Source organism: Pandoraea bronchicola (assembly GCF_902459805.1).
Taxonomy (GTDB): Bacteria; Pseudomonadota; Gammaproteobacteria; order Burkholderiales; family Burkholderiaceae; genus Pandoraea; species Pandoraea bronchicola.
This window is the reverse complement of record NZ_CABPST010000002.1, coordinates 460,187-515,746: the sequence shown is the minus strand read 5'-3', so window position 1 is coordinate 515,746 and position 55,560 is coordinate 460,187. Positions and strand designations below refer to the sequence as shown.

The following is a 55,560-nucleotide window of genomic DNA, read 5'->3' as shown; positions in this document are numbered from 1 at the left end:
GCTGCCACCGGTGACGCGATCGCGCAGACGACCCACGTCGGGGACAGAGAACCAGGCCAGACCCGCGAGCAGCACGGCGGGCGGTGCGGTGCACAGGAACAGCGTGCGCCAGGTGTATTCGGAGACGAGCAGTCCGCCGATGAGCGGGGCGGCGGCCGAGCCGGTGAACAGTAGCAGGGCAAACGTCTGCACGGTCTTGCCGCGACGCTCTGGCGGTACGCTCACTTGCGCGAGGATGCGGCACGAGCTCATCCAGCTTCCCGCACAAAAGCCCTGGCAGGCCCGGGCGATCACCAGCTGTGCCACGCTTTCACTCGTCCCCGCGAGGATGGCCCCGCAGGCGTAAAGCAGCAGTGACGCCGTCAGATACCGCCGATACCCGATGCGTTCGACGAACCATTGCTGCTTGAGAATGGCGAGGACTGACGCAATGCCGTAGGCGGTCGTCATCCACACGAATTCTTTGGGGGATGCGTCCACGCCGCCCGAGACGTAGACGGCGAAGTAGACAAGCAGCGCGTTCTCGAAGAACTCGAGCCCCGGGATCAGGCCGAGCGCGTAGCGGTACGCCTCGATACGCATCGGCCGCAGCGGGTCGGATGGGGGCGATGCGGCGGAACCGGTCGGCGGAGCGGCGGAGGTCATGACGAGCGACGGGAGGGCGAAGTTCGTTGGCTGGCGTGGCGTCAGGAGGGCGCGTGCTTGCGGATTCTTGCGGCGCGCTCGGCCAGCAGTTCGTCTGCCGGCACGCCGCGAAGGCGCTGTTCGATGTATTGCAGGTCGTGCTGAATTTGCGTTTCGAGCTTTTCCGCCTCACGCAATTCGCGACGCACTTGCGCGGTTCGCTCGCGCAACGTGCCGAGCTGCGAGTCAAGGGCGTCGCGAACGACCTGCAGATCTTCCTCGTTCATGCGCGATTTGCCGGATTCGACCAGGCGCATCGGGCGCTTGAGCATCTCCGTGATCGCGGCGATCGAGAAGCCGAGTGAGCGCATGCGCAGAATGCGCCCGAACGTTGCGACATCCGCCTCGGTGTACATGCGATAACGTCCGCCGCTGCGTGCCGGCACGACGAGATTCAGTTCCTCGTAATACTTCAGCGTGCGTGCCGTCACGCCAAGCGCTGCGGCGGCCTGACCGACGGTCAGCAGGTGAGTGCCACCGGGCGGCGTTTGCGTGGCTGAAGAGGCGGCGGGATCTGTGGGCATGGACGTGCCTCCGATCGGAAGATGAACCGAATGCTAGCACAACATGTACGTGAACGTATAGGTTTGGGTGCATCGCGAGGTCGATACTCGCGCATTGTGGAGACGGAAAAAAACATCGGCCCTGCCGGCGCTGACGAGGGAGCGTCTGTGCCGGCAGGGCCGAAGGCCGTTGCGGTTTGGCGGCGTCTCGGCGTGCCGTCAGCGCGCGGCCAGATTCGGGGCTGTCTCCCAGCGAATGGCGCGGACCCCCGGCGTATCGCCGAGCGTCGAGACAAGGTGGACGAGCACCGCGCGACGGCTGCGTTCACAACGCAGCACATAGTCGAGTTCGAGCAGGTAGCCCCCCGAGCGTTCGAGGCGGGTGGCCGTCTCTGGCATGAGCTTCTGGGAACGCAGGGCGTGGCGCACCTTGGCGTCGATGGCGTCCGCCTTCGAGGCAAGCGTGAGCACGACGAGCCGGTATTGCGGCGATGCGAGTCGATCGGCCGGCGTGGTGACGGGGTTCGACGCACTCGACGCGGGCGTCAGCCGGGCGCGGGCGCGATCGAACAGCGTAGGGATGAGCATGTGCAGCGTCATGGTGTCCTCCTGAATCAAGGGCCTGGGACGGCGGATGCCGGGGGCTTGGCGACGCACAGCGATGGGCTTCGCGCAGACTTCATGGTCGGTAAGGACGCACGAAGCGCGCACGACGCGCAAGACGATGCATGAATTCGACGCAAGCGTCGGCAGGCTTTGCACGCTGTGCGCTGCCGACGAATCGACGCAGCGTCAAACAGATGTGCCAAACGTGCCATGTTCCGGATGTGTGAACACATCCTTCAATCGCTGAACTGCGGTCAGGGGTGCGGAAAAACGGGATCGCCTCGTGAGCTCGCTGACGGCGCGAGGCCTTCAGGAATCGATGCGATCAATGCACTACCGCTGCGGCATGAAGACCGGCAGCGGCAGTCGGTGACGACTGCGGGTTACCGGGCCAACGCCTCGCCGGACATTGCCGACGCTTGCGTGCTACTAGAGCAACTGCCCACGGAAAACTCCGTCGTAATTGGAAAGACGTCAGTTTAGGGATTTGAGGCGCATTTGTAAAGAAAATGCCGGGATTTTGCGGCGTTTTGTCGCGAAATTGACGACATTTCTTCTGATTTTGATGTGTTTTTGTGATTTTTCGTCGGCTTTCCCCGGCCGCGGTCCGAATCGATGGCAACCGACGGTACTCAATCCGGCAGCACCTTGCCCGGATTCATCAGTCCGAGCGGGTCGAAGGCGGTTTTCAGCGTACGCATCAGTTTCAGTTCGACGGGAGACTTGTACTGTGCCGAGGCATCGCGCTTGAGTTGCCCGAGGCCGTGTTCCGCGCTGATGGTGCCGTGATGCGCATGCACGCTGTCGTGCACGGCGGCGGTCACACTCGTCTGATACTGACCGAGGAACGCGGCGGGATCGACGCCTTCGGGGGCCATGACGTTGTAGTGCAGATTCCCGTCGCCCAGATGACCGAATGTCACCATGCGTGCGCCGGGCGCAATGCGCTGAACGATCGGGTCGGTGGCCTCGATAAATGCGGGCACTTGTGATACCGGCACGGCGATGTCGTGTTTGATGTTGAGCCCCGTCGCCGACTGGGCGAGCGGGATGCTCTCGCGCAGATGCCAGAGCGCGTTCGATTGGGCGAGGCTGTTCGCGACGATGGCGTCGCGAACGATGCCGTGTTCGACGGCGGCGCTCAGCAGTCGCTCCAGCAGATCGCGGGCATGGGCCTCGCTCTCGTTGTCTGAGAGTTCAAGCAGCACGGCTTGTGCGCAGGGCTGGGCAAACGGGTAGCGCAGCTGCGGAAAAACCTGCGCCACGAGTTGGAGGCAAAAGGCCGACATCAACTCGAAGCCTGTCAGCAGCGGACCTGCCATGCGTTGCGCCAGATTCAGCAGCGCGAGGGCTTGTGCCGGGCTGTCGAGCGCGGCGAGCGCCGTCATGCGGGCGGCGGGTTGCGCGAAGAGTTTGAGCGTTGCGGCGGTAATCAGCCCGAGTGTGCCTTCCGCGCCGATGAACAAATCGCGCAGGTCGTAACCCGTGTTGTCCTTGCGCAGCCCGCGCAGTCCATCCCAAAGCTCGCCTTGCGGGGTGACCACTTCGAGTCCGAGGCATAGCTCCCGCGCGTTACCGTACCGCAAGACGGCGGTGCCGCCCGCATTCGTCGCAAGATTGCCGCCGATGGTGCAACTGCCTTCTGCCGCCAGGCTCAGCGGGAACAGCCGCTGCGCCGCTGCCGCCGCCGCCTGCACATTGGCCAGGAGGCAGCCGGCTTCGGCGGTCAATGTCATGTTCTCGGCGTCGACTTGCCGGATGCGGTCGAGACGACGCAGACTGATGACGACCTGATGCCCGCTCGTATCGGGGGTTGCGCCGCCAGCGAGGCCCGTGTTGCCGCCTTGCGGCACCATCGGCACGGCATGCGCGACACACAGACGCACGAGTGCGGCGACCTGCGCAGCGTCGGCAGGACGCAGCACAGCCAAGGCGTGCCCCGTGTAGCGCTTGCGCTGGTCGATGAGGTAGGCGTCGGTATCGGCGCTCTCGAGCAGAACGTGGTCGCGGCCCAGCAGGTCGCGACACGCAGTGAGAAAAGGAGCGTTGTTCATGGCAGAGGGGCTTCGCGCCGTTTGTGCAGTTTGCGATATCGCAACGTGGGGCGCCGATGAGGCACTGGGCTATCGTGCTGCTGCGGTATGGGCTTTCGCTGCCCGCTTGAATGGCCGCAGATAAAAGATCGTCGAGAGGAAAAACACAAGCGACAGTGCCGTCTCGATCCATGCGAGCGAGGCCGACGGGCCGGTATCCGACATGCCACGAACCACGCCTTCTGCAAGAAACAGCAGGATGAACATGCTCGACCACTGCAGCGTATAAAGATTGCCGCGCAACACGCCGCGTAACGGCAGCAGCAGGAGCAACGCCTTGAGTACCAGCCACGAGCCGCCGGGGCGCAGCGGTGCGAGCCACAATTCCCACGCAACCGACAGCGCAATCAACGCCAGCAGGCTGGCAATGCTCACCCGGCGCAGCGCCTGCGCGCCGTGCGGCGAGGCGGGCGTTCGGGGCGGCGTGTGCGCGTTGCGGGCATCGGCGCCTTGGGGCAGGTCGGGCGGTGTGGCAGTCATGGGCTTGTCTCGTAGGCCGGAACTACTGCGCAGGGGCGTGCTTCACGTGAATGGGGGGCGCAGATCCTTATTCTGCCAGCTTGGCGGCCGCGCGTGCGAGCCGTGCGCCGAGGGCTGACGCCAACTGACGTTCGTCAGCGGAGAGCGGGTTGCCGTCATGGGCGAAATGCGTGGCGCCGTAAGGCGAGCCGCCGGTGCGTGTGCTCGAGAGGGCGGGCTCCGTGTAGGGCAGGCCCATGAGCAACATGCCGTGGTGCAGCAACGGAATCATCATCGACAACAATGTGCTCTCCTGGCCGCCATGCAGGCTCGCGCTGGACGTAAACACGCAGGCCGGTTTCCCGGCAAGGGCTCCCGAGAGCCATTGCGGCGTCGTGCCGTCGAGAAAGTACTTCAGTGCGGCCGCCATGTTGCCGAAGCGCGTGGGTGACCCGAGCGCGAGTCCGGCGCACTCTTCGAGATCGCGCAGTTCGACGTATGGCGGACCGCTGTCCGGAATGTCCGGCGCGCTGGCTTCGCACACGGTCGAGACGGCGGGAACGGTGCGCACTCGTGCCTGCGCGCCGGGCACGCTGTCGATACCGGCTGCGATGCATTGGGCGAGCTGTGCGGTGGTGCCGTGACGGCTGTAGTACAGGACGAGAATTTCAGTCATGAAGTCGAATCGGCTGAGGCAAGGCGATAAACCCGCAGCAGCCTTGGGGCTTGGGTGAAAAGCGAGCGAAAAGTGCGGGTATTATAGGGCGTTCCTATTGGCGTAACGGCTTGGGCGAGCGCCTGCCGTGCCAGCGTACTGACTCAGGAGCCCGATTTGCTCAATCTGTCCCGCATCAACTGGAACAACGTTCGCCAACTGCTGAGATACGCGCTTGCGCGGGCTCAAGACGACCGGATTCCGCAAGTGGCGGGTAGTCTGACGTTCACCTCGATCCTGTCGATCGTGCCGCTCTTTGCCGTGACGTTCGCGCTGTTCACGGCCTTCCCGATTTTCAATTCGTTTCGCGACGCTTTGCAGGGGTTCCTGCTTGAGCATCTGATGCCCGAGAGCGTCAATGCGCAGATCTTCAACTACCTGAACCAGTTCGCGTCGAAGGCGAAAAGCCTGACGGCGTACGGTCTGATCGGCTTGCTGGTGACGGCCGTGCTCACGTTAATGACGATCGAATCGGCGTTCAATGTGATCTGGCGTGTGCCGCGTCCGCGGCCGCTTGCGCAGCGTCTGCTCATTTACTGGAGTCTGTTGACGCTCGGGCCGCTGCTGTTCGGCGTGAGCCTGTCGATCAGCTCGTATGTCTTCACGCAATCGATGTCGCTGGTGAGCACGCTGCCGCCTGCCGTGGCATCGCTGCTCAGCCTGATTCCGCTTGCGCTGACCAGCCTGACCTTCATGCTCATGTATCTCTACATGCCGAATTGCAAGGTGGATTGGCGTGACGCACTGGCCGGCGGCGTTGTGGCGGCGCTGGCTTTCGATTTGACCAAGCGCGGTTTCGGCATGTACATCCGCCAGTTCCCGACTTATACGGCGGTGTACGGTGCATTTGCGGCGGTGCCGATCTTCCTGCTCTGGATTTACCTGTCGTGGCTGGTAGCGCTGGTCGGCGCGACGATTACGTCTGCGCTGCCTGCGTTGCGCCTCGGCCATTTTCAATATCCCCGGTTTCCGGGAAGCGACCTGCTCGATGGTCTGACGCTCATCCATCTACTCAATCAGGATAGGGAGCAAGGTGGCAACGGACGCACGATGGCGCAATTGGCGAGCGAGATGCGCACAAGCCTCGATCATGCCGGCGACTTGCTCACACGGCTCGAGCGTATGGGCTGGGTCGGTCGGCTGACGATGCAGCCGCCGGCCGAACGTTGGTTGCTGCTTGCAAACCTGCATACGACGACACTGGCGCCACTGGTTGCGCAACTTGCGCTCAACGTCAACGAACTGGCACGGCAAATGGAGCGCCAGGCGCTCGATGGCGCACATGTCGCCGAGATGCTGCGCGAAGGCAGATGGGACGCGCCCCTCGCCGATGCATTACCGCGCGACGTCACCTCCGATGAAGACAGTGCCGGCGCGCCGGGCGAGGCTGAGGCAGGGCGCCGCGACGATCATGAGAGGCACGAAGGGCCTGGGGGCCGCCAGAACGCTAGAGCTTGATGCGCCCCAGGCAAATGTCCCGAAACATGACCCAGTCGCCCATCAAGCTGTAGAGCGGGTGGCGAAACGTGGCGGGCCGGTTCTTCTCAAAGAAGAAATGGCCCACCCACGCGAATGCATAGCCACAGACGACGCCGGCGAGCAACCACCACGGGTTGCCTGTCACGGCAAACGTCACCACCAAGGCGATCACGCCCCACGAGCCGACGAAATGCAGACGGCGGCAGACGGGGTTGCGGTGCTCACCGAGATAGAACGGGTAAAAGTCCGCAAACCGGTGAAACGTAGGTGCGGCATCGTGCGTCTCTCGCATGGCAAGCCTCCTCGTTGGCGAAGGTGACGGGCTCAGTGTCGCATGAATTTCACGAGGGCATCGAGCAGGGCGTCCGGCTGCTCCGTCATGATCGCGTGGCCCGCATTCACGAGCTCCACAGTGACTGGCGCGCCGGCCTCGCGCAGGGCGTCGAGCAGCGCTTGCGCTGCGCGGGGCGGCGTCATCTGATCGCGCTGTCCCAAGACTGCAAGCACCGGGCATCTGACGCGCGCGGCCGCCTCGCTCCCTTGATCGTAGCGATTGCATGCCTCGAAGTCGGTGAGAAACACCTTGGCGGGATTGCGCTGCGACACCCGTTCCATCAACCGTTGATTGCCGCCCCACGTCCAGAAACCCGGGCCGGGGGCGGAGGGTTTGGCAGCGAGCGTGCTGTGCGACCAGGCGTTGACAAGGGCGATGGCCTCGGGCTCACGCTCGGCAGCGGCGTTAAGCAGGACGTCCGAGACTTTCATGGGGTATGAGGTGCCCACGAGGGCAATGCGCGACACGCGCTCGGGATGACGGGCAGCGGCGTCGAGCGCAATCAGCGACCCCATGCTGTGTCCAACCCATGTGGCGTTGCCCACGCCGGCGGCGTCAAGCACGGCAACCACGCAGTCGGCCATTTCGCCAATCGTCTTCAGGGGCGCGCCCGTGCTGCGATGATGGCCCGGCAGATCAAGCGCGAGTACGTTCATACCGTGATGTGCAAGATATCGGCTCTGCAACCCCCACACACTGTGATCGTGCTGCGCGCCATGCAGAAAGACGACCGTTGGCTGCCCGGGATCGATCGACTTGCCGGCCGTGTACGCGTAGACGTTATTGCCTGCGATGTCGAAGTTCATCGGGCTGGCCCCTTGGATGACGATTTGACTGCAGCCTTCAGGCCGCGCTTGAGATCCTGAATCAGGTCGTCGGCATCTTCCAGGCCGATCGACAGGCGTACGGTGCCTTCCCCGATGCCGGCGGCTGCGAGTGCTGCGGCGTCCATACGGAAATGTGTCGTGGAGGCGGGATGAATGACGAGCGAGCGTGCATCTCCGACGTTGGCCAAATGGGAGAAGAGTTGCAACGACTCGATGAAGCGACGGCCTGCGGCACGGTCTGCGTTGAGGTTGAAGCTGAACACCGCGCCCGCGCCACGCGGCAGCAGACGTTTGGCCAATGCGTAATCGGGATGCGAAGGCAGCTCGGGATAGGCCACGCTCGCAACGGCCTCATGGCCCGCGAGAAACGCCACTACCCGGCGAGCATTGTCCACATGCCGGGCCATGCGCAGCGGCAGCGTTTCGATGCCTTGCAGCAGTTGCCACGCCGCCTGCGGATGCAGACAGGCGCCGAAGTCTCGCAGGCCTTCGCGCCGCGCGCGCAGCAGGAACGGCGCGACGGAATTCTCTTCCGAGAACACCATGCCGTGGAATCCGTCATACGGCTCGGTCAACTCGGGGAATTTGCCGCTTCTCTCAAAATCGAAGGTGCCGCCGTCGACCAGAACGCCGCCGATGGTCGTGCCGTGACCGCCGAGGAACTTGGTGGCGGAGTGATACACGAAATCGGCGCCATGATCGAAGGGTCGGATGAGCCAGGGCGTGGTGAACGTGCTATCGACCAGCAGGGGCACACCCGCGTCATGAGCGATTTGCGCGACTTGGGGAATGTCGAGAACGTCGAGCCCCGGGTTGCCGAGCGTCTCGCCAAAGAACAGCCGGGTTTCGGGACGCACAGCCGCGCGCCAGCCATCCAGATCGCCGGGGCGGACGAACGTGGTCTCGATGCCGAAACGGCGCAGCGTGTAATGCAGCAGATTGTGCGAGCCACCGTACAACGCGCCCGATGCCACAATGTGCGAGCCCGCACCCATCAGCGTGGCAATGGCCAGATGCAGCGCGGCTTGACCGCTCGCCGTCGCGATAGCGCCAGCGCCATTTTCCAATGCCGCCACGCGCTCTTCGAAGACGGCGTTGGTCGGGTTGGAAATGCGCGAGTAGACGTGCCCCGCGCGTTCCATGTTGAAGAGGGCAGCCGCCTGGTCGGCATCGGAGAAGACGAACGACGTGGTCTGATAGATCGGGGTGGCGCGCGCCCCGGTGGCCGGGTCGGGAGCCGCCCCGGCGTGCAGGGCGAGTGTGTCGAAGTGCGGTAGTGACATGTCGGAGAGGACCTCGCAGTTGGCTTGACGTTGACTGGCACTGACTTGTGATGCGGACTTTACGTATACGGCAATCCTAGCACCACCTTCGTGCGCGCCGACAGGCGTTGCAACCCGCATGAGGGAAATCGCGGTGCTGTCCGATGCGGGAGGTAAGGCAATGTCCGATCGCCGGTAAGGAATCGGCCGAAAACCCGCGTCATACGGACGTGTGCGCGTCTTGTGCCTTTCCTTTTCAGGCGCTTTCCGATAGCATCCGTCGAACATGTTCTAATAACTATTTACGCGGAGACAACGGCGCGCGCGCCAGTGTTCCGTCTCGCAAGCCGAAGTCTGGCAATACGTCCGGCGGCAGCGTTCCGCCACGGTTGCCCGAGCAACACAAAGAGGAGTGTGTGCCATGCGTGTGTCTGACATCCTGAAAGTAAAGGGCAACACCCTTTTCACCGTGACCCCGGAGACGTCGCTGGCCGATGCCGTCGACACGATGGCGGCGCACGACATCGGTTCGCTCGTCGTAATGGAGTACGGCGATCTCGTGGGCATGCTCACGTTCCGCGAAATCATCAATACGATCAGCAAGAACGGCGGCACCGTTGGCGGCTCCACGATTCGCAAGGTCATGGACGATCATCCGCTCACATGCACGCCAGAGACCGATGTGAACGAAGTACGGCGCATGATGCTCGAGCGTCATGCGCGTTATCTGCCGGTCATGGATAACCGCACGCTCATGGGTGTGATTTCCTTCTACGATGTGGCGCGCGCGGTCGTCGAGGAGCAATCCTTCGAAAACCGCATGCTCAAGGCCTACATTCGTGACTGGCCGGCCGAGGAAGCGGAAAACGCGAAGTGAGTGAGGCCAGCCAGCGCGGGGCACGCGGCGAGGGCCACCAATCACGTCTGCTGAAGGAACGGCGCTTCGCGCCGTTCTTTTGGACGCAGTTTCTGGGCGCGATGAACGACAACGTGTTCAAGATTGCGTTCACGTCGCTTGTCACCTACCACGCATCGCTTTTTCAGAACGTCGACGGTAAAACGGCGGCGTTCCTGATTTCGGCCATCTTCATTGCGCCGTTTCTCCTGTTTTCTGCGACCAGCGGCCAGATTGCCGACAAGTGGGACAAGGCGCGCCTGATCCGCTTCGTCAAGTCGCTGGAGATCGCCATCATGGCCGTAGGCGCGGCCGGCTTCGTCTGGGCTAGCGCGCCACTGCTGTTCGTGTGCACGTTTCTGATGGGGCTGCACTCCACGCTCTTCGGGCCGGTGAAGTATGCCTATCTGCCGCAGCATCTCGCGAATCACGAGTTGGTCGGCGGCAACGGCCTCGTTGAGATGGGCACGTTCGTAGCGATTCTGATCGGCACGATCATCGGGGGCGAGATTGCTGGCGCGGGGGCGGGGTCGCTGCCTTGGCTCGGCGGGGTTTGCCTTGGGCTCGCGTTGCTGGGCCGGCTGGTGTCGACGTGGGTGCCGCAAACGCCTGCGGCTCAGCCGGATCTGCGCATCAACTGGAATCCGTTCACCGAGACGTGGAGAAATCTGCGCATCGCGCGCGCGGACCGTGCGGTGTTCCAGAGTCTGCTTGGGATCTCCTGGCTTTGGTTCCTCGGCGCGACTTTTCTCGCATCGTTTTTCAACTTCGCGCATGACGTGTTGGGTGCCGACCCGGATGTCGTCACGCTGTTGCTCGCCATGTTTTCCATCGGTATCGGCATCGGATCGCTGCTGTGCGAGCGGCTCTCGGCCGGTAAGGTGGAAATCGGACTGGTGCCGTTCGGCTCGATCGGCATGACCGTGTTTGCCGTCGATCTGTATTTTGCCAGCCGGGGAGGTGCCAGCGGCGCCGCACTCCAGAGCGTCGGGCAATTCATTTCGCAACCGGCCCATTGGCGAATTCTGGCAGATCTGTTCCTGCTGGCGATGTTCGGTGGTTTCTATAGCGTACCGTTGTATGCGCTGATCCAGAGTCGCAGCAAGCCATCGCATCGCGCGCGCATCATCGCCGCGAACAATATTCTCAACGCATTGTTCATGGTCGTGTCCGCCCTCATGGCGATGGTGCTTACGAGAGCCGGGTTCAGCATAGACCAGTTGTATCTCGTCACCGGCATTCTCAATGCGCTGGTCGCGGTCTATCTCTACACGCTGCTCCCGGAATTCCTGATTCGTTTCGTGATGTGGATGCTGCTGCACACCGTCTATCGTATCGAGGTCAAAGGGGCAGACCAGATCCCGGACGAAGGGCCTTGCGTGCTGGTCTGCAATCACGTGAGCTTCGCCGACGCTGTGGTCATTGGTGCGTCGATCCGGCGGCCGGTTCGCTTCGTGATGGACCATCGGATTTTCCGCATTCCTGTGCTGTCGTGGTTCTTCCGAACGGTGAGAGCGATCCCGATTGCCCCCGCGCACGAGGACGCCGAGGGGCTCAACAAGGCTTACGAGCAAATCGCACAGGCGCTTGAGGCGGGGGAGGTCGTGTGTATCTTCCCTGAAGGGAAACTTACGGCGTCGGGTGACGTGCAGGCGTTTCGTCAGGGCGTACAGCGCATTATCGAGCGCAGCCCGGTGCCGGTCGTGCCGATGGCGCTGCGCGGGTTGTGGGGAAGCTTCTTCTCGCGGCATGGCGGCGCGGCGATGACGCGGCCATTCAAGCGCGGCATCCTGAACAGACTGGAGCTCGTCATTGGGGAGCCGGTCGCGCCGGCTCAGGCCACGCCGGAGGCGCTGCGCGACAAGGTGGTCAAGCTGCGTGGCCCATGGCCGGTCTGAATGCGGTCTGCGAAGAAGCACCGGCGCGGTCGGACTTCTCCGAGACGGCGTCCGAATGGCGCCTAAAATGCCGTCATTCGAACGTTTGACGTCATAGTGTGCCGCACAGGGCAGGGCGGTGCGGCGGGATCGCTGGCATAATAGGGCTTTCCCGTCTCACCCGAACCTGATCCCCGTATGGCTGGCAATACGCTTGGAACCCTGTTTACCGTCACCACTTTCGGCGAATCGCATGGCCCGGCCATTGGCTGCGTCATTGATGGTTGTCCACCGGGAATGGCGCTCACGGAAGCCGACATTCAAATGGAGTTGGATCGCCGCCGTCCCGGTACGTCGCGTCATGTCACGCAACGTAATGAACCGGACGCCGTCGAGATCCTCTCAGGGGTGTTCGAAGGTGTGACGACGGGCACGCCGATTGCGCTGCTCATCCGCAATACCGATCAGCGCAGCAAAGACTACGGCAACATTGTCCGGACGTTCCGTCCCGGACATGCCGACTACACCTATTTGCAAAAGTACGGCGTTCGCGATTATCGCGGCGGTGGCCGCTCGTCGGCACGGCTGACGGCGCCGGTCGTGGCGGCGGGCGCTGTCGCCAAGAAGTGGCTGGCCGAACGACACGGCGTGCAAGTGCGCGGTTGCATGACGCAGCTCGGTGACGTCGAGATTCCGCAAACCGACTGGTCGCAGGTGTCGCAGAATCCGTTCTTCGCGGCTAACGCGGAAGTCGTGGCGCAGCTCGAAACCTATATGGACGATCTTCGCAAGGCCGGGGACTCCGTCGGGGCGAAGCTGCGTGTTGTGGCGACCGGTGTTCCGGTTGGGCTGGGCGAGCCGCTGTTCGACCGCCTGGACGCGGATATTGCCCACGCGATGATGGGGCTGAATGCCGTTAAGGGCGTGGAGATCGGGGCCGGTTTCCGTAGCGTCACGCAAAAAGGAACGGAGCACGGCGACGAACTGACCCCGGAAGGCTTCGTCGGAAACAACGCCGGCGGCGTTCTGGGCGGCATTTCCACAGGGCAGGACATTGACGTCTCGATCGCGATCAAACCCACGTCGAGCATTCGCACGCCGCGTCGTTCGATCGATGTCGCGGGGCAGCCGTCGACGGTAGAGACTTTCGGTCGTCATGACCCCTGCGTGGGTATCCGCGCAACGCCGATTGCCGAAGCGTTGCTTGCGCTTGTACTGATCGATCATGTGCTGCGCCACCGTGCCCAGTGCGGCGACGTGCAGGTGAATACACCCGTCATCGCGGCGCGCGCACCCGAATGAAGATGCTGGACTGACGATTCGAGCGGCATCCGCCCGGGGCTATCAGTCAAGGCAAGGGCAAAACAAAAACGCCAGACCGATCGTCTGGCGTTTTTTTATGTCCTATTCCCGGCACTGGGTGATGGGGCGTTCGTCTCTGGCGGTGTAGAGCGTGCCTTGCGGCCCCTTGCTCCACCAGGCAAGTGTGGGGCCGACATGCTTTTCCCCACTTGCCGCTCGCGCTGGCTTGAGAATCTCGCGCTTGCCCATCCAGTACAGGGTGACATTGCCTTCGAGGTTGTGATCGTCATAGACGACCAGCGCGACATGCGTGTTGTCACATAGGTAGGACACCGACTTCGCTTGCACCGCACCGCACGTCAACACAACGGCGCTCGCCAGCGCGACACCCGACAGCCATACGGAAGTTCTCGACATCATGCCTCCTTGCCAATGGTGTTGATTCGAAGTCGCTATGACCGCGATCCGGTCAGCGGGTTGCGCGACCGCGTGTCGCGGACTGCCTGCAAATGAAAACCGCCGGACGAGCCGGCGGCAGTGCGACATTACATGTTCGGGTAGTTCGGCCCGCCACCGCCTTCCGGCGTGACCCACACGATGTTCTGCGTCGGGTCCTTGATGTCGCACGTCTTGCAGTGCACGCAGTTCTGCGCGTTGATTTGCAGACGTTCGGAGTCGTCGTCGTTCTTCACGAACTCGTACACCCCCGCCGGGCAATAACGCTGCTCCGGCCCCGCGTATTCGGCCAGATTGATGCCGACCGGCACGCTGGGATCCTTGAGCGTCAAGTGTGCCGGCTGGTTCTCTTCGTGGTTGGTGTTCGAGATGAAGACCGACGACAGACGGTCGAACGTGAGCTTGCCGTCCGGCTTCGGATAGACGATCGGCTGGCATTGCGCAGCCGGAAGCAGGCTTTCGTGATCGGCCTTCTTGCGGTGGATCGTCCAGGGCATCTTGCCGCCCAGCAGCTTTTGCTCGATGCCGGTCATGAGCGTGGCCACGGTCAGCCCCTTCTTGAACCACTGCTTGAAGTTGCGGGCCTTGTTCAGCTCTTCGTGCAGCCACGATTGTTCGAACGCTGCGGGATAGGCGACGAGTTCATCACGCTGACGCTCAGCGGCCAGTGCGTCGAAGGCGGCATCGGCGGCCATCATGCCGCTCTTGATGGCGGCGTGACTGCCCTTGATACGGCTCACGTTGAGGAAACCCGCCTCACAGCCGACCAGCGCGCCGCCCTTGAAGACGAGCTTCGGCAGCGCCAGCAGCCCGCCCGCCGTAATGGCGCGCGCGCCGTATGAGAGGCGCTTGCCACCTTCAAGGAAGTGACGGATCGACGGGTGCGTCTTGTAGCGCTGGAATTCCTCGAACGGCGACAGATACGGATTGCTGTAGTCGAGACCGACGATGAAACCCACGGCGACCTGATGGTTGGGCAAGTGATACAGGAACGAACCGCCGTAGGTCTGCGAATTGAGCGGCCAGCCGGCCGTGTGGATCACGAGGCCTTCCTTGTGCTTGGCCGGATCAATCTCCCACAATTCCTTGATGCCCAGACCATAAGCCTGCGGATCGCGACCTTCATCGAGGTTGAACTTGCGCATCAACTGGCGGCCAAGGCTGCCACGGGCACCTTCCGAGAAGATTGTGTACTTGGCATGCAGCTCCATGCCGAGCTGGAAGTTCTCGGTCGGTTCGCCGTCCTTGCCAACGCCCATGTTGCCGGTCGCCACGCCCATGACCGCGCCATTTTCGTCGTACAGGATCTCGGCGGCGGGGAAGCCCGGGAAGATCTCGACGCCCAGCGCTTCGGCTTGCTGGCCGAGCCAGCGCACGACGTTACCCAGGCTGATCACGTAATTTCCGTGATTCTGGAAGCAGGCCGGCAGCAGCCACGACGGGGTGGGGGTAGCGCCCGTCTCGTTCAGAAACAGGAAGCGATCCTCGACGACGGGGGTGTCGAGCGGTGCGCCGAGTTCCTTCCAGTTGGGAATGAGTTCGGTCAGTGCTCGCGGATCCATGACCGCACCCGACAGGATGTGGGCACCGATTTCCGAGCCTTTTTCCAGCACGCAAACGGAAATTTCCTTGCCTGCTTCCTGTGCACGTTGCTTCAAACGGATAGCCGTGGACAGGCCGGCCGGACCGCCGCCAACGACGACGACGTCATACTCCATCGACTCCCTCGGGCCGTACTGCTCAAGCAGCTTGGGATCCATTGATGCTCCTGTTATAAACGTTAGAATTCGTGGGTGCGGCCATTTTCCGGGAATGGAGAACACCTCGCAACCGCATATTAATAGCACGATCGTTCGGTTTGGTAGGTGAGAAGCTCTAGCGGCGCGCCTCGCGGTGGTGCCGTTTTTCAATGGGTGTCCGGGCTCGAGGGAGAAAACGATGGGGCGTTCGCTGAATCTGGAAGGCAAAGTGGCGATGGTGACGGGGGCATCGAGCGGACTCGGCATGCAGTTTGCCAAGGTGCTCGCTCAAGCCGGGGCCAAGGTGGTGCTTGCCAGCCGTCGGGTGGAGCGGCTCAAGGAGCTGCGTGCGGAGATCGAGTCGCAAGGCGGTGCGGCACACGTCGTTCCGCTGGACGTGACCGACTACGACAGCATTCGCGCTGGCGTGGCGCATGCCGAGACCGAGGCCGGCGCTATCGACATTCTGATCAACAACTCGGGGGTTTCGGCCCAGCAGCGGCTGGTCGATGTCACGCCTCAGGAATACGACTATGTCCTCGGCACCAACACGCGGGGCGCCTTCTTTGTGGCGCAGGAAGTCGCCAAGCGCATGATCCGGCGCGCCAAGGGCGATCCGCAGCGTCAGCACCGAATCATCAACGTGGCGTCGGTGGCAGGACAGCGCGCGATTCCCATGCTCGGCGTGTACTGCATCAGCAAAGCGGCGGTCATCCAGATGACGCGCGCAATGGCATTGGAATGGGGGCGCTTCAATATCAATGTCAACGCGCTGTGCCCGGGCTATATCGACACCGAGATCAATCATGAGCACTGGCAGACCGAGGCCGGTCGCAAGCTGATTCAGATGCTGCCGCGTCAGCGTGTGGGGGAGCCCAGCGATCTTGATGGGGTGATTCTCCTTCTGGCATCGGACGATTCCAGATTTATCAACGGCTCGATCATGACCATCGACGATGGTTTGGCGATTGCTTAAGCCTTGTCAGCGTGCTTTTCGTGATGATTCAGGCGATTGCGCAGGCCGGGCGCCGCGCGGCAATCGGGGATTGTCCGAGGCAGTCAGCATCGTGATGACGGGCGCATAATTTGCCGATGCTCACGGGGTCGTGAAGGGCGTTGTGCTGACGTCGGATCCCGAATCATCTTGAGGACACCATGCGTAATCAAGGCTGGCGGGGGCTCGTCGGAGTCGCGCTTGCCCTCGCCGTCATCGCGCTGCCTGTGGCCGCGCAACCCTATAAGGCCGAATATTCGCTGTCGATCGTGCCCGATGCCGGTACGCCGTGGGGCAAAGGCACACAGCTCTGGGCGGACATGGTGCGCGAGCGTACGCGCGGACGCATCAACATACGGTTGCACCCAGGCGCCGCGCTCGTCGGCGGCGATCAGACACGCGAATTCTCGGCGTTGCGCCAGGGCGTGATCGACATGGCGGTCGGCTCGACGATCAACTGGTCTTCGGCCATCCCCGAATTCAACGTTTTCTCGCTGCCGTTCTTGCTGCGCGGCTACCGCTCGCTCGATGCCCTCACACAGGGTGACGTGGGGCGTGAGTTGTTCCGCCGTGTGGAAGAGCAGGGCGTCGTGCCGCTGGCTTGGGGCGAGAATGGTTTTCGGCAACTGAGCAATTCGCGCCGTCCGATTCGCTTGCCGGAGGACATGCGGGGCCTGCGTTTCCGTGTCGTCGGGTCGTTGCTGTTCAATGACATCTTCACGGCGCTGGGTGCCGTACCCACCCAGATGACATGGAACGAAGCCATTCGCGCGATACGTACACGCAAGATCGATGGTCAGGAAAATCCGATCACGATCTACAACAACGTACGACTTGATACGCTGGGGCAGCGTTACATCACGGTGTGGGATTACGTGGCCGATCCCATCCTGTTCGTGGTCAACCGGCAGGTCTGGGACAGTTGGTCGCCGCAGGATCGCGACATCGTTCGCGAAGCGGCGATGGAAGCGGCACGCTTTGAAGTCACGCTGGCGCGAGAAGACCTTCTGAGCACCGGACGCGGCACGTGGGAAGACCTCGAGGCGCGCGGCGTGAAGGTCACGCGACTCACGCCGGATCAACGTCAGCGCTTCGTCGATGCGACGCGCCCCGTCTATACGAAATGGAAGGCGCTTGTCGGGCGTGATCTGGTCGAGAAGGCGGAAGCGGCGGTGAGGGACGATGCCGCCGGCAATAGGCCAAGCGACATCAGCGTGCGCAGGTAGTGATGTGTCGCCGCTTCGGAAATGTCCGAAGGCAGACTCTCATGTCATTCTGAAAGGGTAGCCAGTCCCGTTAAATCGCCGCGTCGTGCCACACGCCGATCCATCTGAAGCGCTACACTTTATCCCCATGACGCCCTGTCATCGTACGACGGGGCGTTGATTTTCAACATGGGGAATTTGCAGTGTCGGCAGAATATAAAGAAGTCTTTCGTATGAGCATGCCCATTCGCTGGGGCGATATGGACGCTTTCGGGCATGTCAACAACACCGTGTACTTCCGATACATGGAGCAGGTGCGTATCTCGTGGCTGGAATCCCTGAATATCGCGTCGGAAGAGAGTTCGACGGGCGAGGGGCCGGTCATCATCAATGCGAATATGACGTTCCTGCGTCAATTGCGCTACCCGGGCGACATCGATTGCCGCATGTTTGTCGGCGCACCGGGGCGAAGCAGCGTCGACACGCGTTTTGAGTTGCGCCGCGCCGATACGCCGGACGTGGTGGTCGCTGAGGGAGGCGCGAAGATCGTCTGGGTGAACTACAAGGAGGAGAAATCGGTGCCGCTGCCGGAAGCCGTGCGGGCACTGCTGGCTTGAGATGACTGACTGGGGCGCGATGAGACGTGGTGTGCGGCAACGCTCGCGCCCTCGTTCAGGTCAGTTTCCGAGCAAGCGTTGAACGAGTTCGGTGGCCGTGCCTGCGCCGTACTTCTGCATGAGGCGCGCACGGTAGATGTCGACGGTGCGCGGACTGATGTCGAGAATCTTGCCGATCTGTTTGCTGGTTTTGCCTTGCACGAGTTGTGCCGCGATTTCGCGCTCCCGGGCCGTCAGCGCCACGGCGACGCGGCGCGTGGCGGACATGTCTTCGAAGGTCCAGAGCCCGGCGGCGTGCGGATCTTGTACGTCGAGCGATCGGCCCGTCACGTGGCACCAGAACAGTTCACCGTTGGCGCGGCGCATGATGCGCTCATCGGCGTAGACGCCTTGCGCACTCATGATCGGCGGAATGCGCTCGCCAATGCGCTCGAACTCCTTAGGTGATGGATAGAGCACCTGGAACGATTGACCGATAAGGGTTTCGTACTCGTAGCCGAAGATCTTGCCGAGTTGACGATTGCAGTCCTCGATGATGCGCTGGCGAGAAATGACCAAGCCGACTGGCGCGATGTGAAAAGCTGTCTGGTAGTCGAACGTCGGCATGGGGGAAGTGCAGGTCCGGTCGGTCCGCGTGTCGGTGCAACACGTCGCTGGCTGCGGCCCGGTGCGCGGGAAGATATGTAATTTCACGTATTGTGCCCCATTTGCACGCCACCGTAAGCTCTATGATTGCATGAGGTGCGTTGCCGTGAAGGTTTTCGAGGTGGCGCAAGCCTCGCAACGCGCGAGAGCGCGACATAATTTCAATTCTCAACCGAGGGAAAGGGACAAACGATGAACAAGGTATACGCCAGCGCCAAGGAGGCGCTCGCCGGTGTCGTCGCAGACGGGCAAACGCTCGCCGTCGGTGGCTTCGGCCTGTGTGGCATTCCTGAGGCCCTGATCGCTGCGCTGCGTGACTCGGGCGTCAAGGGGCTCACCTGCATCAGCAACAACGCCGGGGTGGATGGCTTTGGTTTGGGCCTGCTGCTCGAGACGCGCCAGATCAAGAAAATGATCTCCTCTTACGTCGGTGAGAACAAGGAATTCGAGCGCCAGTATCTGGCCGGTGAACTCGAACTCGAATTCACGCCGCAGGGCACGCTGGCGGAAAAGCTGCGCGCAGGCGGTGCGGGTATTCCGGCGTTCTTCACGAAGACGGGCGTGGGTACGGTGGTTGCCGAGGGCAAGGAAACGCGCGAATTCGACGGCGAGACGTACGTCATGGAGCGCTCGCTGCGCGCCGATGTCGCGCTCGTAAAGGCTGCCAAGGCCGATCGTGCCGGCAACCTCGTGTTCAATCGCACCGCCCGTAACTTCAACCCGATGGCCGCCATGGCCGGCAAGATCACGATTGTCGAAGTCGAAGAGCTGGTCGACACCGGTTCGATCGACCCGGACGACGTGCATCTGCCCGGTATCTTCGTTCAGCGCATCGTGCTGAACGCACATCCGGAAAAACGCATCGAACAGCGCACGGTACGTGCCAAGTAAGCGCCGAGATCAAGGAGATAACCATGGCATGGAATCGTGATGAAATGGCTGCGCGCGCGGCGCGCGAGCTGCAAGACGGCTTTTACGTGAACCTCGGTATCGGTTTGCCCACGCTGGTGGCTAACCATGTGCCCGAAGGCATGGAAGTCTGGCTGCAATCGGAGAACGGCCTGCTTGGTATCGGCCCGTTCCCGACGGAAGAGGAAGTCGACGCCGACATGATCAACGCCGGAAAGCAGACGGTCACGACGCTGCCGGGCTCGTCGATTTTCTCGTCGGCGGACTCGTTCGCGATGATCCGCGGCGGCCACATCAATCTGGCGATCCTCGGCGCAATGCAGGTCAGTGAGAAGGGCGATCTCGCGAACTGGATGATTCCGGGCAAGATGATCAAGGGCATGGGCGGCGCGATGGATCTCGTCGCCGGTGTCGGTCGCGTGGTCGTGCTCATGGAGCACGTGGCCAAGGGCGACGCCCACAAGATCCTCAAGGCATGCGATCTGCCGCTTACCGGCGTTGGGGTGGTGAATCGCATCATCACCGACCTCGGGGTGATCGACGTGACGCCGGATGGGCTGAAAGTTGTCGAGCTGGCGTCGGGCGTGACGAAGGAAGAAATTTCGCAGAAGACCGGGGCGCCGCTCGATACGAGCGCTGTCTGAGGCTTCGGCGATGTGCCGGTCGCGTTCTCGCCTCATTCGGGCGGGGACCGCTGACACACAGCCTTGCTGAGGGTTGCCGTGGCCGTTGAACCCGGTGATCGGTGGAAGGCAAAACGGGCGGGGAGTTTCCCCGCCCGTTTTGTTTTTGGGTGACGCTCGCGTGCATTGCGCAGGGCCTGCGCCTGGGCCTTTCGCCGCAAGTCGCAGGCGTTTGCCGCGCTTACTGTGCGACCCAGCCGCCATCCATGTTCCATGCCACGCCGCGCACCTGCGAGCCGGCATCGCTGCACAGAAAGACAGCCAGCGCGCCAAGCTGTTCGGGCGTCACGAAATCGCCCGAAGGTTGTTTTTCGCCCAATAGCGAGCGCTTGGCTTCGTCGCCGGAGAGATGCTCGCGTGCCGCGCGGTCGTCAATTTGCTTCTGTACGAGTGGGGTGAGCACGAAGCCTGGGCAAATGGCATTGGCCGTCACGCCAGACTGCGCGTTTTCCAGCGCGGTAACTTTCGTTAGGCCGACGATGCCGTGCTTGGCCGCGACGTATGCCGATTTGCCTGCCGAACCCACGAGTCCGTGCACCGAGGCGATGTTGATGATCCGACCCCAGTTGCGCTGACGCATGCCAGGAAGAGCAAGTCGCGTGGTGTGAAATGCCGACGTCAGATTGATCGCGATGATTGCGTCCCATTTGTCCGTCGGAAAATCCTGAATCTCGGCAACGTGTTGAATGCCCGCGTTGTTGACCAGAATGTCGACGCCGCCGAACGCCGATTCGGCATATTGCATCATCGCCTCGATCTCGCTGGCCCGGCTCATGTCAGCGCCGTGATACCCGATCTGCGTGCCGCTGTGGCCCGCCTTCGCCGCAGCGCTGGCAATGGCTTTGCGCGCTGCATCGGCGTCGCCGAAACCGTTCGTAATGAGGTTGGCGCCTTGTGCCGCGAGTGCCTGTGCCATGCCCAGACCGATGCCACTGGTCGAGCCGGTTACGAGGGCGATCTTTCCTTTCAGCATTGCTTCGTCTCCGTGCGGGTGGAGGGGGAGGAGTTGCCAGATGTCGATGGGCGCAGCCGCGAACTGCGGTTCGATGCGGCTCATGAGTCGCCTCATTCTAGCTTACGGTTCCAGGCAAGCGCGGTAGAATTCGGATCTGGAAACCGATCCGATGAGTCTGCCATGTCGAGCCACGTGCCGCGTTTGTCGAACGTTCAGTGTCTGAGTCCGTCTGGTTTGCATCGCATGGCGTACGTGGAGTGGGGTGACCCCGAGAATCCGCGCGTGCTGGTGTGCGTCCATGGGCTCACGCGATGCGGGCGTGATTTTGATGGGCTGGCAAAGGCCTTCGCGAACGACTACCGTGTCGTATGTCCCGACGTGGTCGGGCGCGGGCAGTCGTCTTGGCTGGTGAATCCCGCGGGGTACGTTGTGCCGCAGTACGTCGCTGACATGGTGACGTTGATCGCACGGCTCGGTGTGTCTTCGGTAGATTGGTTCGGCACGTCAATGGGCGGTTTGATCGGCATGGGGCTCGCAGGCCTGCCGGATACGCCGATTCGCAACCTGTTATTGAACGATGTGGGGCCGCATATCGACGCCTCCGCGCTCGCCCGCATCGGTCAGTATGTCGGCATTCCGAAGCGATTTTCGTCGGTGGACGAGGGCGCGGATTACCTCTGGTCGATCTCTTCGGCGTTCGGGCCGCATACGCGCGAGGAATGGCTGGCGTTGTGCGAGCCGCTGCTCAAGGCTGAGGGGGATGGCTACGTATTGCGCTACGATCCGTCCATTGGGGCTGCGTTTTCGGCGGTTGCGCCGGAGGCCATTGCGGCAGGCGAAGCTGTGCTCTGGGCGTCGCTCGCGGCGTTTTCCGGACGCACGCTGGTGGTGCGCGGCGAGCAATCGGATCTGCTTTCGCGCACAACGCTTGAACAGATGCTGGCGCACGCGCAACACGCGCGCGCCGTGGAAATCGCCGGCGTGGGACATGCGCCGACGTTTGTGCATGCAGATCAGATCGAGATCGCACGCCGATTTTTTGACGGATACGCCGACTGACGCCCATCTGGTGGCGCGGGGTGGTCCGAAGTTAGAAGAACACGAGGAGTCTTACATCATGGCAGTACAACGTTTCTACGTCGAAAAGCGCTGGTCGGACATGGCCGTGCACAACGGCACCGTTTACCTGGCCGGCCAGACACCTGATGACCGCTCGCAGGACATGGCGGGGCAAACGCGTCAGGTGCTTGCACATATCGACCGTTTGCTGGCTGAAGCCAACAGCGACAAATCGCTGATTCTCTCCTGTCAGATATTCATTTCGGACATGAAGTATTTTGGGGAAATGAACCAGGTGTGGGATGAGTGGGTGCCCGCTGGCAATGCGCCCCCGCGTGCCACGGTGCAGGCGTTGCTTGCGGACCCTGCCATGCTCGTTGAAATCGTGGTTGTGGCGGCACAGCGCGAAAGCTGAGTGCCCGACCCGCATCATCAGGGGTGCTCGTCACCCCGTGTTCCGACATGAACCAACATCAAGCACCGACATCCGCAGGCACTCATTCGACAACGACGCCCGGTGCTACTAACTCGGCAGCGGGTGGGGGCGAGGCGAATTTGCCTGCCACACTTGACGATGCGCTCGCGTTTGCCGAGAAGCTGTGTGCAGCGCATGTGCTCTCGTCAGGCGAGCCGATCATGGCGCATGCGCGCGGCATGCTCGCCATTCTCGACACCCTGCGCGTGGACGAGGCGACACATCAGGCGGCGGCGCTTTTCTCGGCAGCCGAGTTTTTGCCGGATGCGCAAGCCACGCTGACCCAGACCTTCGGTGCGGAAGTGGCTGCGCTCGTCATCGACGTGCGCAAGCTGCAGCGGCTATCGGGCGCGGGCTCACGCGCTGCGCAGGCCATGCCTTCCGACGGGCGTGATCGCGACGCCTCCGCCGAGCGTAAGTCGCAGGTCGAAGGGTTGCGCAAGATGCTGCTTGCGTTCGCGCAGGACATCCGTGTCGTGATGATCCGGCTGGCGTCGCGTTTGCAGTCGCTGCGCTGGTATGCGGCGCAGAAGAAGGCGCCGCCCGAGGATATGCCGCATGAGGTGCTCGAGATCTATGCGCCGCTCGCGAACCGTCTTGGCATCTGGCAACTGAAGTGGGAACTCGAAGATCTCGCGTTCCGCTTCCTTGAGCCAGTCACGTACAAGCAAATCGCCAAGCTGCTCGAAGAGAAGCGAGTTGAGCGTCAGACGTTCATTGAAGGAGCGATTCAGCGTCTTCAGGACGAATTGGCGCGCGCAGGGGTGAAGGCCGAAGTCTCCGGCCGGCCGAAGCATATCTACAGCATCTGGAAGAAGATGCGCGGCAAAGCCGTCGATTTCGCCGAGCTATACGACGTAAGAGCGTTTCGCGTGATCGTCGAGGACATCAAGGATTGCTACACGGTGCTGGGCATCGTCCATAACCTGTGGCAGCCGATTCCGAGGGAGTTCGACGACTACATTTCGCGTCCGAAACCCAATGGTTACAAGTCGCTGCATACCGTGGTGATCGGCGACGACGGGCGCGCATTCGAAGTGCAGATCCGTACGCACGAAATGCACCACTTCGCCGAGTACGGCATTGCCGCGCACTGGCGTTACAAGGAAGCCGGACAGCGTGGTTACGGCGGTGCGTTTTCAGCGAACGAGGCTTACGACGAAAAGATCGCGTGGCTGCGTCAGTTGCTGGCGTGGAAGGACGATGTCGCCGACACGGTGGGCGCGGAAGGCGCCGTGCAGCCGTGGGAGCAACTCAAGCGCGCGACGATCGACGATCACATCTACGTGCTGACGCCGCAGGCGCGTGTGATCTCGTTGCCGCAAGGTTCTACGCCGGTCGATTTCGCCTATCACCTGCACTCGGAGCTGGGGCACCGTTGCCGTGGCGCGCGCGTCGACGGTGCGATGGTGCCGCTCAATACGCCGCTGCAGAACGGGCAGACGGTCGAAATCGTGACGGTCAAGCAGGGTGGTCCGTCACGCGACTGGCTCAATTCGCAATTGGGGTATTTGCAGAGTCATCGGGCGCGCCAGAAGGTGCGCCAGTGGTTCAATGCGATCGACCTTGAGGAGACGATTGCCCACGGCCGAACGCTCATCGACAAGACGTTGCAGCGCGAAGGCAAGACGTCGGTCAATCTGGAGGAGCTGGCCGCTCGGCTGGGGTTCCGCACGCCTGACGATCTCTACGCGTCCATCGCCAAGGATGAATTCAGCTTGCGGCACGTCGAGCAGGCGCTGTCCGGCAATTTGCCAGGGCCTGAGCCTCGTGATGAGGACACGCTTGTCGCGAAGAAGAGTCTCGACACGAGTGTCGCTCAAGGTGCCAAGAGCGGGGTGCTGGTGGTTGGCGTCGGTGCGTTGCTCACGCAGTTGGCGAAGTGCTGCCGGCCGGCGCCACCAGACCCGATCGTGGGGTTCGTCACGCGAGGCAAGGGCGTGTCGATCCATCGCCAGGATTGCGCGAGTTTTCAGTCTATGAAGGCGCGTTCGCCGGAGCGGGTGATTCAGACCGCCTGGTCGGCCGACGTGCTCGAAGGGCGTGGCGTGGCAGCGTATCCGGTGAACATCCAGATCGAGGCGACGGACCGTCAGGGGCTTTTGCGCGACATCTCCGAGGTGTTCTCTCGGGAGAAGCTCAACGTCACCGGTGTCAGTACGCAGTCGCGAGGGGCGCAGGCGTTCATGCAGTTCACCGTGGAGGTGCGCGATGGCGGGCAGTTGCAGCGAGCGCTCGCGCAACTCTCCGGGGTGGCGGGCGTGGTGTCGTCGCGTCGGCGATAAGCGGTCTTTAGCAGGATCGGCGGCTGGCCGAGGTTGAGCCGGCTCACCGAATACGGGGGCGGAGGAGCAATTGATTGCGCGATGGAATCCGCACAAAAACCCTGTCTGATGCGGTTTTTCGCCGGCAGGCACAATAATCGCTTGGCGACCTGTCGAAACCTTGCTAGAATCTCGTTCTCTTGCAGTAGGCTCGTAGCTCAGCTGGTTAGAGCACCACCTTGACATGGTGGGGGTCGTTGGTTCGAGTCCAATCGAGCCTACCAACGAATTAGATGCATTACAGTCCGCGAAACCCCGCAGACACAGGCGCTGGAAAAAACACTCATGTTCATGATCGCCCGAACTTTCACAGTGGTGAAGGTGCGACGTTAAGTCGAGGGTGTTTTTCGTCTGGGTGTAAGGAATGAAGAGACGGCCTCGACGACAGTCGAGGCCGTTTTTTTTCGTGGTTTTGCCGCGTGGCGTTGGCCGCGCGTGACGTTTTTGCGCATGGGAGTGCGACATGATTTCGGTACGTTTGCCTGACGGTTCGCAACGCCAGTACGAAGCCCCATTGACGGTGGCGCAAGTCGCTGGTTCGATCGGCACGGGTCTGGCCAAGGCTGCCCTGGCGGGCCGCGTTGACGGCAAGCTCGTCGATACGTCTTATCTGATCGATCGCGACGTGAGTCTGGCCATCGTGACGGACAAGGACGCCGATGGCCTGGACATCATCCGCCACTCGACGGCTCACTTGCTGGCGTACGCCGTCAAGGAGCTGTTCCCCGAGGCGCAGGTCACGATCGGCCCGGTGATCGATAACGGTTTTTACTACGACTTCGCCTTCCACCGTGCTTTCACGCCGGAAGATCTCGACGCCATCGAGAAGAAGATGCACGAACTGGCCAAGAAGGACGAGCCGGTGACGCGTGAAGTGCTTTCGCGTGACGACGCCGTGCGTTTGTTCATGTCGATGGGCGAAAAGTACAAGGCCGAGATCATCGAATCGATTCCGGCAACGGACGAGATCGGTCTCTATCGCGAAGGCAAGTTCGTCGACCTTTGCCGTGGTCCGCACGTGCCGTCGACGGGCAAGCTCAAGGTCTTCAAGCTGATGAAGGTTGCTGGTGCCTATTGGCGCGGAGATGCCAAGAACGAGCAGCTTCAGCGAATCTACGGCACGGCCTGGACGAAGAAGGAAGATCAGGACGCGTATCTGCACATGCTCGAAGAGGCGGAAAAGCGCGATCACCGCAAGCTCGGCCGCGCACTGGACTTCTTCCATATGCAGGAAGAGGCGCCGGGCCTCATCTTCTGGCACCCGAAGGGCTGGACGCTCTGGCAGCAGGTCGAGCAGTACATGCGCCGCGTCTATCGCAACAACGGCTATCAGGAAGTGAAGGGGCCGCAGATCCTCGACCGCTCGCTCTGGGAGAAGTCGGGGCACTGGCAGAACTACAAGGACAACATGTTCACGACGGAATCGGAGAACCGCGCCTACGCGCTCAAGCCGATGAACTGTCCCGGACATGTCCTGATTTTCAACTCGGCGCTGCATAGCTACCGCGATCTGCCGCTTCGCTACGGCGAGTTCGGTCAATGTCACCGCAACGAGCCGTCGGGCGGTTTGCATGGCCTGATGCGCGTGCGCGGCTTTACGCAGGACGACGGTCACATTTTCTGTACGGAAGACCAGATTCTCGACGAGTGCGTGAACTACACGGCGCTGCTGCACGCTGTGTACAAGGATTTCGGCTTCACGGACATGATTTATAAGGTCGCAACGCGTCCTGAGCATCGAGTCGGGTCCGACGAGAATTGGGACAAGGCCGAATTTGCACTGATGGAATCGCTGCGCCGTTCGAACTGCGAATTCGTGATCGCCGAGGGCGACGGGGCGTTCTACGGTCCGAAGATCGAATACACGCTGAAGGACGCGCTCGGCCGACAGTGGCAGTGCGGCACGATGCAGGTCGACTTCTCGATGCCTGAGCGTCTGGACGCCGAGTATGTGGCCGAAGATAACAGCCGCAAGCGCCCGGTCATGCTTCACCGCGCAATCCTGGGTTCGCTCGAGCGTTTCATCGGTATTCTGATCGAGCACCATGCTGGTGCAATGCCGGTCTGGCTCGCGCCGGAGCAGGTGATTGTGATGAATGTGTCCGAAAAAACGGCCGATTACGCTCAAGAAGTGACGAAAAAGTTGAAAGAACAAGGGCTTAGGGCTCGTAGCGATTTGCGCAACGAGAAAATTAGCTATAAAATACGCGAGCACTCCTTGCAGAAGGTTCCCTATCTCGTTGTAGTGGGGGACAAGGAGCAGGAGGCGAATACGGTAGCCGTGCGTGCCCGTGGCGGCGTGGATCTGGGCGTGATGCCCATTGACACGCTCATCGAACGCCTTGCGCAGGATTGCGCAACGTTCCAATAACGCCTGTCGGACAGCGCGGCTAAATTTTTGACTTTTTTCGAGGATAAGCAACATCGCTACCGATAAGTCGCATCGCATTAACGGCGAAATTACTGCGCCTGAAGTGCGTCTAAATGGCGTCGACAATGAGCCACTCGGCATTGTGAAACTGGCAGAGGCTTTTCGTCTGTCCGAAGAGGCTGATGTCGATCTGGTGGAAATTGCACCGACCGCGAATCCGCCGGTTTGCCGTTTGATGGATTACGGCAAATTCAAGTACTCGGAACAGAAGAAAGCGCACGAGAACAAGCTGAAGCAGAAGGTTGTTCAGATCAAGGAAGTCAAATTCCGGCCTGGCACCGACGATGGCGACTACAACGTCAAGTTGCGCAATCTGAAGCGGTTCCTCGAAGAGGGTGACAAGACCAAGATCACGCTGCGTTTCCGCGGTCGTGAGATGGCCCACCAGGAAATCGGCGCTCGTATGCTGGAACGTCTGAAGTCCGATCTCGAAGAGTTCGGTCAGCCGGAACAGATGCCGAAGATGGAAGGCCGTCAGATGATCATGGTCATCGCGCCGAAGAAGAAGTAATGCCGTGGCGGTGTCGAGTGACACCGCTGGGCTGCAAGGAATTGCCGCCATCGCCCGCAAGGGTGTGGCAGCGATGCAGGGTGCAGTCTGACCCTGAACACAAGTGATCCCGGGTTCTACAAGGGGCGCGATTTTGGCGTCACACCTGTGATCATGTTAAAAACTCGGAGTTTTTCATGCCTAAGATGAAAACCAAGAGCGGTGCCAAGAAGCGCTTTCGCGTGCGTCCTGGCGGTACCGTCAAGCGTGGTCAGGCCTTCAAGCGTCACATTCTGACGAAGAAGACCACCAAGAATAAGCGTCACCTGCGCGGTGCCGTCGGCGTTCATGAGTCTGATCTGAACTCCGTACGCGCAATGCTGCCCTTCGCTTAAACCCCGACTTAGATAGGAGAGAAACATGCCTCGAGTCAAACGTGGGGTCACCGCACGGGCCCGCCATAAGAAAGTCATCGCTGCTGCCAAGGGTTTCCGCGGCCGCCGCAATAACGTCTTCCGCATCGCCAAGCAAGCGGTTATGCGCGCTGGGCAATACGCCTATCGCGATCGCCGTAACAAGAAGCGTGTGTTCCGCGCTTTGTGGATTGCGCGTATCAATGCAGGTGTGCGTCAGCACGGTATGACCTACAGCGTGTTCATCGCTGGTCTGAAGAAGGCCTCGATCGAACTCGACCGCAAGGTGCTGTCCGACATGGCCATCAACGACAAGCCGGCGTTTGCCGCGATTGTCGCCCAGGTGAAAGCCGCCGTCGCAGCCTAAGCTGTAAATAGCGTATAGCGCGTTTTACCGCGCGCCATTCGCCAAGAGGGGGCTCTCATCGGAGCCCCCTTTTGTTTTTCGCCTGCCTTTTCGCGTGCTTTTTTTGCTTGAACATGCGGCCATTCCGACCGCCTAACTTGAGTCTGTAGCATATGGATCTGGAACTTATCGTCAGCGAAGCGCAGCGTGCGTTCGCCGCCGCTCCCGACGCCGCCGCGCTGGAAAACGAGAAAGCCCGCTTTCTCGGCAAGACCGGCCAACTGACCGAGTTGCTCAAGGGCCTCGGCAAGCTTGATCCAGAAGCGCGCAAGAGCGAAGGCGCCCGGATCAATGCGGCCAAGCAACAGATCGAAGGCGCCCTGCAGGCGCGCCGCCAGGCCATGGCCGACGCGCTGCTCGACGCGCGCTTGTCCGCCGAGGCCATCGATGTCACGCTGCCCGGCCGAGGCCTGGGCGCTGGCAGCCTGCACCCCGTGCTCAACACTTGGGAGCGCGTTGAACAGATTTTCCGTTCCATCGGTTTCGACGTGGCTGACGGCCCCGAAATCGAAACCGATTGGTTCAACTTCACTGCACTGAACAGCCCCGAGAACCATCCGGCGCGCTCGATGCAGGACACCTTCTACATCGAAGGTAACGACGATGCCGGCAAGCCGTTGCTGCTGCGCACGCACACGAGTCCGATGCAGGTGCGCTATGCGCGCATGAACAAGCCGCCCATCAAGGTGATCGCGCCGGGCCGTACGTATCGCGTCGACTCCGACGCCACGCACTCGCCGATGTTCCATCAGGTCGAGGGTCTGTGGATTGCCGAAGACATCAGCTTCGCCGACCTGAAGGGCGTGTACACCGATTTCCTGCGCAAGTTCTTCGAACGCGACGACATTCAGGTGCGTTTCCGCCCCTCGTATTTCCCGTTCACGGAGCCGTCCGCCGAAATCGACATGCAGTTCGAAACCGGCAAGAACGCCGGCAAGTGGCTGGAAATCTCCGGCTCGGGGCAGGTGCATCCGTCGGTGGTGCGCAATATGGGTCTCGATCCGGAGCGCTACATCGGCTTTGCCTTCGGCTCCGGACTTGAGCGTCTGACGATGTTGCGCTACGGCGTTCAGGATCTGCGCTTGTTCTACGAAAATGACCTGCGCTTCCTGCGCCAATTCATGTAATCGATGCCGATGGCCCCGGGCTGGCGCGCGAAGCCGCTGCCACCGGGCTCTCGGAAGTGAAGACTTAACTGCGAGCGAACTGATCCATGCAATTCTCTGAATCGTGGCTGCGTACCCTGGTCGACCCGGATTTGTCGACGGACGCGTTGGCGCATGCCCTGACGATGTCCGGGCTCGAAGTCGAGGAAACCGACCCCGTCGCCCCGCCGTTCGCCGGTGTGGTCGTGGCGAAGGTGCTCGAAGTCGCCCGTCATCCCGACGCTGATCGTCTGAATGTCTGTCAGGTCGACGCCGGCACTGGCGAGACGCTCACCATTGTGTGCGGTGCGCCGAACGTGGCACCGGGTATCAAGGTGCCGTGCGCAACCGTGGGCGCCGTGTTGCCCCCGGCCGAGGCCGGCGCTGCACCGTTCCAGATCAAGGTCGGCAAGCTGCGCGGCGTGCAGAGTTTCGGCATGCTGTGCTCGGCACGTGAGCTGAAGCTCTCGGAAGATCATGGCGGCCTGATGATCCTGCCGGAAGATGCCCCGGTCGGCATGAACATCCGCGAGTATCTCGATCTTGACGACACGGTGTTCGTTGTCAAACTCACTCCGAACAAGGCCGATTGCCTGTCGTTGCTAGGTATCGCCCGCGAAGTTGCCGCGATTACGGGCGCACCGCTCAAGGATCTGCCGGGGCAGGGCGCTCAGGCGGCAACGATCGCCGACACGCTGCCAGTTCGTATCAGTTCGCCGGAAGGCTGCGGACGCTTTGGTGGCCGTATCATCCGTCACGTGAATGCTGCCGCTGCATCGCCGCGCTGGATGGTGGAGCGCCTCGAGCGCGCCGGTCAACGCAGCATTTCCGCCCTGGTCGACATCACCAACTACGTGATGCTCGAGCTGGGCCAGCCGCTGCACGTCTACGATCTGAACCGTCTGCAAGGCGGAATCGACGTGCGCTTCGGACGCACGGGCGAGACGCTCAAGTTGCTGAACGAACAGACCGTGACGCTCGACGAGAGCGTGCTCGCCATTACCGATGCCAGTGGCCCGATCGGCCTGGCAGGCATCATGGGCGGGGACTCGACCAAGGCGGGTCTGGAAACGCAGAACATCTTCCTCGAAGGCGCATTCTTCTTCCCTCAGGCGATTCAGGGCCGCGCACGCAAGTACAACTTCACTAGCGATGCGTCGCACCGCTTCGAGCGTGGGGTCGATTTCGCGGGTAACGTGCGCGCGCTGGAGCGTGCCACGCAACTGGTGCTTGAGATCTGCGGCGGCCAGGCTGGCCCGCTCCAAGATCAGGTCGCGAAGTTGCCCGAGCGTAAGCCGGTGACGATGCGCGTTGCACGTGCCATCAAGATTTTGGGTGTGCCGGTCTCCGAGCAGGAGATGGGTGCCATCTTCACGCGTCTCGGCCTGCCGTTCACCTTGCAAGACGGCGTGTTCGAAGTCACGCCGCCGTCCTATCGCTTCGACATCGAGATTGAAGAAGATCTGATCGAAGAGGTTGCGCGTATTTACGGTTTCGATCGCATTCCGGCCAATCCGCCGGTCGCCGCGAGCGCCATGCGCCCGACGCAGGAAGGCCGTCGTTCGCAACATGCTGTGCGTCATGCCGTGGCGGCGCGCGATTACCACGAGACGGTCGGCTTCAGCTTCGTCGATGTCGAGTGGGAAGTGGACTTCGCCGGTAACGACAACCCCATCAAGTTGCTCAATCCGATCGCCAGCCACCTTGCGGTGATGCGCTCGACGCTCATCGGTAGCCTGATCGCGACCACCCGCTACAACCTGAACCGCAAGGCGTCGCGTGTTCGTGTGTTTGAAATCGGCCGTACCTACCATCGCGACAACACGGTGGCTTCGGGCGAACTGAGCGTTGGCGGTTACCGTCAGCCGCTCACCCTGGCGGCCCTCGCTTACGGTCCGGTGTTCGAAGAGCAGTGGGGCGTGGCGGAGCGTCAAGTCGACTTCTTCGACGTGAAGGGCGATCTGGAGGCACTGTTGTCCCCGCGCGCCGCACGCTTCGTCAAGGCCGAGCACCCGGCCTTGCATCCGGGGCGCAGTGCCGCAGTTGAAGTCGACGGCAAGCGTGTCGGCTTCATTGGAGAGCTGCATCCGCGTTGGCAGCAGAAGTACGATCTGCCGCATGCGCCGGTGTTGTTCGAGATCGAGGCCGAGGCACTCTTCGAGCGCGACGTCCCGAGCTACGAGGACATCTCGAAGTTCCCGCCGGTCACGCGCGATATCGCACTCGTGGTCGATCAGGCGCAGCCGGTGCAAGGGTTGCTCGACGCCATGCTGGCCGCACGTCACGACGATCCGGCATGCAGCGTGGTGCAGTCGGTACGGTTGTTCGACGAGTTCCGGCCGAAGGCTGGCGCCACCTCGGGCTCGCTTGGCGCGCAGGACAAAAGCGTGGCGTTTCGTGTTACTCTGCAAGACCCCTCGGGTACGTTGCAGGACGAGACGGTCCAGGGCGCCATTAACGCACTGGTACAACGGGTAGAAGGGTTCGGCGCAAGGTTGCGCGCCTGAAACTCAGTAAAAGATCCGGCTGCGAGTAGGTCATCGCACTGTCATCGCCATCGCGTGGGACGTATGAACGAAATGAATCCTGGTGAATTTGAAGCCATGCTTGCGGCGCAGCGAATCGCGCTGGGACGCAGTGAAGTGAACGAGGTCTCGACCGAAGCGCCGACGCTGACCAAGGCCGAACTGGCCGAGTTGTTGTTCGAGCATGTCGGTCTGAACAAGCGCGAAGCGAAGGATATGGTCGAGGCGTTCTTCGAGTCGATCCGCGACGCGCTTGAGTCGGGTGACAGTGTCAAGCTGTCCGGCTTCGGTAACTTCCAGCTGCGCGACAAGCCGCAACGGCCAGGTCGAAATCCGAAGACCGGTGAGGCTATTCCGATTGCCGCTCGTCGCGTCGTCACCTTCCACGCCAGCCAGAAGTTCAAGTCGATCGTCGAGTCTGGCGCAGTGAGCAAGTAAATCCCGGCCGCCGCACTCTGTGGCGGCCGTTGATTTTTCGTCCGCAATCTAACCGTCGTCCGATTCCGCCAACGCCGCGATGGATCACGTTGCCTTGCCGCCGATTCCCGCCAAGCGTTACTTCACGATCGGTGAAGTGAGCGAGCTGTGTGGCGTCAAGCCGCACGTACTGCGCTATTGGGAGCAGGAGTTCACGCAACTGCGCCCGGTCAAGCGGCGCGGAAACCGGCGGTACTACCAACACCATGAAGTCCTGCTGATCCGGCGTATCCGGGAGTTGCTCTATGAGCAGGGCTTTACGATCAATGGCGCACGTAACCGCCTCGAAGCCGACACACCGCGCGGCGGCCGCCCGTCCGGCGGTGCTGCCGCAGAAGGCGGCGCGCAGCCGGCGGGCGAGGCGGACACCGCACTCGACGTCGGCGACCTGCGCCGCCGTCTCGAATCCCTGCTCGATCTGCTCAAGTCCTGAGTGCGCGATCGCGTCGTGAGCTGGTACGTTTCCTTGATTTGCGCAGATTCTCCTGCCATTCCGGCTTTGCATCGAGGGGCGGCGGGCCCTCGCATCGGGCAGGCCCGCCACACCTCGGGATTCTCCTAATGCGGTGGTGGCCGAATTTTCCGTAATCCGAGATATGGCCCGCAGTCCGGCAGGGTGGCGTTCGTCTGGCATGATGAACGTATTAGATCCCCCGACTGAGGGGACGTCGAACGACTTCCGGGGGCGCTGCGATTGCCTTACACTTGCCGAAACGACGGCGTGCGTCGATGACGCCCCTGGATCCTATTGACGACCGGGCCAACACCGACCTTCATGCGCGGGGGCGCGAAGGCTGAAAGGATCTCGATCTATGGCCGAACCGAGCACGACGGGAACGCGACGCTGGCTTTGGGCAACGTCCGATCGCTCCATCGTCGCGATTCTGATTTTCGGTTTCCTGATTCTGGTCCTCGTCTGGACCGCCGTGCTTTGGCGCGTTTCCATCGAGCACAAGGCCATTCTGCGAGACACGGCGTCATCGGCATCGACCGTGGCGAGCGCACTCGAGCAGCAAACGCTGCGCGCCATCCGTCAGGTCGATCAGATCACCCGTTTCGTGAAGTACGAGTACGAGCGACGTCGCGGAAACTTCGACTTGACGCGAACGCTTGCTGAAGGGATCGTCACGGATCGTTTCATGGTGCTGGTGAGTCTGGCAGATGTGCACGGCAACGTCACCGCCGCGACAATGCCCGGCGCTGCCGGGGTGAACATTGCCGATCGGGAGCACTTCCGGGTGCATCTGGACAATGCGAGCGACGGCCTGTTCATCAGTCATCCGGTCTTCGGACGCGTTTCCCACAAGTGGGTACTCCAGTTCAGCCGGCGACTGAACAATCCCGATGGCAGCTTCGCGGGCGTGGTGGTCGTATCGCAGGAGCCGAGTTACTTCACCTCCGATTTCTACACGAACGCCATGCTCGGCCAATACGGGCAGATCGCCGTGATCGCCGACGACGGGGCGTTGCTCGCGCGCAGCACCGGTGCGAGCGTGGCAATCACCAGCACGGGGGAGTTGCCGCCGTTCGCAGCAGAGCAGCGCAATTCCGGCATCCAGCGCGACCCCATCGATGGCGTCGAGCGCATCGTGGCCTATCGTCATCTGCGCGACTACCCGCTCGCGGTGCAAGTCGGTTTGTCGATGGACGAGGAACTGGCCGAGTACCGGCACGTAGAGCGCGTGTATCTGACGATGGCGACCTTCGTGTCGGTCGCGCTCGTCGTGTTCTTTGCACTGATTGCCTACCTGATGCAGCGCCTCATCGGGCGCGACCAGCAGCTTACCCATTTGATTTCGTATGACGCGCTTACCGGACTTCCCAACCGCTACGCTTTGATGGAGTCGCTGCGACGCGCATTGGCCGATCCCGATCGGGTCGGCAAGGTCGCGTTGTTGCACATCGATCTCGACAACTTCAAGAGCGTGAACGATACCTTGGGCCATGCACAGGGCGACGAGATCATCCGCCAGGTGGCCGGGCGCTTCGCACCGCGAATGCCGCAGGGGGCCATGCTCGCGCGTTTTGCTGGCGACGAGTTCATGGTGCTTCTGGAGGGGGATGATGCGCAGGCGCAGGCCGAACCGCTAGGTGAGACGCTGCTTGCCGCGCTCAAGGCACCCATGGTGGCAGATGGCACGTCGTTCGCGCTGCACGCCAGTATCGGCGTGACCTTCTGGTCGAGGGCGGACGAGACCGAGGCGGATCTCATCAAGAAGGCGGATCTCGCCATGTACTCCGCGAAGGAGGCCGGCAAGAGCGTGGTGCGTGTCTTTACGCAGCAGATGACGTATCAGGCGCATCAGCTTGTCGTGTGGGAGCGCCAGATGGAGCAGGCGTTGGCCAACGGCGAATTTTTCCTCGCCTACCAGCCCATCGTGGCGCTCGAGTCCGACTGTGTGCGCGGCGTGGAGGCGCTGATTCGCTGGCGTCACCCGGAGCGCGGCGTGCTGAGTGCAGGCGAGTTCATCCCGCTGGCCGAGACGACCGGGCAGATCGTGGCGATCGGTGAGTTCGCGCTGACACAGGCATGCCGTCAGCTGAAGGCTTGGCGGGGAACCGCAATGGCGTCGCTTCGCATTGCCGTGAATGTCTCGTCGGTGCAATTCTGGCGCGGCGACATTGGCGAGCTCGTGGAACGTCTCATGCAGGAATACGAGATTGAGCCGAATCGCCTTGAGCTCGAAATCACCGAGTCGGTGATGGTCAAGAACCCCGCGCTCGTGGAAATGAAGATCGAGCAATTCAAGCGCGCGGGCGTGCGCATCGCGCTTGACGACTTCGGCACCGGCTACTCGTCGTTATCCTATCTGACGCGCTTTCCTGTCGATACGCTCAAGGTCGATCGTTCATTCGTGGAGTCGATTCCCGATTCGTCGCGGTCGTGTCTCATGATTTCGAATATCGTCAATATTGCGCGATCGTTGGGAATCGAATTGATTGTCGAAGGCGTGGAAAACGATCGGCAACTGGATTGGCTGCGCCATTTTGTGCCGGTGTCCGCACAGGGCTATTTGTTTTCCCGGCCGGTAGAAATCGAACGGCTCGATTCGGTGATCGACCGTTTCGGTATTTGCCGGTAAAGCGGGCGCAATTGAAAAGGAAGTATCCGGCTAATTAATAAATTAAATAGGTATTCGTAATATATCGATCGTCAGACGTTTTTCGTGCGGATTCATCGTCGGAGTGCTATAGAATTATCTGGCTTTCGCGACGATCTCGAACGATATCTGCGAATGGCTGCGAGCCGCCGCCAGCGATGTGCGAAGGCGAGGGCGGCAGGTTGTCAACGGCTTGCAATTGTCGGGGTGAACAATGCAAGGTGGTCAGGATCCGAAGGCGCGGGGCGCGACAAGCTGAGGATCTGGAACGAGGAAACGAGTTTGACGCGCAGACCAGAATTGGCGGGAATTCGCCGGCACCATAGATGCCGGTCGCGACCAGAGCTTCTGTCCGGGGAAAAGACAGAAACGCGACTCGAATGAGGCGGAGACTTTGCCAACGTAAGAAGTAAAAAATATTAGAACGAGCGTTTGATTTTCGGATGAGGATAAGGCATTGGCTTTATGCCGCCTGCGTCTCGGTCGGCGTGCTGGTCGCCTGCTGGGTTGCCGCGGACAGGACTGCCACGTCGCTGGTCGGCGACAAGCTCGCACAGAGTGTCGACGCCGGGCAAACGGTCGCCGAGCGGGTTGCCGACGGCATGATTCACGCGATCAATACGGATCTCGCGATGGTGAGGGCTATTCCCTCCACGCTCGCCGAGGTGGATCTGCTGCGTGACGTTCTGCGCCCGGCGACCGACGGGGCCGCAGCGGCCGAGGTCGTGGATCGTGCCAACGAATTTCTTCGCGGGGCTCAGGGATACTTCGGCGTCGACCGGGTGTGGGTGATTAACGCGCGCGGTGTGTGCGTGGCGGCAAGCAATTTCCGCGACTCGCCATCACCCATCGGCCAGTCCGTGGCCCGCATGCCCTATGTCACCAATGCGCTGTTGGGCACCCGTTTCGAGAGCTATGCCGCTGGCTGGGAGCATCAGGCGCCCGGCCTTTATTTCAGTGCGCCTGTGTACCGCGACGGCGTGCTGATCGGCGTCGTGATGACCAAGATCGGACTCACGCGCCTGCGCCATTGGGTGGGCAGTGGCGAGTCGTTCGTCACCGACGGCAACGGTGTGGTCATCATGGCCAACGACCCTCGCTTCGAGAACCGTTTCATGCTGGACGGCAAGGTCGGGTCGCTGTCCGACGCCGAACGTATGGCGCTATACCAGCGCGACGACTTCGCGCGTATGCCGATCTCGCAGTTCAAGCGCGCGCCTGGCCGGTCGAATGCGTGGGTGCCACAGGACCTGCTCGACCAGATGTCGGAGTTCGACGATTTGCGCAAGCCCTTCGTCATCACGTCGCGCCCAAGTTCGAGTAATGATCTGATCGTCTACGCCGTGGAGCAGGTCGACGCCTGGGACGCCCTTACGCGCCAGCACGCCAAAGACCTCGCGTTGTGTTTCCTGCTGTATTTGGGCGGTGTTGTGATCGTAGCGCTTGCCGGTTGGACTTACTGGCGGGAGCGCGCGAAGCATCGTGAGACGCGCCAGTCGAACGAGGAACTGCGTGCCGCGAATAATCAACTGGCGTTCGAAGCCAGCTACGACGAGTTGACGGGCAGCCTGACGCGCCGTTACTTCTTCCATCGCTTCGATCAGTTGCTGGAGGCGGCGCAGCGCAAGAATGAGCCGATGAGCCTCATCGTGGCCGACCTGGATCACTTCAAGTCGATCAACGACACCTACGGGCATGCCATCGGCGATCAGGTGCTGTGCCGCTTTGTGCTCGTGTGTTCGTCGACGTTGCGAGGCGACGACCTGATCGGCCGTATCGGCGGTGAGGAGTTTGCGATTCTGCTGCCGGGGGCAAGCGAACGCGATGCGCTGCGCGTGGCGGACCGCATTCGCGAGCGTTGTAAGCGCGAATCGCTCGAGGGTAGCGAGCCGCCGCTGCGCTTCTCGGCGAGCTTCGGCATCACGGAGTGGCAGGATGAAGATTCGCCGATGAACATGGTCGAGCGTGCCGACATGGCGTTGTATCGCGCCAAACGCGCCGGCCGCGACCGCTGCTGGGTGTTCTGACCCGAGGCCCGGGCGACCCGTGGCCGCACGCGATATTCCATCGGCGTTACCAATGTCACGTTTGGTAACGAAAGAAGGGACCCGCTATCGCGCATTTCACGGGAACTCGTATGTCTAACGAGTCAAGCACGCGCGGTGACGATCGACGAAATGCCGGGAGACCGGCGCCGCTCTCTTCGCGCGAGACTCGAACAGCTCATGCGGGAGGTTTCATCGTGAAACGCTTACTCATGCTGGCAGGCGGCGCTGCTGTCGCCGTGATGATGGCCGGTTGCGTTGCCGTACCGTACGGCTCGCCCGTGTATGGCGGCGCGTACTACGATGGCTACGGCTATACGCCGGGCTATGACGCGGGATATGCGGGATACGCTGGTTACGCGCCCGGCTACGCGGTCGTGCCTGCGCCGACGGTCACCTTCGGCGTGTCAGGCGGCTACTACGGCGGCGGATATTACCGGGGATGGCACGGCCGAGGCCGTGGGTGGGGCTGGCATCACTGATGTTGTCATGGCAGTCTGATCCACGGCGTTGGCGTCAAACGCTTCGCGGCTGCCTGACTCAGAACTCCGACAGCACGAAGTCTTCCTTGGAGACGTCGCATTCCGGGCAGCGCCAATCGGCGGGCACATCGGCCCATCGGGTGCCGGGGGCCAGGCCGTCGTTCGGCGCGCCTTCGGCTTCGTTATACATCCAGCCGCAGATCAGGCAGATCCAGCTCTTGAATTCGGTCGGGGTGTCCAGCGTGGTGGTCATGGTGTCGGGTCAACAGGGAAAACTTGCGCGACCCGCATTGTAAGGCACGCACGGCACAACGTCCCCCTCACGGGCGACTGTCCGAGAACAAAGTTAATCCAGATCAATTCGCGGGAAAGCCGACGGCGGGGGAAGGGCACTGCCTGAGGAAAATACGGCGCGAGGCCGTGCGGCGTGTGCGCCGGTGGCGACCGGCGCGACAGCCATTACCAGTGAATCTGATTAAGAAAGATCGGCGCCATCTGCGCGAGCGAATTGAGCAGCGACATGGCGGTGTCGCGGTGCGACACTTCCCTCCACAGCCGGCTTTCCTTGACCACGCGCTCGCGATCTTCCGGCGTTTTCACCTCGGGCGAACGCAGATCGTTGATCAGGTCGATGACGGATGCGCGATCGACGGTTTCCGTGACCGAGTGATGCGCAAGCAGATCGTCCAAATGGACGCGTTCCGCGTCGGTCGGCGGGGCGTCGGCCGGTGAGGATGAGGTAGCGGACGGTTTGTCGGATTGAGTCATACGAGAGGTTCTCCCGAAGTCACTGAAAAGCGAGACAGCCGCTGAACGGCAGATCCTGCGAGGATCCCAAGTCATGCATGGTGAGGTATCGCATGGTTCCATCATAGGCCGATTCGCTTGCGCTGCGAACCCTTCCCTACGCACAGCACCTCACGTTTTCACGCGAATCGACGAGTCATTTCCCGCTCGTTTGCGTCATGTCAAAGCGGTGACATGTTGGCACAGAAGCCGGGAAAAACGTCAAGCTTAAAAAATTTATCCAAGGCTGATGCCGAAACGGGCAATCCTCTTGACAGCGTGTAATGACGGGCTTCTCGAGGGGGTGTTGTGAGGTTATCCAGTGGGTTATCCACAGAAGCTGTGGGTAACTCATCGATGCCGCACTCTGCGGCGCGACGGTGTCACCGGAATAAGGGGCGCAGCATGAGCAGCGCGAAGAACAGCGCAACGCCAACGGGCAATAGCCCGGTGAAGAACGCGGGCCATGGGGCGCGAGCGCGGCGGCGCGCACCGAACGACGAAATCAGGCCTGCGCAAAGGCACAACACGCCGACGCCCCACGTAGGATGCGGACTCTTGAGCACCCATGCGGCAGCAGCCACTAAGCCGATCCAGGCGAGCGGCATGGCGCCGGGAGGTGGCGGTGCGACAACGGCAGGTACCGGTTTGGCGTTGCGCGACTTGTCGGAAGCGTTGGGGGTGTCAGGCGTATTGGCGGGCATTGAGGTTCCGGAAAATCGGGACGTGCGACGGCGTTGTCACGCGAAAGACGCAGCATAACAAACGTCGTCCGCCACCGCTCAGGACGCGAGGCCGTGCAAGGCGCTGGCGCCGACGCGCCGTGACGTGGCGAGCCTGGCGCCAGCGGGCGCATCCACATACCAGACGGACGTCGAGTCGATGTCACGTGTGGGTGCGAAGGCGGGCGGTGTCGCACAGCGATTATCGAGGTCGACGTATTGCTTGCGCACGATCCGGTTCGTCGATGGCATCGTCGCGGCAGCACCGGGTTGGGAGACATGGGGGGGACCGTCCATTTCCGGTGAAGCGCGCACATCGACGCACGGCTGATGAAATGGGTCGGCGGGGGTTGCGACGGCTGGCGGCATCGATTGCGCCTGAACGCGAGCCGCACCGGTTACCGTGAGCAGGCAGAGCGCCATGAGGGCGAACCGCCGTGACGCGGCAGCACGGATGGCGGACAAGGTCTGGGGCGTAATGTGTCTCGGCGGCATGGCTGGCTCCGTCGGGGCGATCATGGGGGCGTCGGCCGCGTGAGCATCGCAAGGGGCGGCACGACGTTTCCCGGACCTTGAAGCCAATATCGTGCCGGAATTCGTAAGCGATTGATTTTTCTATGGATTGTTGACGCCTGGCTGGGTGCGTAAGCGGTCTGCCCTTATCAAGTGTTGCAGTTCCGAAACGTGCGCCTGAGAATCGAGCCATGTGCAGACTGCGGTCCGACGCGATTTTCAGAGTTCTCGAATGCTGTATATAATTACAGTATTCCATTCCACGGCGAGACAGAACCTCTCATGAAAGCCAATTACTCCATCGCCGAAATCGAACGGGCGATCAACTACTGGACGGGCCGTCAGGCCGCCGATAGCCATTGGTCGCTGTGCCAGTCAGCCCGCGTGCTGGCGAATGTCTATGGTGAGATGATCTATCGCCGCGAGACGAGTATTGCGGCCGAAGCGCTCAACGCCGAACAGAGTCAGGCCATCGAGACGGCGCTGCACCAGATGGAATTGGGCCTCGCGCCGTGATTCAGGATTGGACGGGGTTCCGTGCGCGTCGCCGTGCCGACCACTGTTCCAGCCAGCGCTCAAGGTCGCCAGCCGACAGCGCGGGGGAGAACAGGTACCCTTGCGCCACGCGGTAGCCCTGTGCGACGAGCAGATTGCGCTGGGCTTCGTCTTCCACGCCTTCCGCCACGACCGTGAGATGCAGATTGCGGCCGATGCTGATGATCGCGTTGGTCAGGGCGCGTACCGTTTCGTCGCGGGTGATGTCGTGTACGAAGCTGCGATCGAGCTTCAGTTCCGAGACGGGCAACCGGCGCAGATAGCCCAGGCTTGAATAACCGGTGCCGAAGTCGTCCATCGACAGGCGCACGCCCATGCTGTGGACTTCATCTATGATGCGCAGCGTGCTCGGATTGTGATCCATCAGCACGCTCTCCGTGATCTCGATTGCCAGGCATGACGGCGGCAATTCGTGATCGGCGAGTGCCTCGGCAATCATGCGCGGCAGGTCGTGATCGTGGAAGTTGGTCGGCGAGAGGTTGACCGACACATTCTCGATGCCCGCGCCACGCTGCCGCCATTCCGCCAGCTGACGGCATGATTCGCGCAGCGTCCACATGCCCAGTTCCCCGATCAGACCGCATTCCTCTGCCAGCGCTATGAAGCGCGACGGCGATACCTCGCCGTGCTGCGGATGCGTCCAGCGGCTCAGCGCTTCGACCCCGTACACCGATTCGTCGAGCAAATTGATCTGCGGCTGGTAGAAGAGCCGGAGCGTGTTGCGGCGCAAGGCGTCGCGCATGGCGGTCTCCAGTTCGAGCCGCTCCTGCGCGTGGATGTTCATGTCTTCGCTGTAGACGCGCACGCTGCCCGGGCTGGTCATCTTCGCCTGATACATCGCCATGTCCGCACGCTGGAGCAGCAGGTCGAACTCCTTGCCGTGATTCGGATACAGGCTGATGCCGAAGCTGCCCGACGGCGCGAGCGTCACGCCATCGACCTGACACGATGCGGTCAGTGCGCCGCGCATGCGTTCGATGGCGATATCGAGCCGTTCGGGGTCGCACTCGGTGAGCACGGCCACGAACTCGTCACCCGACAGACGCGCGACGATATCCGCGCCGCGCAGCGAGCGCCGCAGACGTTGGGCGATCGTGCGCAGCAGCACGTCACCCGCCTGATGGCCCAGCGAATCGTTGACCTGCTTGAAGCGATCGAGGTCGATGAAGATGACGGCCATGCGCGTGTTCAGCTCGCCTGCGCTGGCGATGGCCTGGGCTGCGAGCACGCCGAGCATGCTGCGATTGGGCAGGCCGGTGAGACTGTCCGAGAACGCCAACTGACGGATGCGCGTGCGCGATTCATCGCGCTCGAAGGCCAGCTTGCACAGGTGCACGCAGACATCGACGAGCCGCTCATGCAGGGCATCCGGGCCACGCACGGTACGGTAGTAGAACGCGAGCACGCCGAGCACACGTCCATCGTTCGCGATGATCGGCATGGACCACGATGCCGCCAGCCCGAATTCGGCCGCCATGTCGCGGAAATTGGCCCAGCGCGGGTCATTCGCGATGTCGGTCACGATCACCGGCCGTGCCTGAAAGGCCGCCGTGCCACAGGTGCCCACGTTCGGGCCGATGGCCAGCCCGTCGACCATCTTGTGGTATTGGGCGGGCAGGCTGGGCCCCGCCTGCGGTCGCAGCCGGCCCTCGGCGTCGACCCGCACGACCGAGGCCATGACCTCCGGGGCAATCTGCTCCAGTTCCCGGCAGACGAGCGTGAGCACTTCCACGAGCGGGGCGTCGCGCACCATCGCGGCAAGGGCCTTGTGTTGCAGCACTTCCTGAATCTTCGACTGCGTGATGTCGGTGAACAGCACCACGGCGTTGAGCAGCTTGCCGCTCGCGTCGAGAATCGGGTTCGTCACCACGGAGACCCACAGCGGTTGACGCTGCGCGGTGCGCACGAGCACTTCGCAATGGCAGCTCCGGCCGTCGCGGGCCGAGACGAGACAGCCTGCGAGCGCCTGTTTGACGTCGACGACGGCCGACGCGCCATCGGCGAGTTCACCTTCAGGTGGCTCCCCAAACGGGACGTACACCGACTGGCCGACGACTTCGCTTGCGGCGTAGCCGAGCATGCGCGTGAATCCGGCGTTGACATAGCAGACGATGCCTTGTGCATCGGTGATGAGCACGGCGTTGTCGGTCTCGTCGACACCGAGCGAGAGCAGATGGAGGCGGGCGTCGTCGGCCGCCTGACGTTCCACGCGTGCGGTGACGTCCACCGCGAGCTTGATCACGAAGGCGAGCTTGCCGGTGTCGTCGAATACCGGGTTGTAGGTCGCTTCGAGCCAGACCGCGGTACCGTCTTGACGATGGCGGCGCACTTGTCCGGTGTGCGAGCGTTGAGTGCTCAGGACTTGGGCGAGGGCGTCGCCGCAGGTGATATCGCCTGGTTCGCACAGTATGGCGTGCGGCTTGCCGATCAGGTCGGTGCGCGCGTAGCCGAACATGCCGAGCAGCTTGTCGTTGACGTCGACGATGATGCCGTCCGGCGTGAGCGTGAGCATGCCCAGTGAGTGGTCGAGCGCCGCCAGCAGCGCCTCGCGCCCGGGGGCCGGTGAGGTGCCGGCGGCGGACGGTGAACCGGGCACGACCATCGCAGGGGCCTCCTCGGACGTCTTTCTGACATTGTCGGGTGTGACGGGAGCTGACACGCCAAAACGCTTTCAAGTATAGCGACCTGCGGCGGCAGGCTCACATGGGATAAACCGGGAGAGCGTCAGACGGTGACGCGGTTCCGGGCAGGCAACAAAAGGGGGGGCTGGCGTGTGGCGTGGGCCCTGGGGCGGTGTGTTGGATTCAGGCAGCCTTGACGCGGATTCGCACGCCGTCGACCGAAACGGTCTGACCAGCGCGGATCTTGCAGGTCTTGCGGGTCTCGATCTGACCGTCGACGCTGACTGCGCCGCCCGCCACCATGACTTTGCCCGCGCCACCGGAGTCCACAACGCCGGTGAGCTTGAGCAAGTCGTTCAGGGCGACGAATTCGCCCGTGAGTTCAAAAGTTACGTTTTGCATGATGGAGCGAATACTACGTAAAAACCCGATGCTCGTCGACTGTCGCGGCGCATCACTCGAAACGTGCTGCGCCGTCTCACGTCTTGATCACATGTTCGATCCGGCGATCGGGAATCAGCCATACGGCGGCGACCAGCGCGTACAGCGCGAGCGAGACGACCGGCGCCACGAACGCCAGTCCGATGGCCAGTGCATAGGCCACCACCGACAACTTCCCCTTGGCGTCGCGGCCCAGGGCGGCGGCGAGTTTCGCGTTACCGCCTTCCTCATGTACGCCAAGCAGGGCTCGCGTGAGGATGTAATACGCCACGGCCGCCATGAACAGCACGATGCCGTAGAGCGCCGTCGGCCACGCGGTGAAATGGTTTTCTCCCAGCCAGTGTGTGACGAACGGGATCAGCGATAGCCAGAAAAGCAGATGCAGGTTTGCCCAGAGCACGCCGCCCGAGACCCGCTGGACGACATGGAAAAGATGGTGATGATTGTTCCAGTACAGGCCGACGTAGACGTAGCTCAGGATGTAGGTGAGGAACGTCGGCGCGACCGGCAGGAGATCGGCCAGTTCGCTGCCGTGCGGTGCTTTCATCTCCAGCACCATGATCGTGATGATGATGGCGATCACGCCGTCGCTGAAGGCTTCCAGTCGGGTTTTGCCCATCGTGTTCGTCGTTGTTGTCAGTCGTGGGTGGAGTTCACAGCACCGCCACGCGGTTGCGGCCGGCCTGCTTGGCGGCATACAACGCCCGGTCGGCACGTTGGAGCAGGGGGCTGAAATCGGCGTCGTCCGGGGCGAGGCTGCCTACGCCGATACTGGCGGAAAAGCGCACCGGACCCTTGGGGCCGGGCACGCTCGCACTGCCGATGGCGGTGAGCAGGCGTTCGGACGCCTGCAAGGCGCGTTGAGCATCGGTCTCGGGCAGCAGTACCGCGAACTCCTCGCCGCCGAGACGGCCGATCACCGTCCCCTTGCGCAGCGTTGCCCGCAAGACCAGCGTCAGTTCCACGATGACGCGGTCGCCAATCGCATGACCCCACGTATCGTTGACCATCTTGAAGTGATCGATGTCGAGCATCAGCACGGAAAGGCGCCGCTGCTGTGTGCGGGCGGCGGCAAACAGGCGGTCGGCTTGCAAGAGAAAGGCACGGCGGTTGAGCGCGCCGGTCAGGCCGTCGCGCATGGCCATGTCGCCGAGCACCTGATTGACGCGACGTAGTTCGAGTTCGTCCACGACGAGCGCCGACAGATCGGCGAGCAGTGCGCACTTCTCTGGGTCGAGCGTACGGGGCTTGCGGTCGAGCACACACAGCGTGCCCAGGCGATGCCCTTCCGGCGTGCGCAGGGGCGCACCGGCGTAGAAGCGGATGTTCGGCTCCCCCGTGACCAGCGGGTTGTCGGCGAAGCGCCGGTCGGCGCGGGCATCGGGCACGACGAGCACGTCATCGCCGAGAATCGCATGCGCGCAGAAGGCCATCGAGCGAGGCGTCTGTGTGGTCTCGAGGCCTTGACGCGCCTTGAACCACTGACGGGTTTCGTCAATGAGCGAGACAAGTGAGATCGGCGCGCCAAGGACATACGACGCCAGCCTTGCAATCCGATCGAATGCCGCCTCGGGCGGGGTATCGAGGATCTCGTAACGTCGCAGCGCCGCGAGACGTTCTGCCTCGTTAAGGTTTGTCTCCCCGGTCGGGGCGAGCCACGGGGCATGCGAGGGCATAGGCGGTTCGAATGAGTCGGTTCCGGATGCGGTCATGTCGTGACGTGACGGCGAGGTCCAGCGGTTGGACGACAGCAGCGCCGGGGACAAGGATTCTGACCGCGAACTCGGCGACTGCACGAAAAGGGGTGCTGACTTCGCAGACTGCTCAGGTAACGCGGGCGGTCGGGGCGGTGCCAAAGGCGACTCTGGCCCCCGCTCGCTGAGCACACCGATGGCATGGATAGCGTCGATAGCGCCGTCAATTCTGCCGCGCCTGCCGTCACTTGGCAAATGCGATGGCCTCGCGCCGCTCAAGCCGTGCTGGCCGTTCGTGCGCCAGAGGGCGCGAGCGGCTTGCGTGGCGTCGTAAGCGCTGTCGTGCGTGGGGTCGGTGTGGCCCGGCGCGGGCAGAGCGTGGTTCATGATTTGACTTCGAATGCTTCGCCGGTTTCGAAGAAGTTGCCGCCGGCAATGTAATGAAGACTGCGCGACACGCCGGGCTCGAACTGCCAGTGCCCGTCGCGAAACGCGCGCGCGTCGGCCCAGGCCGCCACGACCTCACCGAGAAACAGATCGTACCGATCCTGATTGTGCGGCTCCGGTATCACGCGGCATTCGAGCCATGCGAGGCATCCGCCGATGAGCGGCGCGGCGACGTGCGAGCCTTCAAAGGCCTGTACACCGGTGCCGTCAGCGAACTTGTCGGTATCGCGTCCCGAGATCGAACCGACGGCCAGCGTCTCGCGGGCGATGGCACGCGTGGGCACGTTCAGCGAGAACTCACCGGAGGCTTCGACCAACTCGCGGGTGAGCGTATTGCGGTCGATGACGACGGCCACTTTCGGCGGTGAGAAATCCAACGGCATCGACCAGGCGGCGGCCATGACGTTGCGGCGTCCGTTGTGGGCGCTTCCGACAAGAACGGTCGGGCCGTGGTTGAGCAGGCGGTACGCTTTGGGAAGTTCGACAGGCAGGCGTTCGGTCATGGCGGGCACTCGGCAGGCGTAGTGATATGTCAGGCGGCCCATGATAGCGCGGCCGGGGAAAAAGCCGATGAAGCCGATGGTGCTCATGACGAGGGCTGACATCCGAAAAAGGCGGCCCGCAGGGTGAGCTGCGGGCCGTACAAACGGCACGGTGCGGGGAGCGCGTGCCGGATCAGATGTGCTCGCAGTATTTCATGCGTTCGTCCTAGTCCAGTCCCCATGCGATGCGCGATAGCGCCTCCTATACTGAGTCGAAGCACGCGGCGTCATCCCGACGCTTACCGCACGAGAGCATTCCGTATGAGTCCATTGCGATCGTCAATCACGGGGCAGGTCGATGCGCTCACCAGCGGCGTGGCCGACATCCCGGCAGGACCGGTGAGTCCGGTGGCTGGCGTCGGGAATGTGTATGTCGGCACGGCATCCTGGACCGACAAGTCGCTCATCGCCTGCAAACGTTTCTATCCGCCGGGGCATACGTCGGCCGAGGCGCGTTTGCGCTACTACGCGAGCCGGTTTCCGATGGTCGAGGTCGACAGCAGTTACTACGCCATGCCGTCGGGGTCGAACGCGCAGCTTTGGGTCGAACGCACGCCCGACGGTTTCGTCTTCAACATCAAGGCGTTCCGGCTGCTCACCGGCCATCAGACCCCCCGTGTTGCGCTGCCCAGGGACCTGCAATCCGAACTGCCGGCCGGGCCGCGTGCGAACGTCTACTACAAGGACCTTCCCGACTCGCTCATCGACGAGATCTGGCGGCGCTATCTCGAAGCGCTGTCGCCGTTGCGGCTGGCAGGAAAACTGGGGCTGGTGCATTTTCAGTTCCCGCCGTGGCTCAGGGGAGATCGCGCGAGCCGTGCTCACGTTGAGGTGTGTGCGCAGCGCATGGCGGGCTATGGTGTCGCAGCCGAGTTTCGGCATCGCGGCTGGTTCGAGGGCGCACAACGCGAGGCAACGCTGGCGTGGCTGCGCGAGCTGGGTTGGGTCAACACCACCGTCGACGAGCCTCAGGGCTTCGCAAACAGTATTCCCCAAGTGTGGGAGACGACCACGCCGCTCGCGGCAGTGGTGCGCTTGCATGGACGCAATCAGCAGACATGGAACGTGCGCGAGAGTACCGCCGCGTCGGATCGCTTCAATTACGACTACCGCGACGCGGAACTGGCGGCGCTGGTCGATCCGATTCGCGTCATTGCGAAGCAAGTCGCCCGCGTCTATGTGGTGTTCAACAACAATTACGAGGATCAGGGGCAGCGTAATGCGCTCGTGCTCATGCGGTTACTGGGCGACGCGGCGCTTGAAGCCGTCCCCGCGGCTGCGCAGCGCCATCTGCCCGCGACCGGCGCGATGAAGTAACATTTTTCAGTGACGTGACGGCGGCGATCTGCGCATTTGCCGGACGAGTCAAGGCTGCCCGCACATGACTGACGATGGACTGGAGACACGACATGACGACCGATCGGCGCATTACGTTCTTTCACGCCCCCAACACACGCTCCTCAGGTGTGCTCGTGCTGCTCGACGAACTGCAGGCGGAGCATGATCTTCATCTGTTGCGCTTCGCGACCGGCGAGCAGCGCGGCTCGGAGTTTCTGGACCTCAATCCGATGGGGAAGGTGCCTGCTATCCGGCATGGCGAGGCGATCATCACCGAACAGGCGGCCGTCTACATGTATCTCGCCGAGCTATATCCGGAGAAGGGGCTCGCCCCGATGCCGGGCGATCCGCGTCGCGGACCCTATTTGCGCTGGATGGTGTTCTACGGTTCGTGCGTCGAGCCGGCGGTGGTCGACAAGTCGCTCGGGCGCGAAGGCGCCGAACGTTCGCGCTCGCCGTATGGCGACTACGACTCGGTCATGTGGACGCTGGAGCGGCACCTGGCGCGTGACGCCGGTCCGTGGTGGCTGGGCGAGTCGTTCACGGCGGCCGATGCGCTGTGGGGCAACGCCATGCATTTCCTCACGCATTTCAAGCTCGTGCCGCTGACACCTGCCGTCAAGGCATACGTGGAGCGCTTCCGCGCCCGCGAGTCGTTTGCACGGGCGCAGCAGCGCGATGCGGCACTGGCGAAGCAACTCGCGGCATGATTGGATCGGCTTATTCTGCGCTAGCCCGCCTCAGTCCGCCTCAGTCCGCCTCAGCCCGCATCAGTCCGCCTCAGTTCGCCTTAGGCCGGCAGAACATCGATGCGAGGCTCGCAGTCGATGGGGAAGTTGACCGAGTTGGCGACGTAGCACCTGGCGTGCGCCTCATGATGCAGCTCGGCGGCCAGCGCGGCGTTGCTGCCCGCGCGGATCGTGACGTGCGGGCGCAGCAGGATGCGCGTGAAGCGGCCCTCCTGCGCAGTGTCGATCATGGTGCCGAGGGCGTCGTCGGTGTATTGGTCGACGATCACCCCGGCTTCGGCGCAAAGGTGCAGATACCAGAGCTTGTGGCAGGCGCTCGCGGCTGCGACCAGCAGATCTTCGGGATTCCAGCGCGCCGCGTCGCCGCGAAAGGCGGGATCCGAGGACCCGGGGATCGTCGGCTTGCCTTCGGCGCGAATTTCGTGATTGCGTCCATACTCGCGATAGCCCGACGTGCCGCTGCCCTGATTGCCGGTCCACTCGACGCCGATCCGGTACTGGTGTTCGCCTGATGCCATGTCATGTCTCCGCAGAAGGGCGGCAGCCGATGAAGTTGGGGGATTGCTGGGGAAGGGAGGCGCTGCCGGACCCGCCCGTGATTCTCGCAGTTGCGTGCGTCCACGGCTGGCCATTTTCGGCCATCATTAGGCCCGATTCGGTCTTGCGACTCGCGCGGCGTGCATGCGCGCGGCGACGTCAGGCCAGCGGTTCGGTCGTCAGCGCACGCGTGAGGCCGTGCATCGGGCGACGCATCGCGACGTCGAACGGGTTGGTTTGCGGGCCGATCAACTCGGCCTGACGTCGCAGCAATTCCACCACCATCGGCAGACGATCCTGCGACAACCGCGCGGCCAGCGTGCCTACGCTCAGCGCTGCGACGGCGTGTCCGGTGCGATCGAACACGGGCACCGCCACCCCCGCCATTCCATCGAGCACGCCGCTGTTGCTGCCCGCGTAGCCCAACTGACGCACGCGTTCGATCTCGGTGCGCAGATAGACCTCATCGAGCACGCCATACCCGCGCAGTCGCGGCACGTTAAAGCGAATGATCTCTTCGCGCTCGGCTTCCGGCAGGAAGGCGAGAATCGCCAGACTCCCCTGGCCGACGCCCAGCGCCACGCGTCCGCCGATATCGCCGGTGAACGAGCGGATGGGGAAGGGGCCTTCGCACATGTCGAGACAGACGGCATCGAAGCTGCTGCGCACCAGCAGGAAGATGGTGTCGCCAAGGCTCGCACAAAGTCGCAGCAGCGACGGGCGGCACAGCGTGCGCATGCCGCTCGGATTGCCGGCCTGCGCGGCCATCGCGAAGAAGTCGATGCTCAGCCGGTAGAGCTTGGACGTCTCGTCCTGCTCCACGACCTGCTCGGCAATGAGCGCGTGCAGAATCCGATGCACCGTCGCCTGACTGAGACCGACGGCCTTGGCAATGTGGGTGACGCGTTCGCCTTCGGGCTTGGCGTCGCCCAGCGCGCGAATGACGGCAAAGGTGCGTTGCAGAATGCCCGCGCCAGCGGTTTCCGGCGGCAGCGATTTCGGCGCGTGGGGCGAATCGGAGGTGATCATCAGAGTCTCAAATATTCCGTCAAACGGAATACTAGCGTAAGGCGATGTCGCTTGAAAACTGGCTTGGTTCATCAGAAATGGAAAAATAGCCAATATTCCCCGCGCGTTAGGGATTATCCCGAGACGTTAATGCGAAATGAAACCTCGCGCTCATTCGCAATCTATTCCGCCAAACGAAATAATCATGAAATTTATATCGTTTCACGGAATCGTTATCTTGCGGCAAGCAATTTGGCTCGCTACTGTTCGATGCAATTGCATTTCTTGCGGCGTGCCTGCGCCCGAAGGTAGTGACCATGTCTTTCCTGACTTTGACGGATGTTTCCAAGACGTTTGGCGAGTTGAACGCCGTCTCGAACGTCAATCTTTCGGTGGAAAAGGGCGAGTTCGTCTCGCTGCTCGGCCCGTCGGGCTGCGGCAAGACCACCACGCTGCAAATGATCGCGGGCTTTGTCGAAACCACGACCGGGCGCATTACGCTCGACGGGCGCGACATTACGCATATGCGTCCGAACAAGCGCGGCCTGGGCATCGTCTTTCAGAGCTACGCGTTGTTCCCGCACATGACGGTGGCGGATAACGTGGGCTTCGGTCTCGAAATGAGAGGGGTCGACAAGGCCGAGCGTCAGGCGCGTATTCGCGAGGCCCTTGCCCTGGTACGCCTTGACACCCTCGGTCATCGTTTCCCGCGCGAGCTCTCCGGCGGTCAGCGTCAGCGCGTGGCAATTGCCCGTGCCGTCGTGATCGCGCCGCCGGTGCTGCTGCTCGACGAACCCATGTCCAACCTCGACGCCAAGCTGCGCGAAGACATGCAGTTCGAGTTGCGCTCGATTCAGCGCAAGATCGGCACGACCACGATCATGGTCACGCACGACCAGTCCGAAGCGCTGTCGATCAGCGATCGCGTGGTGGTGATGGAGGCCGGGCGCATTACGCAGGTCGACACGCCTTACCGTGCGTATGAACGCCCGGAGACACCGTTCGTCTCGCAGTTCATCGGCAAGGCGAACATGCTGGCCGGCCGTGTAGCGTCGCGCGACGCCGAACATCTGCATGTCGAGCTGGGCGCGCAACTGACCCAGCGTGCGTTGCTCTCCGAACTTTCGCCGCGCGAGCGCGGCATGGCGGTGGGCGATGCCATCACGCTGTGCCTGCGCCCGGAGAAGGTCCGTCTGTGCGCGCCGGCGGCAGGCCGCGTGTCGGCAACGGTGACGAGCCGCTTCTTCCTTGGCAGCCAATGGCTGTATCGCGTGGACAGCCCGCTTGGCGAAGTGCTTGTGTGCTGCCAGAACGAGGGCGGCGAGCCGCTTCACGAAGGCGCGCCGGTCGGCCTCGACTGGCAGGCCGAGGCGGTGCGTTTCATCACGCCGAACGCGGGAGAGCGTGCTCATGGCTGAGACGTTGCAAGTGGCGCGTGCCAACGCTGCGCCGGCCGCGCGTGCCCCCTGGCATGCGTATCTGCCGATGTGGGTCATGAGCGCCCCGGCCATGCTGCTGTTCGTGGCGTTGGTGCTCATCCCGCTGCTCATGACGCTGGCGCTCACGTTCTATCAATTCGATCCGGCGAGCGGTCCGATCGCGGCGTTCCAGCTCGAGAACTACAAGGAAGTCCTGTTCGACTCGTACTTCCATACGATCTTCCTGCGCACCTTCGGCATTTCGCTCACCGTCACCGCCGTGTGCGCGGTCGTCGGCACGTTCGAAGCCTATGTTCTGTCGCGCATGGGCGATCCGTGGCGCTCGCTGTTTCTGCTGGTGATTCTCTCGCCGCTGCTGGTATCCATTGTGGTGCGCGCATTCGGCTGGAGCATGCTGCTCAGTTCCGGCGGTCTGATCAATCAGGCGTTCGGTCTGCTCGGCGTTGGCCCCTTCAAGATGGAGTACACCCACTTCGCGATCATTGTCGCGCTCGTGCACGTGATGCTGCCGTTCATGGTCATTCCGGTGTGGACATCGCTGCAACGGCTCGATCCGCAGACGGAGAACGCCGCGCTGTCGCTGATGGCCTCGCCCGCGACCACGCTGCGCCGCATTGTGCTGCCACAACTGGTGCCGGGCATTTTGTCGGGCAGCCTGATGGTGTTCGGTCTGTCCGCCAGCGCGTTTGCGATCCCGAGCCTGTTGGGCGGACGCCGCCTCAAGGTTGCCGCCACCGCCGTGTACGACCAGTTCCTGAGTTCGCTGAACTGGCCGCTGGGCGCGACCATCGCCGTGCTGCTGCTCGCGGCGAACCTGATCGTGATGCTGACGTACTACCGCCTGCTCGAGCGCCGCTATTCGCGCAGCATGGGTTAAGGCCTGGGCACGTCTTCCACAGAACAGCACCTATTCGCCATCATGCGTAAAAACAGCCCTCTGGCGCTTGCGTTCCATGCGCTCGTCATCCTCTTCGTCCTCGCGCCGATGATCGTCGTCGTGCTGGTCGCGTTCACGCCGGAACAAACGCTCTCGCTGCCTACGCGCGGCGTGTCGCTGCGCTGGTTCCGCGCGATTCTCGACTATCCCGATTTCATCGCCTCGTTCTTCACCAGCCTCAAGCTGGCGTTCCTGTCAGCCACGCTGTCGCTGGCGATCGCGTTGCCCGCAGCGCTTGCCATCGGCCGCTCGCGCTTTCCGGGGCGTAACTTCCTCAATGGTCTGTTGCTCTCGCCGTTGGTGATTCCGGGCCTCGTGCTCGGTATCGCGCTGCTGCGCTTTTTCGCCATGCTGGGGGTGACCGGCTCGTTCGCGGCGCTGACCTTCGCGCACATGATCGTCGTGACGCCCTTCATCATGCGCCTCGTGCTGGCGTCGATCAGCGGGCTCGATCGCAGCGTCGAACACGCGGCGGCGTCGCTTGGCGCAGGTTCGTGGACGACCTTCCGGCGCGTGACCATGCCGATGATCCTGCCGGGCATTACCGGCGGCTGGCTGCTCGCGTTCATCAACAGCTTCGACGAACTGACGATGTCGGTTTTCCTCACGGCGCCGCAAACGGTCACGCTGCCCGTGCGCATGTACATGTACGCGACCGAGTCGATCGACCCGATGATGGCCTCCGTCTCGGCGTTGGTCATCGCCGTGACACTCGGCGCCATGCTGCTGCTCGACCGCATCTACGGCCTGAACCGCATCCTGATCGGCCAGCACTGAACGCGCGCCCCAAGACGATTCTCATGTCCCGCTCTTCTCATTCTTCGCAAGACTCGCGCGCGCCGGGTCATCCGCAATTGGTGCGTCTCGCAGAGGCGTCGCGCTCGCCCGTCACGTTCTACCTCGACGGGCAGCCGGTCCGGGCGCTTGCGGGCGACACGCTGCTCACGGCGATCCTCACCCATCAGCGTCACGTGCGCTTCAGCGAATTCAGCGGCACCCCGCGCGCAGGCTTTTGCCTGATCGGCGCGTGTCAGGACTGTTGGGTGCGTTGCGAATCCTCACCTGCCGCCGCAGGGGACGCACAGCTTTCGCGTCTGCGCGCCTGCTCGACACCTGTGCAAGACGGCATGCGTATTCTGACCGGCGCGGTCGGGGCCGGTGAGGCGCACGGAGGCTCGCATGACTGAGCGTTCCGAGATCGTCATTGTGGGCGCTGGCCCTGCCGGTATCCGTGCGGCGCAGACGCTCGTGACGGCAGGCTTGCATCCGGTCGTGCTCGACGAAAACCCTCGCTGGGGCGGGCAGATCTACCGTCAACCGCCGGCGGGCGCCGGGTTCACGCGAACCAGGCAGACGCTGTATGGCTTCGAAGCCGCCAAGGCCGGTGCCATCCACAACACGATGGCGGCGCTATTGCCGCAGGTCGACTATCGGCCCGAGACGCTGGTGTGGGCTTGCGATCCGAAGCAGCTTCACACGATGCATGGCGGCCGTGAAACGCCGGTGCCGTTCTCGCATTTGATCATCGCCAGCGGTGCGACCGATCGTGTGCTGCCGCTGCCGGGCTGGACGTTACCGGGCGTGTATACGCTGGGCGGCGCGCAGGTGGCGCTCAAGGCGCAGGGCTGCGCGATTGGCGAGCGCGTGGTGTTCGCGGGCACCGGGCCGCTGCTGTATCTCGTGGCGTACCAATACGCGAAAGCCGGGGCGAATGTGTCTGCCGTACTCGACACGAGTGCATTCTCGAGCCAGGCCAAGGCCACGCCGCGTCTGCTGAATCAGCCGGCCACGTTCGCCAAGGGCCTCTATTACGTGGGATGGCTGCGGGCGCATGGTGTGCGCATCGAGCATGGCGTGACGCTCGAAGGTGTTGACGGCGCAGCGGGGGTAGAGGCGATTCGCTGGCAGCGCGACGGCCGCGTACACACGCTCGCATGCAGCGCCGTCGGTCTGGGCTTCGGCCTGCGTCCCGAGACACAACTGGCCGATCTGGCGGGTTGCCGTTTCGCCTTCGATGAACTCAACCGTTGCTGGCTGCCCGAGCGCGACGCCGCTGGCCGTAGCTCGCAGCCCGGCATCTATCTGGCGGGCGATGGCGCGGGCATTGCCGGGGCAGACGCCGCCGAACTCGCGGGCCGCCGCGCAGCCTTGGCGTTGCTCGAAGATATCGGAATTGCGGCGCCCGAGATGCCCGGCGTCACAGGCGCTGCCGCCATCGAACGCAAGCTCGCGAGTATCCGTCGCTTTCGCGAGGGGATCGAGCAGGCGTTTGCGTTACCGGAAGATCCGTCGGCATGCTGGCCTGACGACATGCTCGTGTGTCGTTGCGAAGAGGTCGATGCACGTACGTTGCGCGATTGCGTGCGTCATGACGGCGTGACCGAAATCAATCGGCTCAAGGCACTCACGCGGGTAGGCATGGGGCGTTGTCAGGGCCGCATGTGCGGCGAAGCGGCATGCCATCTGCTGGCGCAGGCGAGCGGGCAGACGCTTGCGCAAGTGGGGCGTCTGCGCGCGCAGGCCCCGATCAAACCGATTCCGATCGCACCGATGCTGTTCGACGAGAACGTCGTTGCCATTCCCGAGGAGGCGCGCGATGAGTAAGACCCTGCATTACGA

General features: G+C 62.5%; 55 protein-coding genes, 1 tRNA gene and 2 pseudogenes (2 of these 58 only partly in view). 34 read left to right on the top strand and 24 right to left on the bottom strand.

The window, feature by feature from the left end:
• The 6 genes from PBR20603_RS06455 to wrbA form a co-directional block, all read right to left on the bottom strand.
• Positions 1-645, bottom strand: the 5' portion of a protein-coding gene (locus PBR20603_RS06455; protein ID WP_150558703.1) for an MFS transporter. 933 nt of this gene lie to the left of the window's left edge; the window shows 645 of its 1,578 coding nt (coding positions 1-645); its start codon is at positions 643-645; its stop codon lies off the left edge, out of view.
• Positions 646-686: 41 nt separating this feature from the next.
• A complete protein-coding gene (locus PBR20603_RS06450; protein WP_150558702.1) occupies positions 687-1,208 on the bottom strand; it encodes a MerR family transcriptional regulator in 522 nt (173 codons plus the stop codon).
• Positions 1,209-1,406: 198 nt separating this feature from the next.
• On the bottom strand, positions 1,407-1,787 hold the full coding sequence (locus PBR20603_RS06445; protein ID WP_150558701.1) for a hypothetical protein: 381 nt from the start codon (positions 1,785-1,787) through the stop codon (positions 1,407-1,409).
• A gap of 638 nt (positions 1,788-2,425) precedes the next feature.
• Positions 2,426-3,847 carry an FAD-binding oxidoreductase gene (locus tag PBR20603_RS06440; protein WP_150558700.1) on the bottom strand — a complete coding sequence of 474 codons (1,422 nt, stop codon included), beginning with the start codon at positions 3,845-3,847 and terminating at the stop codon, positions 2,426-2,428.
• A gap of 69 nt (positions 3,848-3,916) precedes the next feature.
• Positions 3,917-4,366, bottom strand: a complete 450-nt coding sequence (locus tag PBR20603_RS06435; protein ID WP_150558699.1) for a DUF2069 domain-containing protein — start codon at positions 4,364-4,366, stop codon at positions 3,917-3,919.
• 67 nt (positions 4,367-4,433) lie between these two features.
• Positions 4,434-5,021: an NAD(P)H:quinone oxidoreductase gene (wrbA, locus tag PBR20603_RS06430; RefSeq protein WP_150558698.1), complete on the bottom strand. Its 588-nt coding sequence runs from the start codon at positions 5,019-5,021 to the stop codon at positions 4,434-4,436.
• A gap of 156 nt (positions 5,022-5,177) precedes the next feature.
• Here wrbA and PBR20603_RS06425 point away from each other — a divergent pair, with 156 nt between their 5' ends.
• Positions 5,178-6,518 carry a YihY family inner membrane protein gene (locus tag PBR20603_RS06425; protein ID WP_246174421.1) on the top strand — a complete coding sequence of 447 codons (1,341 nt, stop codon included), beginning with the start codon at positions 5,178-5,180 and terminating at the stop codon, positions 6,516-6,518.
• On the opposite strand, the gene PBR20603_RS06420 is transcribed toward PBR20603_RS06425, so the two are convergent.
• Genes PBR20603_RS06420 through PBR20603_RS06410 form a run of 3 tightly spaced genes read right to left on the bottom strand, consistent with a single transcriptional unit; the run spans position 6,508 to position 8,983 of the window.
• Entirely contained in the window at positions 6,508-6,831 is a 324-nt protein-coding gene (locus tag PBR20603_RS06420; protein ID WP_150558697.1) for an Mpo1-like protein, read from the bottom strand. The two genes, PBR20603_RS06425 and PBR20603_RS06420, sit on opposite strands and share 11 nt — an antisense overlap.
• 32 nt (positions 6,832-6,863) lie before the next feature.
• Positions 6,864-7,679 (bottom strand): alpha/beta fold hydrolase, encoded by an 816-nt coding sequence (locus PBR20603_RS06415; RefSeq protein WP_150558696.1) that lies wholly within the window; start codon positions 7,677-7,679, stop codon positions 6,864-6,866.
• A complete protein-coding gene (locus tag PBR20603_RS06410) occupies positions 7,676-8,983 on the bottom strand; it encodes an O-acetylhomoserine aminocarboxypropyltransferase (RefSeq protein WP_150558695.1) in 1,308 nt (435 codons plus the stop codon). Before PBR20603_RS06410 ends, PBR20603_RS06415 begins: the two co-directional genes overlap by 4 nt.
• 400 nt (positions 8,984-9,383) lie before the next feature.
• On the opposite strand from PBR20603_RS06410, the gene PBR20603_RS06405 reads away from it, so the two are divergent.
• From PBR20603_RS06405 to aroC, 3 genes are all read left to right on the top strand, one after another.
• A complete protein-coding gene (locus PBR20603_RS06405) occupies positions 9,384-9,839 on the top strand; it encodes a CBS domain-containing protein (protein ID WP_150558694.1) in 456 nt (151 codons plus the stop codon).
• Positions 9,836-11,755, top strand: a complete 1,920-nt coding sequence (locus PBR20603_RS06400) for an MFS transporter (protein ID WP_150558693.1) — start codon at positions 9,836-9,838, stop codon at positions 11,753-11,755. Before PBR20603_RS06405 ends, PBR20603_RS06400 begins: the two co-directional genes overlap by 4 nt.
• 177 nt (positions 11,756-11,932) lie before the next feature.
• A complete protein-coding gene (aroC, locus tag PBR20603_RS06395; protein ID WP_150558692.1) occupies positions 11,933-13,036 on the top strand; it encodes a chorismate synthase in 1,104 nt (367 codons plus the stop codon).
• Positions 13,037-13,138: 102 nt separating this feature from the next.
• Here the strand turns inward: aroC and PBR20603_RS06390 are convergent, their stop codons facing one another.
• Both PBR20603_RS06390 and PBR20603_RS06385 read right to left on the bottom strand, forming a co-directional pair.
• The gene (locus PBR20603_RS06390) at positions 13,139-13,456 is read right to left on the bottom strand and encodes an MliC family protein (RefSeq protein ID WP_174977798.1); all 318 of its coding nucleotides are present in this window, start codon (positions 13,454-13,456) and stop codon (positions 13,139-13,141) included.
• 125 nt (positions 13,457-13,581) lie between these two features.
• Complete coding sequence (locus PBR20603_RS06385; protein ID WP_150558690.1) at positions 13,582-15,252, bottom strand: electron transfer flavoprotein-ubiquinone oxidoreductase; 1,671 nt, start codon at positions 15,250-15,252, stop codon at positions 13,582-13,584.
• 178 nt (positions 15,253-15,430) lie between these two features.
• On the opposite strand from PBR20603_RS06385, the gene PBR20603_RS06380 reads away from it, so the two are divergent.
• The 3 genes from PBR20603_RS06380 (at position 15,431) to PBR20603_RS06370 (ending at position 18,047) form a co-directional block, all read left to right on the top strand.
• A complete protein-coding gene (locus PBR20603_RS06380) occupies positions 15,431-16,207 on the top strand; it encodes an SDR family oxidoreductase (RefSeq protein ID WP_150558689.1) in 777 nt (258 codons plus the stop codon).
• 179 nt (positions 16,208-16,386) lie between these two features.
• On the top strand, positions 16,387-17,451 hold the full coding sequence (locus tag PBR20603_RS06375) for a DctP family TRAP transporter solute-binding subunit (RefSeq protein ID WP_150558688.1): 1,065 nt from the start codon (positions 16,387-16,389) through the stop codon (positions 17,449-17,451).
• Between the two features lie 182 nt (positions 17,452-17,633).
• Positions 17,634-18,047: an acyl-CoA thioesterase gene (locus PBR20603_RS06370; protein ID WP_281355989.1), complete on the top strand. Its 414-nt coding sequence runs from the start codon at positions 17,634-17,636 to the stop codon at positions 18,045-18,047.
• Positions 18,048-18,107: 60 nt separating this feature from the next.
• On the opposite strand, the gene PBR20603_RS06365 is transcribed toward PBR20603_RS06370, so the two are convergent.
• Entirely contained in the window at positions 18,108-18,653 is a 546-nt protein-coding gene (locus tag PBR20603_RS06365) for a PAS and helix-turn-helix domain-containing protein (RefSeq protein WP_150558686.1), read from the bottom strand.
• Positions 18,654-18,884: 231 nt separating this feature from the next.
• Here PBR20603_RS06365 and PBR20603_RS06360 point away from each other — a divergent pair, with 231 nt between their 5' ends.
• Together PBR20603_RS06360 and PBR20603_RS06355 are read left to right on the top strand one after the other, a co-directional pair.
• Positions 18,885-19,583, top strand: coding sequence for a CoA transferase subunit A (locus PBR20603_RS06360; protein ID WP_010806057.1), 699 nt, complete (start codon positions 18,885-18,887; stop codon positions 19,581-19,583).
• Positions 19,584-19,606: 23 nt separating this feature from the next.
• Positions 19,607-20,245, top strand: a complete 639-nt coding sequence (locus PBR20603_RS06355; protein ID WP_150558685.1) for a CoA transferase subunit B — start codon at positions 19,607-19,609, stop codon at positions 20,243-20,245.
• Between the two features lie 220 nt (positions 20,246-20,465).
• Here the strand turns inward: PBR20603_RS06355 and PBR20603_RS06350 are convergent, their stop codons facing one another.
• A complete protein-coding gene (locus tag PBR20603_RS06350) occupies positions 20,466-21,257 on the bottom strand; it encodes a 3-hydroxybutyrate dehydrogenase (protein ID WP_150558930.1) in 792 nt (263 codons plus the stop codon).
• Positions 21,258-21,419: 162 nt separating this feature from the next.
• Between PBR20603_RS06350 and PBR20603_RS06345 the strand changes: the two genes are divergently transcribed.
• The 15 genes from PBR20603_RS06345 to PBR20603_RS24265 all read left to right on the top strand — a co-directional run bounded on the left by PBR20603_RS06345 (position 21,420) and on the right by PBR20603_RS24265 (position 38,612).
• A complete protein-coding gene (locus PBR20603_RS06345; protein WP_150558684.1) occupies positions 21,420-22,298 on the top strand; it encodes an alpha/beta fold hydrolase in 879 nt (292 codons plus the stop codon).
• 58 nt (positions 22,299-22,356) lie between these two features.
• Positions 22,357-22,713 carry a RidA family protein gene (locus PBR20603_RS06340; RefSeq protein WP_023595507.1) on the top strand — a complete coding sequence of 119 codons (357 nt, stop codon included), beginning with the start codon at positions 22,357-22,359 and terminating at the stop codon, positions 22,711-22,713.
• Between the two features lie 47 nt (positions 22,714-22,760).
• Positions 22,761-25,058, top strand: coding sequence for a RelA/SpoT family protein (locus tag PBR20603_RS06335; protein WP_281355988.1), 2,298 nt, complete (start codon positions 22,761-22,763; stop codon positions 25,056-25,058).
• A gap of 186 nt (positions 25,059-25,244) precedes the next feature.
• A tRNA-Val gene (locus PBR20603_RS06330) sits at positions 25,245-25,321 on the top strand.
• Between the two features lie 239 nt (positions 25,322-25,560).
• Positions 25,561-27,468: a threonine--tRNA ligase gene (thrS, locus tag PBR20603_RS06325; protein WP_150558683.1), complete on the top strand. Its 1,908-nt coding sequence runs from the start codon at positions 25,561-25,563 to the stop codon at positions 27,466-27,468.
• Between the two features lie 52 nt (positions 27,469-27,520).
• On the top strand, positions 27,521-28,039 hold the full coding sequence (gene infC, locus PBR20603_RS06320; protein WP_174977826.1) for a translation initiation factor IF-3: 519 nt from the start codon (positions 27,521-27,523) through the stop codon (positions 28,037-28,039).
• 176 nt (positions 28,040-28,215) lie between these two features.
• Positions 28,216-28,413, top strand: coding sequence for a 50S ribosomal protein L35 (gene rpmI, locus PBR20603_RS06315; RefSeq protein ID WP_010806049.1), 198 nt, complete (start codon positions 28,216-28,218; stop codon positions 28,411-28,413).
• 25 nt (positions 28,414-28,438) lie between these two features.
• Positions 28,439-28,798, top strand: a complete 360-nt coding sequence (rplT, locus tag PBR20603_RS06310; RefSeq protein WP_010806048.1) for a 50S ribosomal protein L20 — start codon at positions 28,439-28,441, stop codon at positions 28,796-28,798.
• A gap of 152 nt (positions 28,799-28,950) precedes the next feature.
• On the top strand, positions 28,951-29,964 hold the full coding sequence (pheS, locus tag PBR20603_RS06305) for a phenylalanine--tRNA ligase subunit alpha (RefSeq protein WP_150558681.1): 1,014 nt from the start codon (positions 28,951-28,953) through the stop codon (positions 29,962-29,964).
• Positions 29,965-30,050: 86 nt separating this feature from the next.
• Positions 30,051-32,489 carry a phenylalanine--tRNA ligase subunit beta gene (gene pheT / locus PBR20603_RS06300; RefSeq protein ID WP_150558680.1) on the top strand — a complete coding sequence of 813 codons (2,439 nt, stop codon included), beginning with the start codon at positions 30,051-30,053 and terminating at the stop codon, positions 32,487-32,489.
• 63 nt (positions 32,490-32,552) lie between these two features.
• On the top strand, positions 32,553-32,945 hold the full coding sequence (locus tag PBR20603_RS06295) for an integration host factor subunit alpha (RefSeq protein ID WP_039374116.1): 393 nt from the start codon (positions 32,553-32,555) through the stop codon (positions 32,943-32,945).
• Positions 32,946-33,024: 79 nt separating this feature from the next.
• Positions 33,025-33,417, top strand: coding sequence for a MerR family transcriptional regulator (locus PBR20603_RS06290; RefSeq protein WP_150558679.1), 393 nt, complete (start codon positions 33,025-33,027; stop codon positions 33,415-33,417).
• Positions 33,418-33,796: 379 nt separating this feature from the next.
• Positions 33,797-36,067 carry a bifunctional diguanylate cyclase/phosphodiesterase gene (locus PBR20603_RS06285; protein WP_150558678.1) on the top strand — a complete coding sequence of 757 codons (2,271 nt, stop codon included), beginning with the start codon at positions 33,797-33,799 and terminating at the stop codon, positions 36,065-36,067.
• Between the two features lie 461 nt (positions 36,068-36,528).
• Positions 36,529-38,112, top strand: coding sequence for a sensor domain-containing diguanylate cyclase (locus tag PBR20603_RS06280; RefSeq protein ID WP_150558677.1), 1,584 nt, complete (start codon positions 36,529-36,531; stop codon positions 38,110-38,112).
• 215 nt (positions 38,113-38,327) lie between these two features.
• Complete coding sequence (locus PBR20603_RS24265) at positions 38,328-38,612, top strand: hypothetical protein (protein WP_217425944.1); 285 nt, start codon at positions 38,328-38,330, stop codon at positions 38,610-38,612.
• Positions 38,613-38,670: 58 nt separating this feature from the next.
• On the opposite strand, the gene PBR20603_RS06270 is transcribed toward PBR20603_RS24265, so the two are convergent.
• The 4 genes from PBR20603_RS06270 to PBR20603_RS06255 all read right to left on the bottom strand — a co-directional run bounded on the left by PBR20603_RS06270 (position 38,671) and on the right by PBR20603_RS06255 (position 40,615).
• Positions 38,671-38,865 carry a rubredoxin gene (locus PBR20603_RS06270; RefSeq protein WP_174977797.1) on the bottom strand — a complete coding sequence of 65 codons (195 nt, stop codon included), beginning with the start codon at positions 38,863-38,865 and terminating at the stop codon, positions 38,671-38,673.
• A 206-nt stretch (positions 38,866-39,071) separates the two neighbouring features.
• A complete protein-coding gene (locus tag PBR20603_RS06265) occupies positions 39,072-39,380 on the bottom strand; it encodes a hypothetical protein (protein ID WP_150558676.1) in 309 nt (102 codons plus the stop codon).
• A gap of 401 nt (positions 39,381-39,781) precedes the next feature.
• Entirely contained in the window at positions 39,782-40,102 is a 321-nt protein-coding gene (locus PBR20603_RS06260; protein WP_150558675.1) for a hypothetical protein, read from the bottom strand.
• 78 nt (positions 40,103-40,180) lie between these two features.
• The gene (locus PBR20603_RS06255) at positions 40,181-40,615 is read right to left on the bottom strand and encodes a hypothetical protein (RefSeq protein ID WP_150558674.1); all 435 of its coding nucleotides are present in this window, start codon (positions 40,613-40,615) and stop codon (positions 40,181-40,183) included.
• A 300-nt stretch (positions 40,616-40,915) separates the two neighbouring features.
• Between PBR20603_RS06255 and PBR20603_RS06250 the strand changes: the two genes are divergently transcribed.
• The gene (locus PBR20603_RS06250) at positions 40,916-41,149 is read left to right on the top strand and encodes a DUF3717 domain-containing protein (RefSeq protein WP_150558673.1); all 234 of its coding nucleotides are present in this window, start codon (positions 40,916-40,918) and stop codon (positions 41,147-41,149) included.
• Position 41,150: 1 nt separating this feature from the next.
• On the opposite strand, the gene PBR20603_RS06245 is transcribed toward PBR20603_RS06250, so the two are convergent.
• The 5 genes from PBR20603_RS06245 to PBR20603_RS06225 all read right to left on the bottom strand — a co-directional run bounded on the left by PBR20603_RS06245 (position 41,151) and on the right by PBR20603_RS06225 (position 46,894).
• The gene (locus PBR20603_RS06245) at positions 41,151-43,790 is read right to left on the bottom strand and encodes a sensor domain-containing protein (protein WP_150558672.1); all 2,640 of its coding nucleotides are present in this window, start codon (positions 43,788-43,790) and stop codon (positions 41,151-41,153) included.
• A 202-nt stretch (positions 43,791-43,992) separates the two neighbouring features.
• On the bottom strand, positions 43,993-44,211 hold the full coding sequence (locus PBR20603_RS06240) for an RNA-binding S4 domain-containing protein (RefSeq protein WP_150558671.1): 219 nt from the start codon (positions 44,209-44,211) through the stop codon (positions 43,993-43,995).
• Positions 44,212-44,287: 76 nt separating this feature from the next.
• Positions 44,288-44,869, bottom strand: coding sequence for a TMEM175 family protein (locus PBR20603_RS06235; protein WP_150558670.1), 582 nt, complete (start codon positions 44,867-44,869; stop codon positions 44,288-44,290).
• Between the two features lie 34 nt (positions 44,870-44,903).
• A complete protein-coding gene (locus PBR20603_RS06230) occupies positions 44,904-45,926 on the bottom strand; it encodes a GGDEF domain-containing protein (protein ID WP_150558669.1) in 1,023 nt (340 codons plus the stop codon).
• A gap of 401 nt (positions 45,927-46,327) precedes the next feature.
• Entirely contained in the window at positions 46,328-46,894 is a 567-nt protein-coding gene (locus tag PBR20603_RS06225; RefSeq protein WP_150558927.1) for a flavin reductase family protein, read from the bottom strand.
• Between the two features lie 300 nt (positions 46,895-47,194).
• Here PBR20603_RS06225 and PBR20603_RS06220 point away from each other — a divergent pair, with 300 nt between their 5' ends.
• Positions 47,195-48,250, top strand: a complete 1,056-nt coding sequence (locus PBR20603_RS06220) for a DUF72 domain-containing protein (RefSeq protein ID WP_150558668.1) — start codon at positions 47,195-47,197, stop codon at positions 48,248-48,250.
• Between the two features lie 92 nt (positions 48,251-48,342).
• The gene (locus PBR20603_RS06215) at positions 48,343-48,981 is read left to right on the top strand and encodes a glutathione S-transferase family protein (RefSeq protein WP_150558667.1); all 639 of its coding nucleotides are present in this window, start codon (positions 48,343-48,345) and stop codon (positions 48,979-48,981) included.
• A gap of 80 nt (positions 48,982-49,061) precedes the next feature.
• On the opposite strand, the gene PBR20603_RS06210 is transcribed toward PBR20603_RS06215, so the two are convergent.
• Both PBR20603_RS06210 and PBR20603_RS06205 read right to left on the bottom strand, forming a co-directional pair.
• Positions 49,062-49,538, bottom strand: a complete 477-nt coding sequence (locus PBR20603_RS06210; protein WP_150558666.1) for an OsmC family protein — start codon at positions 49,536-49,538, stop codon at positions 49,062-49,064.
• A 178-nt stretch (positions 49,539-49,716) separates the two neighbouring features.
• A complete protein-coding gene (locus PBR20603_RS06205) occupies positions 49,717-50,586 on the bottom strand; it encodes an IclR family transcriptional regulator (RefSeq protein ID WP_150558665.1) in 870 nt (289 codons plus the stop codon).
• A gap of 296 nt (positions 50,587-50,882) precedes the next feature.
• Between PBR20603_RS06205 and PBR20603_RS06200 the strand changes: the two are divergent.
• The 7 genes and pseudogenes from PBR20603_RS06200 to PBR20603_RS06175 form a co-directional block, all read left to right on the top strand.
• Positions 50,883-51,609 (top strand): annotated as a pseudogene (locus PBR20603_RS06200) (ABC transporter ATP-binding protein); the annotation flags it as partial.
• 77 nt (positions 51,610-51,686) lie between these two features.
• Positions 51,687-51,983: pseudogene (locus tag PBR20603_RS24550) on the top strand (TOBE domain-containing protein); the annotation flags it as partial.
• Positions 51,976-52,881, top strand: coding sequence for an ABC transporter permease (locus PBR20603_RS06195; RefSeq protein WP_150558663.1), 906 nt, complete (start codon positions 51,976-51,978; stop codon positions 52,879-52,881). The pseudogene PBR20603_RS24550 and the gene PBR20603_RS06195, both read left to right, overlap by 8 nt.
• Positions 52,882-52,923: 42 nt before the next feature.
• Complete coding sequence (locus tag PBR20603_RS06190; RefSeq protein ID WP_150558662.1) at positions 52,924-53,718, top strand: ABC transporter permease; 795 nt, start codon at positions 52,924-52,926, stop codon at positions 53,716-53,718.
• 23 nt (positions 53,719-53,741) lie between these two features.
• Entirely contained in the window at positions 53,742-54,128 is a 387-nt protein-coding gene (locus PBR20603_RS06185) for a (2Fe-2S)-binding protein (protein ID WP_150558661.1), read from the top strand.
• Positions 54,121-55,545, top strand: a complete 1,425-nt coding sequence (locus PBR20603_RS06180) for an FAD/NAD(P)-dependent oxidoreductase (protein WP_150558660.1) — start codon at positions 54,121-54,123, stop codon at positions 55,543-55,545. Before PBR20603_RS06185 ends, PBR20603_RS06180 begins: the two co-directional genes overlap by 8 nt.
• On the top strand, positions 55,538-55,560 hold the 5' portion of the coding sequence (locus PBR20603_RS06175; protein ID WP_150558659.1) for an NAD(P)/FAD-dependent oxidoreductase. It continues 1,114 nt past the right edge of the window; the window shows 23 of its 1,137 coding nt (coding positions 1-23); its start codon is at positions 55,538-55,540; the stop codon falls past the right edge of the window. Before PBR20603_RS06180 ends, PBR20603_RS06175 begins: the two co-directional genes overlap by 8 nt.

Excerpts from the sequence above, each read along its gene's own strand:
- PBR20603_RS06450 (WP_150558702.1), bottom strand. The coding sequence starts at position 1,208 with ATGCCCACAGATCCCGCCGCCTCTTCAGCCACGCAAACGCCGCCCGGT.
- PBR20603_RS06445 (WP_150558701.1), bottom strand. The coding sequence starts at position 1,787 with ATGACGCTGCACATGCTCATCCCTACGCTGTTCGATCGCGCCCGCGCC.
- PBR20603_RS06440 (WP_150558700.1), bottom strand. The coding sequence starts at position 3,847 with ATGAACAACGCTCCTTTTCTCACTGCGTGTCGCGACCTGCTGGGCCGC.
- PBR20603_RS06435 (WP_150558699.1), bottom strand. The coding sequence starts at position 4,366 with ATGACTGCCACACCGCCCGACCTGCCCCAAGGCGCCGATGCCCGCAAC.
- wrbA (WP_150558698.1), bottom strand. The coding sequence starts at position 5,021 with ATGACTGAAATTCTCGTCCTGTACTACAGCCGTCACGGCACCACCGCA.
- PBR20603_RS06420 (WP_150558697.1), bottom strand. The coding sequence starts at position 6,831 with ATGCGAGAGACGCACGATGCCGCACCTACGTTTCACCGGTTTGCGGAC.
- PBR20603_RS06415 (WP_150558696.1), bottom strand. The coding sequence starts at position 7,679 with ATGAACTTCGACATCGCAGGCAATAACGTCTACGCGTACACGGCCGGC.
- PBR20603_RS06410 (WP_150558695.1), bottom strand. The coding sequence starts at position 8,983 with ATGTCACTACCGCACTTCGACACACTCGCCCTGCACGCCGGGGCGGCT.
- PBR20603_RS06405 (WP_150558694.1), top strand. The coding sequence starts at position 9,384 with ATGCGTGTGTCTGACATCCTGAAAGTAAAGGGCAACACCCTTTTCACC.
- aroC (WP_150558692.1), top strand. The coding sequence starts at position 11,933 with ATGGCTGGCAATACGCTTGGAACCCTGTTTACCGTCACCACTTTCGGC.
- PBR20603_RS06390 (WP_174977798.1), bottom strand. The coding sequence starts at position 13,456 with ATGATGTCGAGAACTTCCGTATGGCTGTCGGGTGTCGCGCTGGCGAGC.
- PBR20603_RS06385 (WP_150558690.1), bottom strand. The coding sequence starts at position 15,252 with ATGGATCCCAAGCTGCTTGAGCAGTACGGCCCGAGGGAGTCGATGGAG.
- PBR20603_RS06380 (WP_150558689.1), top strand. The coding sequence starts at position 15,431 with ATGGGGCGTTCGCTGAATCTGGAAGGCAAAGTGGCGATGGTGACGGGG.
- PBR20603_RS06375 (WP_150558688.1), top strand. The coding sequence starts at position 16,387 with ATGCGTAATCAAGGCTGGCGGGGGCTCGTCGGAGTCGCGCTTGCCCTC.
- PBR20603_RS06365 (WP_150558686.1), bottom strand. The coding sequence starts at position 18,653 with ATGCCGACGTTCGACTACCAGACAGCTTTTCACATCGCGCCAGTCGGC.
- PBR20603_RS06360 (WP_010806057.1), top strand. The coding sequence starts at position 18,885 with ATGAACAAGGTATACGCCAGCGCCAAGGAGGCGCTCGCCGGTGTCGTC.
- PBR20603_RS06355 (WP_150558685.1), top strand. The coding sequence starts at position 19,607 with ATGGCATGGAATCGTGATGAAATGGCTGCGCGCGCGGCGCGCGAGCTG.
- PBR20603_RS06350 (WP_150558930.1), bottom strand. The coding sequence starts at position 21,257 with ATGCTGAAAGGAAAGATCGCCCTCGTAACCGGCTCGACCAGTGGCATC.
- PBR20603_RS06345 (WP_150558684.1), top strand. The coding sequence starts at position 21,420 with ATGTCGAGCCACGTGCCGCGTTTGTCGAACGTTCAGTGTCTGAGTCCG.
- PBR20603_RS06340 (WP_023595507.1), top strand. The coding sequence starts at position 22,357 with ATGGCAGTACAACGTTTCTACGTCGAAAAGCGCTGGTCGGACATGGCC.
- PBR20603_RS06335 (WP_281355988.1), top strand. The coding sequence starts at position 22,761 with ATGAACCAACATCAAGCACCGACATCCGCAGGCACTCATTCGACAACG.
- thrS (WP_150558683.1), top strand. The coding sequence starts at position 25,561 with ATGATTTCGGTACGTTTGCCTGACGGTTCGCAACGCCAGTACGAAGCC.
- rpmI (WP_010806049.1), top strand. The coding sequence starts at position 28,216 with ATGCCTAAGATGAAAACCAAGAGCGGTGCCAAGAAGCGCTTTCGCGTG.
- rplT (WP_010806048.1), top strand. The coding sequence starts at position 28,439 with ATGCCTCGAGTCAAACGTGGGGTCACCGCACGGGCCCGCCATAAGAAA.
- pheS (WP_150558681.1), top strand. The coding sequence starts at position 28,951 with ATGGATCTGGAACTTATCGTCAGCGAAGCGCAGCGTGCGTTCGCCGCC.
- pheT (WP_150558680.1), top strand. The coding sequence starts at position 30,051 with ATGCAATTCTCTGAATCGTGGCTGCGTACCCTGGTCGACCCGGATTTG.
- PBR20603_RS06295 (WP_039374116.1), top strand. The coding sequence starts at position 32,553 with ATGAACGAAATGAATCCTGGTGAATTTGAAGCCATGCTTGCGGCGCAG.
- PBR20603_RS06290 (WP_150558679.1), top strand. The coding sequence starts at position 33,025 with ATGGATCACGTTGCCTTGCCGCCGATTCCCGCCAAGCGTTACTTCACG.
- PBR20603_RS06285 (WP_150558678.1), top strand. The coding sequence starts at position 33,797 with ATGGCCGAACCGAGCACGACGGGAACGCGACGCTGGCTTTGGGCAACG.
- PBR20603_RS06280 (WP_150558677.1), top strand. The coding sequence starts at position 36,529 with ATGAGGATAAGGCATTGGCTTTATGCCGCCTGCGTCTCGGTCGGCGTG.
- PBR20603_RS06270 (WP_174977797.1), bottom strand. The coding sequence starts at position 38,865 with ATGACCACCACGCTGGACACCCCGACCGAATTCAAGAGCTGGATCTGC.
- PBR20603_RS06265 (WP_150558676.1), bottom strand. The coding sequence starts at position 39,380 with ATGACTCAATCCGACAAACCGTCCGCTACCTCATCCTCACCGGCCGAC.
- PBR20603_RS06260 (WP_150558675.1), bottom strand. The coding sequence starts at position 40,102 with ATGCCCGCCAATACGCCTGACACCCCCAACGCTTCCGACAAGTCGCGC.
- PBR20603_RS06255 (WP_150558674.1), bottom strand. The coding sequence starts at position 40,615 with ATGCCGCCGAGACACATTACGCCCCAGACCTTGTCCGCCATCCGTGCT.
- PBR20603_RS06250 (WP_150558673.1), top strand. The coding sequence starts at position 40,916 with ATGAAAGCCAATTACTCCATCGCCGAAATCGAACGGGCGATCAACTAC.
- PBR20603_RS06245 (WP_150558672.1), bottom strand. The coding sequence starts at position 43,790 with ATGGTCGTGCCCGGTTCACCGTCCGCCGCCGGCACCTCACCGGCCCCC.
- PBR20603_RS06240 (WP_150558671.1), bottom strand. The coding sequence starts at position 44,211 with ATGCAAAACGTAACTTTTGAACTCACGGGCGAATTCGTCGCCCTGAAC.
- PBR20603_RS06235 (WP_150558670.1), bottom strand. The coding sequence starts at position 44,869 with ATGGGCAAAACCCGACTGGAAGCCTTCAGCGACGGCGTGATCGCCATC.
- PBR20603_RS06230 (WP_150558669.1), bottom strand. The coding sequence starts at position 45,926 with ATGCCCTCGCATGCCCCGTGGCTCGCCCCGACCGGGGAGACAAACCTT.
- PBR20603_RS06225 (WP_150558927.1), bottom strand. The coding sequence starts at position 46,894 with ATGACCGAACGCCTGCCTGTCGAACTTCCCAAAGCGTACCGCCTGCTC.
- PBR20603_RS06220 (WP_150558668.1), top strand. The coding sequence starts at position 47,195 with ATGAGTCCATTGCGATCGTCAATCACGGGGCAGGTCGATGCGCTCACC.
- PBR20603_RS06215 (WP_150558667.1), top strand. The coding sequence starts at position 48,343 with ATGACGACCGATCGGCGCATTACGTTCTTTCACGCCCCCAACACACGC.
- PBR20603_RS06210 (WP_150558666.1), bottom strand. The coding sequence starts at position 49,538 with ATGGCATCAGGCGAACACCAGTACCGGATCGGCGTCGAGTGGACCGGC.
- PBR20603_RS06205 (WP_150558665.1), bottom strand. The coding sequence starts at position 50,586 with ATGATCACCTCCGATTCGCCCCACGCGCCGAAATCGCTGCCGCCGGAA.
- PBR20603_RS06195 (WP_150558663.1), top strand. The coding sequence starts at position 51,976 with ATGGCTGAGACGTTGCAAGTGGCGCGTGCCAACGCTGCGCCGGCCGCG.
- PBR20603_RS06190 (WP_150558662.1), top strand. The coding sequence starts at position 52,924 with ATGCGTAAAAACAGCCCTCTGGCGCTTGCGTTCCATGCGCTCGTCATC.
- PBR20603_RS06185 (WP_150558661.1), top strand. The coding sequence starts at position 53,742 with ATGTCCCGCTCTTCTCATTCTTCGCAAGACTCGCGCGCGCCGGGTCAT.
- PBR20603_RS06180 (WP_150558660.1), top strand. The coding sequence starts at position 54,121 with ATGACTGAGCGTTCCGAGATCGTCATTGTGGGCGCTGGCCCTGCCGGT.